Raw genomic sequence first — 57671 nt, 5'->3', positions numbered from 1 at the left:
GGTGGGGCGGCGGACGGAGGGCGAAGCGTAGCGACCGGCGCGGACGGCAGCGCCAGCGGACGGGAGCAAAGGGAGCGGAGCGAAGCCCGCAGGTAGCCGCCAGATTCCTGCGGGGCCTGTGCGGTCACGGCTGCGCTGAGCATCAGCTGTGGGTCTGCGCGGCGGCGATGAGACTCGTAGGCTGGTGGTGTGAGCGGGGTTCTGGCGCAGCGTGCGCGGCGGGAGGCCGAGGCCCGGTTGGTGGGGCAGCCTGGGCGGTTGGCGCATGTGCGGGGTGTGGTGGCGGCAGCGCAGCAGCTTGGTCGGCATTTCGACGCAGAGACTGCCGATTGTTTGGTGGCGGCGGCGTGGCTGCACGATATCGGCTACGCGCCGTCGGTGCGCCGGACGGGGTTTCATCCGCTCGATGGGGCGGAGTTTGTTCGATCGGCCGGATTTGGGAAGCTGGTTGCGTCTCTGGTCGCGTTTCATACCGGAGCGCATGTGGAGGCATCCGAGCGCGGTCTACAGGGGTTGTCAGAGTTCGGTGATCCGCCCAGCGACGTTCTGGATGCGTTGACGTTTTGTGATTTGACGACCGGGCCGGACGGGTCGCCGGTGTCAGCCGATGATCGATTAAGCGACGTATTGACTCGTTACGCGCCCGAGGATCCGGTGCATCGCGCGGTCGATGCGGGCCGCGAGGAGCTGTTAGCCGCGGTCCAGCGAGTGCGCGACTGGCTCTAACCGCGGTGGCTCAGCCGAGATAGGGTTTGTCGCGGTGTTGGAGGTAGTGGTCGATGCGCAGTCGCATCGACGGGTGCATATCCAGGGTGGGGATGTCGTCGGGATGGGCCCAGGCGATGTCGGTGCTTTCGTGGTCTATGGCTAGCTCACCGCCGATTAGGGTTGTGGTGAAGCACAGGGAGAATTGTTGGCGGACTTCACCGTCGGTGAACGCCACGACGTGGTGCGGGTTGGTGTAGACGCCGACCAGGGCGGTGACTTCGACGTCGAGACCGGTTTCTTCTTTGACTTCGCGCACGGCGGTGCCTGCGATCGTTTCGCCGATGTCGTGCCCGCCGCCGGGTAGCGCCCACAGGGTGTTGTCGCGGCGTTTGACCAACAGAATGCGGCCTTGTTCGTCGGTGACGATGGCCGAGGCGGACGGGACCACGCTGTTGGGCTGGGGGGCGTCGGGGTCGTTGTAGTAATCGGTCCGCATTCCAGAATCAGCCTTTCCTGATCAGTGGGTTGGCACTGTCCCAGATATGGGCAAATGCTTGTTCGAGGGTGGCCCACAGTCGGGGTTCGTGGTGGCGGGAGAGCACGAGCACAGGGTTGTTGCGTCCCGGTGAGCCGTAGATGTGGAAGTTGACGATCATGGTGTCGTCGACCCGGAAGGTTGACGTGTACAGCGTGGTGTCGTGGGTACGGATGTGCAGCCCCGGTGTGCCGGCGTGCGGAGCGAGCAGTTCGACGGAGGTGCGGCAGCGTGCGATGACGGCTTCGCCGATGCCTTCTTCCTCACCGCGCAGGATCGTGGCGGCGGTGTCGGGGTCACCAATGAGGAATCGCACCTGAACACCACGGGCGGCGGCGGCGAGCAGGGTGTCGAGAAATCCGTCGAGCGTGTCGAACAGGAACGTGGCCGCCAAGACGAGTATGTCGATACCTGTGGCGGCGTCGGCGAAATGCTGCTGCCACGCAGTGATCGGTAACTGGGTGCGGCTGGCGTACAGCGTCGCAGTGAACGGCCCACCCGGGTTTGTCGCCAGCGCGCGTGCGGTGGAGGGTTGGAATTGATTGGGCCACAGGTCGTGCGGGGTACAGCCGAGTACCTCGGCGGCACGGTGGGCGTTATCGTCGCGGACCTTGTAGGTGGCGTTGGCCAACCAGCGACGGACCGTTTTGACATCCACACCCGCCTCCGTGGCAAACCGCCGATGGGACAGCCCCTTGGTCCGTAGCCGTTGTGCTAGGCGATCGTTCGGGATTGCTGCGGTGCCAGCATCGCCGTCCTGATTGTCTGTCGTCTCAGCGCACATCTTCCCGTGTCGTCCCTGTCCGTCCCCAGCCCGTGGTTCCTAGTTTGCCACGCGCCGGTCTCAAACTGGGTCGGTGATGTCCCGCAGATGTCCGGCGTCATGTCCCTCTCGTGTCGGAAATGTCTGGGTCGTGTCGGCAATGCCTGCAAACGTCCTCGCAACGTCCGCGGTGTCCATGTGAACTGAGTCCAGCGCCTCACCTGGCGCAGACAGATCACGAAAGGAACAGCAGGACAATGCGTTTGAGAATCGACACGTCAGGAACCCGGTTCATCGTCACGCGGGCGGCCGAACCACGGCTGAACTTCGATACCGGCAGCCCCAAAGTCGACACCGCTACCGGCGTACCGCTCTACGCCGCGCAGCTGCTGGCGCTCGATGACAGCGGCGGTGAGGTGCTCAATGTCACCGTCGCTGGGGATCCGAAAGTAACAGTGACACAGCCAGTGTCGGTGTCGGGACTGGTGGCCATCCCGTGGGCTCAAGGCGATCGCAGCGGTGTGGCGTTCCGCGCCGATGCCATCGGCCCCACGAACCCCGCCGCTGTGCAGAGTGACCAGGCGTCCCGCGCGCAGAAGTAACGAGATTGCTGGGGCGCGGCGCTCGTGGGTGTCGCGCCCCCGCACCGGAGCTGCTATCGGCCATTCACTCACGGAGGGACGCCTGTCATGGCATCGAACAACAAGAACGGCAACAACTCTCAATCCAACGATGACGACTGGATCACCGACCTCATCCTCGCACTGTTCAAGGCGCTCGGATATCTGCTGTGGTGGGCGGTGCTCTTCCCGGCCGTCAGCATCCCGATCATCGCCAGCGTGGGGATAGCCATCACCCATGGCCCACGCTCGGGGCTGATCGTCGGTACTGCTCTCGTTGCTGCGTATGGGGTATGGGCGTGGCTGGAGCCGCGATCGTTTCGCGGATGGGTCACCGAGCCGGTGCGGCGGCGCTGGTTAGCCTGGTTGCGCTACACGCGCACCTGGGAATCGCTGTGCACCCTGCACGGGCTGACCGCCACACTTGGCGAACGCACTTTGGTGCCGACCTTGCAGTCGGTGCGCATCGGCAAGACGACCGACGTCCTGGCGCTGCGCGTGGTGACCGGCCAATCCCTGACCGATTGGCACAAGCAATCGGAGGCGCTGGCCGCCGCCTGGCGTGCCGACCGGATCACCATCCGCGCGACCGCGCCCGGAGAGCTACGCATCACCTTGATGCGAGGCGACGCGCTGGCCGACCCGATTGCTCTGCCCATGCCCACGACGACGACTGCGGTGGATGTGGGGTCGGTCCGGGTCGGCATCACCGAAACCCGCCGCTGGTGGCACCTACCTCTGCTCGGCAACCACCTGCTGGTGGCTGGCGCGACCGGCGCGGGCAAAGGCTCGGTGTTGTGGTCACTGATCGCCGGCATCGCCCCCGCAGTGAAAACCGGGCAGGTACGGCTCTGCGTCATCGACCCCAAGGGCGGCATGGAACTGGGCGCTGGAAGACCGATGTTCACGGTGTTCACCCACGACGCGACCGACTCGACCTTGCACCTGCTGCGGCAACTGGTGGAGGTGATGCACGCCCGCGCCAATCGGTTACGCGGCAAGACGCGCCTGCACACCCCCACCTCATCCGAACCGCTTTTTGTCGTGGTTATTGATGAGATCGCCGCTCTGACCGCCTATGTCACCGATCGCAGGGTGCGCAGCGAAATGGAACAACTGCTGGGTCTGCTGCTCTCCCAAGGCCGCGCCGTCGGCATTTCGCTGGTGGCTGCGGTACAAGACCCGGCCAAAGACACCCTGTCAGTGCGGCAGCTGTTCACCGTGCGGATCGGGCTGCGGTTGACCGAAGCCACTCAAACCGCCATGGTTCTCGGCCAGGGAGCAAGGGATGCCGGTGCGGAGTGCGACCGGATCGCTGATGCGACGCCGGGTGTCGGGTACATGATGATCGATGGCACCGCCCGCCCGGTGCGGGTACGGGCATTTCACGTCACCGACCACGACATCACCACCCTGGCAGCACGATTCCGGGCGCCCCGTGCCGCGACCCGCCCCGACCAGGCTAACGGCGAGCGCACTGACACCGATCGGGGTCAGCGGTGACTATTGCAACGACGGCCCCCACGCTGGTGTTGCCCGGCATAGCCGCCACAATCGACACCAACACGGCGGTGGATCAGATGGTGCGCCGCGCGTCCTCGATGGGGTTCGAATCGTGGTGGCGGCGAGCGGAATCCGTTGGCTTCTGCGCCAACCCCATTCAACTCACGGGTATCGACGAGTTCGGCCGCGATCGGGTGGTGTGGACACGGTGCAATAACCGCCGCGCCCAGATCTGCCCGTCGTGCTCGGACCTTTACGCTCGCGACACGTGGCAACTCGTGCACGCTGGCACCGCCGGCGGCCACCACGATATCCCCGAAGCCGTGGCGGACCGCCCGCAGGTGTTCGTCACGCTGACCGCACCCAGCTACGGGCCGGTCCACACCACCGCACGTGCGGGCGACAAGCGCCTCCGGGTGTGCCGCGACCACCACGGGCCTGGCGGCTACCGCCGTTGCCCGCATGGAAAACCACTGTGGTGCAGCACAACCCACGGAGAAGGTGACATCCATGTGGGACAGCCGATCTGCGCGGACTGCTATGACTACACCGGGCATGTGCTGTTCACCTGGCATATGCCAGAACTGTGGCGACGCTTCACCATCACCCTGCGACGCGCGCTGCGCCGCGAGCTACGCGCCTCGGGCGCCGACCCGGATGCGGTGCGGGTCAGCTTCATCAAAGTCGTCGAGCTGCAAGCCCGGCTCGTCCCACATATTCATGCCCTGATCCGTCTCGACCCGCGCGACAGCGACAACTGCGGTGGTCCGGAGTGGCAAGCGCCCCTCACAGCCACTGAACTGGCCACCATCATCCAACAGGCCGCTCGAACCGTAGCCGTGACGGTCACCGACCCATCCTCAGATACCGCGACACGGGTGATCAGGTTCGGCACACAAGTCGACACCCAACCCATCGAGAACCGGCACGCTGGCACGGACAGCCCTGCTGTGCAGGAGGATTCATCACACGGCCGGGTGCTGCCAGGCCACCGCGTAGCTCGCTACCTCGCGAAATACGTCACCAAATCCTTAGCTGACGTCGGGATCAGCGCACGACGCATCTCCACCGAGGCCATCGCCGACCTGGATGTGTCCGATCACGTCCGGGCGATCCTGACCACCATCAGCCAACTCGCCGATAGGGGATTGGCCGGTGTCGGCCGGTGGCTGCACACCCTGGGCTACCGGGGCCACATCACCAGCAAATCCCGCCGCTACTCCACCACGATGACCGCGCTACGCGAACGTCGCGCCACCTGGACACGTGAACAACGTCTGAAAAGCACTGGACACCAACATGGTTTCGGCTTCAACTCCACCGATGGCGATGATCTAGTGGTGTGGGAGTTTGACCGTGCCGGCCTCACCAGTCTCGGCGACCGCACCCTCGTGAACTCCGCGGCCCTCCGACGCATGGAAATCCGCCGGATCGGACTGATGGAAGTCCGTGGCCTAGCCCGCAACCAACGATGGGATTCGCAAGGGGGCAGCGATGGCTGACGGATCCCGAACAGCACATGCCCGGTATGAGCGTGACGCTCGAATCGATGCGCCGACGATGTCAGAGAGGCGTGTTGAAATTGTCGTGCCCGACCACTATCGACTTCCGCGCGAGGCGAACAGCGCGCTGGTAGACGTGATAATGGCTGTGCGGGACCGGATGCTGGGATCAGGGAGGGGAGTGGCGTGAGCCTGAGGTTCGCCTTCTATGGCCGAGTGAGCACGGAGGACGCTCAAGACCCGGAGGCGAGCCGCAGCTGGCAGAAGCGGCGTGCCATAGACCTGATCGCTCCGCACGGCGGAGTCCTCGCCGCTGACTACTTCGATGTGGGACAGAGCCGTTCGCTGCCGTGGAAGCGCAGGCCGGAGGCATCACGTCTCCTTGGTGATGTCGCTTGTCGGGACCGTAACTTTGATGCCGTAGTGATCGGGGAACCCGCCCGTGCGTTCTACGGGCCGCAGTTCGCGCTCACCTTCCCTATCCTCACGCACTACGGCGTCGGCCTGTGGGTACCCGAGGTCGGCGGAGCAGTCGATCCCGGTTCTGAGGCACACGACCTGGTGATGACTCTGTTCGGCGGCATGAGCAAGGGAGAGCGCGCACGAATCCAGATGCGGGTCCGTACGGCGATGTCAGCACTCGCGCAGGACACGTCGAGATACCTCGGTGGTCGACCACCCTACGGTTACCGGCTCGTCGACGCCGGCCCGCACCCAAACCCTGCCAAGGCAAATCTTGGGCAGCGGCTTCACCGCCTCGAACCTGACCCCGCGACGTCGCCGGTCATCGAGCGAATCTACCGCATGTACGCCGACGGAGCGGGCCTGCGCTACATTGCGCAACAGCTCACCGACGATGGCGTGCCGTCACCGAGCCAGTACGACCCGGCGCGGAATCGTCATCGTGACCCGCGAGGCTGGTCCCATTCTGCGATCCGCGCGATACTCGACAACCCGGCGTACCGCGGTATCCGTGTTTGGGGCAAGCAGGAGAAATACGAGGTCCTGGTCAGCCCCGACGATGTCGCGGCGGGGTACGAGACTCGTATGCGGTGGCGTGATCAGGCCGACTGGATCGCACCAGACCGCCGCACGCATGAAGCGCTGATTCCCGATGAACTGGTGCAGGCTGTTCGTCTTCGGACGCAGGCACGGCGTGGTCCCGGTCTCGTGTGCAGCAGAGAATCGACCGTGCCGTATGCGCTGCGCGGGCTCCTGTTCTGTGCCGCGTGTGGACGGCGGATGCAGGGCGCCGCTCGCGTCGGGAAACGAACGACCCGCATCCTCTACCGTTGTGAGCTGGGCAAGTCGCGTTCTGTACCTGTTGACCTGAGTGATCATCCGCGCACCGTCTATCTCCGTGAAGACGAGGTGACTGCGCGACTTGACGAATGGATCGCCACCCTGGCCGATCCGGAAGACCTTGCACGCGGGCAGGACGTGGACCCGGCAGGCGGTACTGGCTACGCCGCCCTACAGCGCCAGCTTCGCGAGGCGAATGCCAAGGTTGCTGCTTTGGTTACCGCCGTGGAGTCTGGCGTGGCCGTGGAGGACTTGACCGCCGCATTGCGTCGCCGCACCGCCGAGCGCGACGAGCTGAAGGCCCGTCTTGAGCAAGCGGAGCGGCCCCGTCTCATGTCTGCCGCACAGATCAGCGAATTGGTCGAGGAACTGGGCGGGCTGTCAGCTGTGCTCGGTGCGGCGACCGGGGCGGAACGCGCCGAGGTGTACGCGACCCTTGGGCTCCGCCTTGATTACGATCCGCATCTGCGACAAGTTAAGGCGACGGCCGATTTGAGTCGTGTCGCCGGCTGTGTCCGAGGGGGGACTTGAACCCCCACGCCCATTAGTAGGGCACTAGCACCTCAAGCTAGCGCGTCTGCCATTCCGCCACTCGGACAAGGCCAAACCAGCATGGGTTGGCAGCTAAGGCTATCGGATTGCCTGCCGCGAACCCAATCCGACTCCTCGTGACGCCGCGATGCTCGGCATCGGGCCGTCCGGCCGCGGCAATGGTAGGAAAGGGGGTTGTGACCATTCAGAGCGGGGCGACCGAGGAGCCGACCAACCCGAGTGACGACGTCGTCGAGGTGGTCAGCAAGCTGATCCGGTTCGACACCACCAACACCGGCGAACCCGAGACCACCAAGGGCGAGGCCGAGTGCGCCCAATGGGTCGCCGAGCAGCTCGCCGAGGTCGGCTACGCCCCCCAGTATGTCGAATCCGGCGCCCCCGGCCGCGGCAACGTCTTCGTCCGCCTGCCCGGCGCCGACCCCTCGCGTGGTGGCCTGCTCATCCACGGGCACCTCGACGTGGTGCCGGCCGAGCCCACCGAGTGGAGCGTGCACCCGTTCTCCGGCGCGGTCAAAGACGGCTTTGTCTGGGGCCGCGGGGCGATCGACATGAAGGACATGGTCGGGATGATGATCGTGGTGGCCCGGCAGTTGAAGCGGGCCGGCATCGTCCCCCCGCGTGACCTGGTCTTCGCGTTCATCGCCGACGAAGAGCACGGCGGCACCTTCGGGGCGCAGTGGCTGGTCGACAACCGGCCGGATCTGTTCGACGGGGTCACCGAGGCGATCGGCGAGGTGGGCGGGTTCTCGCTGACCGTGCCGCGCCGCGACGGGGGAGAACGTCGGCTCTACCTGATCGAGACGGCCGAAAAGGGGCTGTCGTGGATGCGGCTCACCGCCCGTGGCCCCGCCGGTCACGGGTCGATGGTGCACGACCAGAACGCCGTCACGGCCGTCGCCGAGGCCGTCGCCCGGCTGGGCCGGCACCAGTTTCCGCTGGTGCTGACCGACACCGTCGCGCAGTTCCTCGCGGCCGTCAGCGAGGAAACCGGGCTGACCTTCGACACCGAGTCGGGCGACCTGCGGGGAGCGGTCGAGAAGCTGGGTCCGACGGCCCGCATGCTCAAGGCCGTGCTGCACGACACCGCCAACCCCACGATGCTCAAGGCCGGGTACAAGGCCAACGTCGTCCCGGCGATCGCCGAGGCGGTGGTGGACTGCCGGATCCTGCCCGGTCGCAAGGAGGCGTTCGAGGCCGAGATCGACGAGCTGCTCGGGCCGGACGTGACCCGCGAATGGATCAAGGACTTCTCGTCCTATCAGACCAGCTTCGACGGTGACCTCGTCGACGCGATGAACGCCGCCGTGCTGGCGCTCGACCCGGACGCCCGCACCGTGCCGTATATGCTCTCCGGTGGTACCGACGCGAAATCCTTCGCGCGCTTGGGTATTCGCTGTTTCGGCTTCAGCCCGCTGCGGTTGCCGCCGGACCTGGATTTCACCGCGCTGTTCCACGGCGTCGATGAACGGGTACCCATCGACGCGTTGCGGTTCGGCACCGACGTGCTGACCCACTTCCTGACCCACTGCTAGTTGACGAACGCAAGCCGATCACCCGAGAGGACCGCCATGAGCACTGCGCCCGACCCATACGCATCGCTGCCCAAGCTGCCGACGTTCACGTTGACCTCGCAATCGGTCACCGACGGTCAGCCCCTGGCCAAGCCCCAGGTCAGCGGCATCATGGGCGCCGGTGGTGAGGACGTCAGCCCCCAGCTGAGCTGGTCGGGATTCCCGGACGGGACCCGCAGTTTCGCCGTCACCGTCTATGACCCCGACGCGCCGACGGCCTCCGGGTTCTGGCACTGGGCGGTCGCGAACCTGCCCGCCGACGTCACCGAGCTGGCCGAGGGCGCCGGCGACGGCAGCAACCTGCCCGGTGACGCGCTCACGCTGGTCAACGATGCCGGGCTGCGCCGCTACCTCGGCGCCGCGCCGCCGGCCGGGCACGGCCCGCATCGCTACTACATCGCCGTGCACGCCGTGGACACCGACAAGCTGGATCTGCCCGAGGACGCCAGCCCGGCCTTCCTCGGGTTCAACCTGTTCCAGCACGCCATCGCCCGCGCGGTCATCCACGCCACCTACGAACAGAAGTAGGCTCAGCCCCGAGCCGCCGCGCCGACCGCCTCACTGAGCGAGGCGAACCCCCCGTCGTGCAGCCGCCGGGCGACGCCGTCGTGAATCTGCTTGGCCCACAAGCCTCCTCCGTAGATGAAGCCGGTGTAGCCCTGCAGCAGCGAGGCGCCCGCGGTGATCCGCTCCCAGGCGTCGTCGGCGTTTTCGATGCCGCCGACGCTGATCAATACCAGGCGGTCGCCGACCCGGCCGTAGAGCCGGCGCAGGACCTCGACCGCGCGGCGCGCCACCGGCGGCCCGGAGATGCCGCCAGCGCCCAGCTCGTCGACGCCGGGCGTCCGCAAACCCTGCCGCGAGATCGTGGTGTTGGTGGCGACGATGCCGGCCAGGCCCAGCTCGACCGCCAGGTCCGCGATGGCGTCCACGTCGGCATCGGAGAGGTCCGGCGCGATCTTCACCAGCACCGGTGTGGTCGTCTCGGCGAGCACGGCCGACAGGATGGGCCGCAGCGACTCGACCGCCTGCAGGTCACGCAGCCCGGGGGTGTTCGGCGAGCTGACGTTGACCACCAGGTAGGAGGCCAGCGGGCCCACCAGCCGCGCGCTCGCCCGGTAGTCGTCGACTGCCTGATCGGCCGGCGTTGCCTTCGTCTTGCCGATGTTGACCCCGATCGGCACCTCCGGCCGCTGGCGCGCGAGCCGCATCGCGAGCGCGCCGGCGCCGAGGTTGTTGAAGCCCATCCGGTTGAGCAGGGCCCGGTCGGCGGGCAGCCGGAACATGCGGGGGGCCGGGTTGCCGGGCTGCGGGTGGGCGGTGACGGTTCCGACCTCGGCATGCCCGAAACCCAGCGCGCCCCAGGTGAGTACGCCCAGTCCGTCCTTGTCGAAGCCGGCCGCCAGGCCCAGCGGACCCGGGAAACGCACCCCGAACACCGTGCTGGCCAGCGCCGGATCGGTCGGGCCCAGCAACCGGCGCAAGGCCCGGCGCGCCCAGGCGACGGCCGTGACGCCGCGCAGGAAGCCGAAGACCAGCGTGTGAATGCGCTCGGGCGGGATCACGAAAAACAGCTGCCGCAGCAGGCCGTACAGCCGGTGGCCGCCCGCGCGTGGCCGGTCGGGTGTCACAGTTGCGGCTGGTCGGGCCGCCGCCCCTCGTAACCGGTACCGTCCAGGCGAGACTTCTTGCGGCGCAACAACACTCGTCTGCTGCCGTCGTTGTAGAGCCGCACCCTGGTCAACTCCCAGCCGCGGTATTCGGCCTCGATGGACAATCGGGTCGACGCGCTGACCCGGGTCACTTCCGGGGGTAGGCGCAGCGGCACCCATTCGTATTCGTCGGACATCTCGGTGTCCCAGCCCGCGGGCAGGCGGCTGTGCCGCGCCGCGGTCAACGCCTACCCGCCGCGTGATCGATGACCTGAACTCCCGCACCGGATCCCGACACCACGTACAAGGTGTCCGACGCTTCGTCGAAGGCCAGTGAGTTGGGTTGCTGCACGGTCGGGTAGCGCACCTTTTCGACGGGGATTCCGGTGGACAGGTCGTAACCAATGACGATATTGGAAACGGTCTGCGAAACCCAGGCTAACGCGCGGGAACCCGCCAGGCCGTAGGGCGCCTGCGACACCGGGTAGGCCTGCCGCAGGATCAGCGGGTCCACGCCGTAGACCAGCAGCTGACCGCCGCGGGTGTCGGCGACCAGAACGCGGCCCAGCGCGTCGGCGGCCATGGTGGTGGCGCCCCGGCCGGCACGCAGGGCCTGCTGGACGTGGCCGTCGGCGTCGATCGTCGTCACCGACGTCTGCCCGCGATCCAGCACCACCGTCGTATCGCCTTGTGTGACAAGACAATCGACGCGCGCGAAGACCTTGTTGCGACTGGCGACGCTCGCGGCGCTCACCGCGCCCGGCTTGGGGGAGGCGAGGGTGTAGACGGCGCCGTCGGCGCTGCCCAACACGAGCCGGCCGTCGGCGCGTCGCGCCACCGCGGTGAACTCGGTCTGGGCCGCGTCGCTCACGCTCACCTGCGCCGTGTGGCCGGTGGACAGGTCGACCGCGAAGTAGCCGCCGCGCGCGGCCAGATAGGCGGTGCCCTGGCCGTCGTCGGTCAACGCGCTGGCCGGCCCCGGCAGGTCGACGACGCGCGGCGGGGCCTGCGCCTCACCGAAAACGGTGATGCTGCCCGGCGCTGCCGGGTCGCTGCCCGGCGCCAGGACCGCCAGCCGGCGGGTGCCGGCATCGAACACCGCCGCGGCGGCATGGGCGGGCAGCGGCCGCACCGCGCCGGCCGGCGACTGCGACGGCGGCGGCGACACGGCCGCCGCCGCGGGTTCGATGGTGCGCGGCGCGCCGGCGAGCGGATTCGACGAGCAACCGACCGTCGCACCGAGCAAAACCGCGAGGCTCAACACACCGCCTTGAGCTGCCAGCTTGTGGCGCCATGGTTGTGACAGCAAGTGCTTTCCCTCGTGGTGCGGCGGTGGAACACAAATTCTAAGGAACGAGGTCGGTCCCACAGGGCCATGCTGCCCGCGTCTGGCCGGACCGGCGAGGTATCGTCGGCTCATGGCCGTCACCGCTGACCGTCATATGACGCAGGAAGAGTTTGCTGTCGAAGACATGTCGACAGGTATTTTCGCTAGCGGATACGGACAAGTCGGTGATGGGCGAAGTTTCTCGTTCCACATCGAGAACCGATCACTTGTCGTGGAAGTTTACCGGCCACGCCTGGCCGGGCCCGTTCCGCAGGCCGACGAGGTGGTCGCCACCGCAGTCCGCGGCCTGGTCGATATCGACCTCACCGACGAGCGCAGCCTGAGCGCGGCGGTGCGCGACTCCGTGGCGCACGCGGAGCCGGTTTCCCGCTAGGCCGCGCGCGTCGCCGGCGTCGGGCCACTCAGCTGCGGTCTCGGGGCCTCCTACCGGGTAGCGTCGTGGTCGACATGACCGTCATTCTGCTGCGACACGGCCGATCCAGTTCGAACACCGCCGGCATCCTCGCCGGACGTTCGGAGGGCGTCGACCTCGACGACAAGGGCCGCGAGCAAGCCGCCGCGCTGATCGACCGGATCGGTGATCTGCCGATCCGCGAGTTGATCACCTCGCCGCTGTTGCGCTGCCGTCGCACCCTCGAACCACTGGCCGACGCGCTGTGTCTCGCGCCGCTCGTCGAAGACCGGCTCGCCGAAGTGGACTACGGGGAATGGACGGGCCGCAAGATCGCCGAGCTGGTGAGCGAGCGGTTGTGGAAGGTCGTGCAGGCCCATCCCAGCGCGGCGGTCTTTCCCGGCGGCGAGGGCCTGGCGCAGATGCAGGCCCGGGCGGTCGCCGCCGTCCGCGAGCACGACCGCCGGCTGGCCTCGGAGCACGGTGGCGACGCGCTGTGGGTCGCTTGCACCCACGGTGATGTCATCAAGGCGGTGATCGCCGACGCGTACGGCATACACCTGGACGGGTTCCAGCGCGTCACCGCCGACCCGGCGTCGGTCAGTGTGATCCGGTACACCGAACTGCGCCCGTTTGTGTTGCACGTCAACCACACCGGCGCGCGGCTGTCCGCCGCACTGCGGGCCGGACCGCAGCCGAAGGAAGAGGCAAAGGCGGAAACCGACGGGCAGCCCAACGGCGAGGCGCAGGCACCACCGGCCGCCGGAGTCCCGTCCAGCGACGCCGTGGTCGGCGGTTCGACGGATTAATTCGACTGCCACCACTATCGGATCGCACGGCGACGGCAACAGCCGGTATTTTGGAGGTGCCATGTCCCGCGCAATTCACGTCTTCCGCACCCCCGACCGCTTCGTGGCCGGGACCGTTGGCCAGCCCGGAAATCGCACGTTCTACATCCAGGCGGTGCACGACGCGCGCGTGGTGTCGGTGATCCTGGAAAAGCAGCAGGTTGCCGTACTGGCCGAACGCATCGGCGCGCTGTTGCTCGAGGTGAATCGCCGGTTCGGCACGCCGGTTCCGCCCGAGCCCGCCGAGGTCGAGGACCTCAAGCCGTTGATCACGCCCGTGGACGCCGAGTTCCGGGTCGGGACCATGGGTCTGGGCTGGGATTCGGAGGCCCAGACCGTGGTGGTCGAGCTGCTGGCCGTCACCGACGCCGAGTTCGATGCGTCGGTGGTGCTCGACGACACCGAGGAGGGTCCCGACGCGGTGCGGGTGTTCCTGACGCCGGAGTCGGCGCGGCAGTTCGCCAGCCGCTCCAACCGGGTGATCTCGGCCGGGCGTCCGCCGTGCCCGCTGTGCGACGAACCGTTGGACCCGGAGGGACATATCTGCGCGCGCGCCAACGGCTATCGGCGCAATGCGCTTCTCGGGTCTGACGATGACCCCGAGGTGTGACGACCATGAGGTGTTGCGCAACGGCGAGCTGACGGTCATCGGACGGATCCGCTCGGCCAGCAACGCCACCTTCCTCTGCGAATCGACGCTCGACGAGCGCGCGGTGCACTGCGTCTACAAGCCGGTCGCCGGCGAGGCGCCGCTATGGGACTTTCCCGACGGAACGCTGGCCGGCCGCGAGCGGGCCGCATACCTGGTGTCGGCGCAGTTGGGCTGGAACATCGTGCCCTACACGATCATTCGCCACGGGCCGGCGGGCCCGGGCATGTTGCAGCAGTGGGTGCAGCAACCCGGCGACACGGTGGACACCGAGCCGCGGCCGGGCCCGGATCTGGTCGACCTGTTTCCCGCGGGCAAGGCCCAGCCCGGCTACCTGCCGGTGCTGCGCGCCTACGACTACGCCGGCGACGAGGTCGTGTTGATGCACGCCGACGACATTCGCCTATGGCGGATGGCGGTGTTCGACGTGCTGGTCAACAACGCCGACCGCAAGGGCGGCCACGTCCTGCGCGACCTCGACGGCCACATCTTCGGGGTCGACCACGGTGTGTGCCTGCACGTCGAGGACAAGCTGCGGACCGTGCTGTGGGGGTGGGCCGGCAAGCCGATCGACAGTCAGACGTGCAAGGCCGTCGCCGGCCTCGCCGAGGCCCTCACCGGCTCGTTCGGCGACGAACTGGCCGAGCACATCACGTCCGCGGAGATCGCCGCGCTGCGCATGCGCGCGCACGCGCTGCTGGACAATCCGGTGATGCCGGGACCCAACCGGCATCGCCCGATCCCGTGGCCGGCTTTCTAGCGGTGATCGCAAGCGCGGCACGGCGTCGGCGATACTGAACCGGTGAGCCATGCCCCCGACGACGAGTCGGACGAGATGACCGATGCCGCGCTGGCCGCCGATCTCGCCGCCGAAGCGGGGGAGTTATTGCTCAAGGTCCGCGACGAGGTCGGGTTCGGCTATCCCTGGGCGCTGGGCGACGCGGGTGACAGCCTGGCGAACGACCTGATCCTGCGGCGGCTGCGCGTCGAGCGGCCCGGCGACGCGGTGCTCAGCGAGGAGGCCTACGACGACCTGTCCCGGCTGCAGCACGACCGGGTGTGGATCATCGACCCGCTGGACGGCACCCGCGAGTTCTCCACGCCGGGCCGCGACGACTGGGCGGTCCACATCGCGCTGTGGCAGCGACCCAGCGATGGCCAACGCGAGATCACCGACGCGGCGGTGTCATTGCCCGCGCGTGGCAACATCGTCTACCGCAGCGACACCGTGACGGCCGGCGCCGCCCGCGCCGGCGTCACCGACACCATCCGCATCGCCGTCAGCGCCACCCGGCCCCCGGCGGTCCTGCACCGGATGCGGCAGACGCTGCCCATTCAGCCGGTCGCGATCGGCTCGGCGGGCGCCAAGGCGATGGCCATCATCGACGGCGACGTCGACGCCTACGTGCACGCCGGCGGCCAGTGGGAGTGGGACTCGGCCGCCCCGGCCGGGGTGGTGATGGCCGCCGGGATGCACGCCTCGCGGCTCGACGGATCGCCGATGCGCTACAACCAGCTCGACCCGTACCTGCCCGACTTCGTCATGTGCCGCGCCGAGCTGGCCCCGATCCTGCTGGGAGCCATCCGCGACGCCTGGCGCTAAGGGTGGGCGATTCCGGGCAGCTTCGTCGACGCGCTGTGCTGATTGCGCGCCTCCTCCGCGGCCCACTGCGCGGGCCGCATCGTCGACGCGCTGGGGCTGATTGCGCGGCTCCTCCGCGGCCCACTGCGCGGGCCGCATCGTCGACGCGCTTAGGCTGATTGCCATGCAGTCGTGGTCTTCCCCACAGGTCCCCGTATTGGCGGGGCGCGGCCCGGAGCTTCGGCTGTATGACACCTCTGACCGGCAGGTGCGCCCCGTGGCGTCCGGGTCGACCGCCACGATGTACGTCTGCGGCATCACCCCGTACGACGCGACCCACCTGGGCCACGCCGCAACCTATCTGGCGTTCGATCTCATCTACCGCCAATGGCTGGATCTCGGCCACGACGTCCACTACGTCCAGAACGTCACCGACGTCGACGACCCTCTGCTGGAGCGCGCCGAGCGCGACGGCATCGACTGGCGGGAGCTGGCGCAGCGCGAGGTGTCGCTGTTCCGTGAGGACATGACCGCGCTGCGCATGCTGGCACCCCGCGAGTACGTCGGGGCGACCGAGGCGATCGCCGAGGTCGTCGAGCTGGTCGAGAAGATGCTGGCGTCCGGGGCGGCCTACGTCGTCGAGGGCGAATACCCCGACATCTACTACCGCGCCGACGCCACGCCCCAGTTCGGCTACGAGTCGGGCTATGACCGAGAAACCATGCTGCGCTTGTTCTCCGAGCGCGGCGGCGACCCGCAGCGGCCCGGCAAGACCGATCAGCTCGACGCCCTGCTATGGCGGGCGGCGCGGCCCGGGGAGCCCAGCTGGCCCTCGCCGTTCGGCGACGGACGGCCCGGCTGGCACGTCGAGTGCGCGGCGATCGCCCTCAGCCGCATCGGCAGCGGCCTGGACATTCAGGGCGGGGGCAGCGACCTGATCTTTCCGCACCACGAATTCACCGCCGCGCACGCCGAATGTGTCCGCGGCGAAAGGCGATTCGCGCGCCACTACGTGCACGCCGGGATGATCGGCTGGGACGGGCACAAGATGTCCAAGAGCCGCGGCAACCTGGTGCTGGTGTCGACGCTGCGCGCCCAAGGCGTCGAGGCGGCGGCCATCCGGCTGGGCCTGCTGGCCGGCCACTACCGCGGCGACCGGTACTGGAGCCAGCAGGTGCTCGACGAGGCCGTCGCCCGGCTGCAGCGCTGGCGCACCGCGACCGCGCTCCCGACCGGCCCCGACGCCGCCGACGTGATCGCGCGGGTGCGCCAATATCTGGCCGACGACCTCGACACGCCCAAAGCGCTTGCGGCGCTTGATGGTTGGTCAACCGATGCGCTCGAGTACGGTGGCCACGACGCCGAGGCGCCCCGCTTGGTGGCGACCGCGGTCGATGCGCTCCTGGGCGTGGCCCTGTAGTCGCGGTAAACCTATCGCGAGGAAAACCGCTCGCACGTTCTGCAACCTCTAGCGGAGTCGACGCGAAAGTCATGCATCCGCGGACGGCGCTTGAGCCGATTCAAGCCGTTCCTATGAGTTTGCTGAGGGGGCCTCGGCCGGTGCCCCGGCAAACTTATGAAACAGCTGTACAATCAGCATATTTAATTTACATATGTGTGAATTGAGGGGTAGAAAATAATTTGCTGTCCGCGGCCTACCCGAGTATATTTCAAGTAATACTGGTTCTAGAGGGGTGAGGTCCCGCGCGTACGAGGAGCGGGTCAGCTCGGTGGATATCGGGCAGACGGCGAGGCTGACCGGCAAGTCGCGATCGTAGTCGGCGGCACAAACAACGTGTGGCGGCTACCGCTGGGCCGTGCCGGCCCCGATGGAGAGTTACGACCGAACCCACGGAAGCTGCCTGATATGTATGCACGAAATACGCGCACTGCGCCCTTGAATTAAGTAGGGCTTCAGATGCACGGGGGTAAGGGGTCAGCGTGGCCTGTAGTTGGGCGCGATGTCGAGTTGCGACGATCGCTGGGGGCGCTCAGTAACGGCGAGTTCCAAGGCGTCGCGTTGGTCGGCGACAGTGGCGTGGGCAAGTCGACGCTGGCGCGGATGCTGGCCAAGACGGTGGAGTCGGCGGGGCGCACGGTGCGATTTGCGCTGGGCACTCAAACGGGTCGTGCTGTGCCGTTGGGTGCGTTTTCTCGCGCGGTGAGCCTTGGGGTGGCACACGAGCCGGCGATCATGCTGGCCGCCGCGCATCACACCTTGAGCCAGGACAAGAACCTGGTGGTGGTGGTCGACGACGCGCAGCTGCTCGATCCGCTGTCGGCCACCTTCGTCAATCAGCTTGCGGCCGGCCGCAGCGCGAAGTTGATCGTGACCATCCGGTCCGGCGATTCGGTCTTGGACGCGGTGACCGCATTGTTGAAAGAGCGCCTGTTGCTGACCGTTCACATCGATCCGTTCACGCGCGAGCAAACCGAGCTATTGGCCTGTGCGGTTCTGGGTGGTCCGGTCGACCCACGCTTGGTCGACGAGTTGTCGGAGCGCAGTGCGGGAAACCTGTTGCTCCTACGCGGATTTCTGACCGCCGGCCGCGAAAATGGGGCCCTGGTTCAGGGCGAACACGGCTGGCAACTCCAAGGCCCGCTGCGCGCAGATCGCGAACTTTACGACGTTCTGGAGTTTCAGCTGCGCTCGCTGACCCCAGCGGAGCTGGAGGTCGTGGAGATCTTGGCCACCGGCGAGGTGCTGGGGTGGGAGGTCCTGCGGGAGATCTGCGATGCCGACGCGATGGCGAACCTGGAGCGTCGTGGTCTGATCCAGTTGGTCGCCGACGGATCCCACGCTCTGGCGCAGTTGAACAACCCGATGCTTGGTGAAGCGGCGACCCGCCACGCCGGGATGGTGCGCATCCGGGAACTCAACGGCGAATTGGCGCGAGCCCTTCAAAAGCAGCAGCGGGCAGGGAGCCGGCTGCCGGGGTTGCCCGGCCCACAGGGACGAATTCGGCTGGCCCAGTTCATGATGCGAAGCGACCTACAGCCCGACCTGGAGATGGTCATCAAGGCGGGGATGGACGCGCTGGCGATGTCGAATGTGGGGTTGGGCGAGGAGTTGGCGAGGTTCGCGGTCGATCGCGGCGGCGGTCTGCCGGCCGCTCTGGTGCTCGCCGAGGCGGTGAGCTGGCAGGGGCGCGGCGAGGAGGCCGACGCCGTGCTCGTCGACGCCGAGCCCGACGGCGGCGACGAGTGGCTGATCGCGCGGTGGGGCTGCCTGCGCGCTGCCAACTTGTACTGGGGTTGCGGGGACGTCGAATCCGCCACCCAGGTACTCGATGACGTGAAAAAGCTTGTCTCGTCCGAGTTGTGCCTCCGCCTCATCAACGGGCTGGAGGTCTCCATGGCGTACTTCCGTGGCGACGTAGAGACGACGATCGAACTCGGGCCGGGCCTATGCCAACCCGATGCACTGCCGATGGCGACCGTGTGGGCGGTTTTCCCGACATGTTGTGCGTTGGCGGGAGCCGGGCGGTTTTCCGAGGTTCCCCGCTTGGCGGCCATCGGGGCGCGCGCGGCCGAGCTGTGCGGATTGGGGCCGCATCGATTCAACATCGGCATGGCCGAGGTCATGGCGGCGACGGCCGCCGGCGACTATCGGGCGGCGGAGCAGATCTACGAGCGTTACGCCGCGATGGCCGCCGGCCTTCTTGCCGCGGAGGCCATGGTCGACGCGATGCTCGGGCTGGTGCAGGTAGCCCGCGGTGAGCTGGCGTCAGCGTGCGCTGTATTCACCAATGCCACTGCGGTATTCGCCCAGGGGTTTCCGTCGCCGTGGCTGATCGTGGTGGCCGCCCTCCATGCCCAGGCCGAGGGGGCGCGGGGCGACAGTGCGGCGGCCGCCGCGGCGCTGCGGCGAGCGGAGAAAAACTACGGACCGCATGTCGCGGTGTTCCTGCCCGAACTCGAGCTCGCCCGGGCCTGGGAACGGGCAGCTGCCGGTGACACGTCGGCCGCCCAAGCGCACGCGACGCAAGCGGCGCAGATCGCGCGAGCGGCCAAGATGCATGCGGTGGAGATGCGGGCACGCCACACGGCCGTGCGCTTCGGCGATCCTTCGCAGGCCACGCCGCTGGAGAAACTCGCTCGTATCCTGAACACCCCGTTGGCCGCGGCGGTCGCCGACCATGCCTGCGCTCTGGCGAAACACGACGGTGCCCTGCTCGATGCCGCTGCGGGTCGGTTCGCTGATCTCGGCGCATTGGCGCTTGCCGCGGACGCGTGGGCGCAGGCGGCGGGCGAGCATGGCCGCCGAGGCGATCGCGGCAAGAAATTTGAGTCGTCGACCCGGGCGCACGCTTTGGCGAGCCATTGCGAGTTGCACACACCGGCGGTCGAGAGCGCGGCACGCCCACTTCCCTTCAGCGGCCGTGAGCGCCAGATCGTCATGCTGGTCGCGGCCGGTTTGTCCAACCGGCAGATCGCCGACGAGTTGGTCATCTCGGTGCGCACGGTGGAGGGACACCTGTATCGGCTTTTCGCCAAACTCGGGATCAACACTCGCGAGCAGCTCATCTGCCTGATGCGCAGGGAGCCGTCCATGCGAAGCGAGTTGTCACGTCGCGGCGACGAGTCGCTGCGTTACGAGCGCCACGATCACCCGCGGACCGGCTGAGTCTTCGTCGGCAACCGATCGATTCGACGGGCCGCCACTCGATCTCCAGGCGCGCACCACTCGACTTGTGTCCGGATTCCGGCGATGCCTGCTCGAGGGACCATACCCTCCGGCACATGAGTGGCAGTCGCAAGCGCGCGGTCGCGATCGTTAATCACGATGTCGGCCCGTCCGTACCCGCAGAGACGGCCTCGCCGTGTGAGTCGCCGATAGTCGAGGACCGACGCGCATCGGAGCCGTTGGCGCCAGCCTCGACTTCGTTGGACGCCTTCAGGCTCTATCTGGCGGGCGCGCGGTCCGGGTTTGTGTAGCGGCGGCCCAGGGCGTCGTCCGGTGGACGACAACGGCACTGGCTCGCGCCCGTCACGGACCAGCAGCAGTCTGGCCGCGACGTCGCCGGCTTGGGGGAGCGGGGAGATACATCGTTTGACACAGAGGGCAAATGGGTCGACGTGGCCCATCGTCGGACGCGATGCGGAGTTGCGCCGGTCGCTGGCCGCGCTGAACAACGGGGACTTCCACGGTGTGGCGCTGATCGGCGACAGTGGCGTGGGCAAGTCGACCTTGGCGCGCATGCTCGCGAAGACGGTGGAGTCGGCCGGGCGCACGGTGCGATTTGCACTGGGCACCCAAACGGGCTGGGCCGTGCCGCTGGGCGCCTTTTCGCGCGCGGTGAGCCTCGGGGTGGGGCATGAACCGGCAATCATGCTGGCCGCCGCCCATAACACCCTGAGCCAGGACAAGAACCTGGTGGTGGTGGTCGACGACGCGCAGCTGCTCGATCCGCTGTCGGCCACCTTGGTCAATCAGCTTGCGGCCGCCGGCGGCGCGCGGTTGATCGTGACGATCCGGTCCGGTGAGCCGGTGCTGGACGCGTTGACGGTGTTGCTGAAAGAGCGCCTGTTGTTGACCGTTCACATCGACCCGTTTACGCGCGAGCAGACCGAGCTATTGGCCGGCACGGTTCTGGGTGGTCCGGTCGACCCGCGACTGGTCGACGAGTTGTTCGAGCGCAGCGCCGGAAACCCGTTGCTACTGCGGGGTTTTCTGACGGCCGGCCGCGAAAGCGGGACCTTGGTTCACGCCGAGCATGGCTGGCAACTACAAGGCCCGCTGCGGGCGGATCGCGAACTGCGCGACGCTTTGGAGTTCCGGTTGCAGTCGCTGACTCCAGAGGAGTTGGAGGTGGTCGAGGTCTTGGCCACCGCCGAGGTGTTGGAGTGGGAGATCCTGCGCGACATCTGCGATGCCGACGCGATGGCAAACCTCGAGCGTCGTGGTCTGATCCAGTTGGTCGCCGACGGAACCCACACCCTGGCGCAACTCAATCACCCCATGCTCGGTGAAGCGGCCACCCGCCACGCGGGGATAGTGCGCTCGCGGCAGCTCAACGGCATCCTGGCGAAAACCCTTCGGAGGCACCTGAGGGCGGGCGGGCGGCGCTCGCACTTCGCCGATCCGCGAGGCCGAATCCGGTTGGCTCAGTTCATGTTGCGCAGCGACCTGGAGCCCGACCTAGAGGTGGTCATCGATGCGGCGGCCAGCGCACTGGCGATGTCGAACGTGGCGCTTGGTGAGGAACTGGCCAAGTTCGCGGTCGAACGCGGTGGTGGCCTGCCGGCCGCTCTGGTGCTTGCCGAGGCGGTGAGTTGGCAGGGGCGCGGCGAGGAGGCCGAATCCATTCTGCTGGACGTCGACCTCAGTGACGCCGACGACTGGCTGATCGCGCGGTGGGGCTGCCTGCGCGCCGCCAACTTGGCGTGGGGATGCGGTGACGCCGAAACCGCGACGCGCGTAGTGGCCGAGGCGAGGCAGCGCCTCGTGGCCGAGGGCGCCCTCCAGCTGCTCGCCGCGCTGGAGATATCAATCGGGTTCTTCTGCGGCGACATTGAGACGACGATCGAGCTCGGGCCGCGTCTGTGCGAGGCCGACGTAGTGCCGATGGCGACCGTGTGGGCGGCCGTCGCGACATGCGGCGCCTTGATGGCGGCCGGGCGCTTTTCCGAAGTCAGCCGCATCGCCGCTGCCGGTGTGCGCGCGACGGCACTCTGCAGGGCGGGCGCGCAGCGATTCGCCATCGGAATGGCCGAGGTCATGGTCGCGACCGCGGCCGGCGACTACCCGGCGGCCGACCGAATCCATAGGCGCTACGCCGCGCTGGCCACCGGTCTCCCCGCGGCGAAGGCCATGGTTGACGCCATGCTCGGGCTCGTGCAGGTGAGCCGCGGCGAGCTGTCGTCGGCGTGCGCCACACTTGACCGATCCATTTCGCAGCTGTCCCAAGGCTTTCCGTCGCCGTGGCTGCTGGTGGTGGCTGCCCTGCTGGCCCAGGCCGAGGGGGCGCGGGGCGACGGCGCGGCGGCCGGCGCGGCGTTGCGGCGTGCGGAGGAAACGTATGGACCCCACGTCGGGGTGTTTTTGCCCGAACTCGAGCTGGCCCGGGCCTGGGAGCGGGCAGCTGCCGGTGACACGTCGGCCGCCCAATCGCATGCGATGCAGGCGGCGCAGATCGCGCGAGCGGCCGCGATGCACGTGGCGGAGATGCGGGCGCGCCATGCCGCCGTTCGCTTCGGGGACCGGTCACAGGCCACCCGGGTGGATGAGCTCGCCCGAATGCTGGGCTCTTCATCGGCGCAAGCGGTCGCTGACCAAGCCCGCGGTCTGGCGCAGCACGACGGTGATCTGCTCGATGTCGCCGCGCACAAATTCGCCGATCTCGGTGCGTTGGCTTTTGCCGCCGACGCGTCGGCCCAGGCGGCCGGCGAGCATGCCCGGCGCGGCGAGCGGCGCAAGGAGGTCGAGTCGTCGAGCTGGGCCCATGCTTTGGCGGGCCAGTGCGGCGTGCGTACACCGGCGCTCGAGGCCGCGGCGCGCCCCCTTCCGTTCAGTGGGCGTGAACGTCAGATCGTGCTGCTGGTCGCGGCCGGATTGTCCAATCGTCAGATCGCCGACCGGCTGGTTATTTCGGTGCGCACCGTCGAGGGACACCTGTACCGGCTTTTCACCAAACTCGGCGTCAACAATCGCGACCAGCTCGTTCAGCTACTGAACCTGGATTGGTCCGCGACGCACGACGACGATTCGAGCACGTCATGACGACGGTTCCGCGCCGGCGGATGGCCATCGAACAGGCCGCGCTGGCCGCTCAAGCCGACCTTTCCCGGCCCGGCTACCGCATTTGCGGGTCCATCGCCGCGGGGGAGCCGTAGCCCGTCGTCTGCGGCACGTCTCTCCTGCGGCCGTCAACACAGGCCGGCGCCCGCGTCTCCGCCGAACAACAAAGGCAGCAATATCGCGAAACACGCTGCAGCAGAATCAAATCCGCGCTACCACGCGAATTCTCGGCGAACTCTGCCTGCCGCTACCAAGGGTCACTCTCGTAAATCGCGCTCACCACTCTATGTGCGCGTCCGGACTACGCTACCCGGCTTGATAAGGCCGACAACAGGATTGAAACCCATACGCTCCCGGTCATGTCGAGACCGATGCTGGGTCAAGCCCCCTGGCGCCCGGTCCAAAACAGCACGTGCAGTGAAGTGCGCGACCCATGCGACAACGACGTTTGGAGGCCCGGTGAGTACCAATCCGTTCGACGACGACACTTGCAGCTTTTTCGTCTTGATCAACGACGAAGAGCAGCACAGCCTATGGCCGGCGTTCGCCGATATTCCGGCCGGCTGGCAGACGGTTTATGGCGAAGCGGATCGCGCCGCGTGCCTGGAGTACATCGAACAGAACTGGCCCGATATCCGGCCGAAGACGCTGCGGAACAGGCTGGCGGCAGCGCGCCAGGCTTCTGACAGGTAGACGGCAAAGGGAATCCGATGACGATCGATGACCGGGCGCTGTCGGTTGGGCGCGAACGACTGACGGAATCTGACGGTGGGCCATTCCCTCTGACGCGCGGGCAACTGGATATATGGCTTGCGCAGGAAACGGATCGCGGAGGCGCGAGGTGGCAACTGGGCTATCTTCTGCGAATCGAGGGCACGCTCGACCCTTGGTTGCTGGAGCACACGATCCGTCAAGTGGTGCGCGAGGCCGAACCATTTAGAGCCGCCTTTTTCCAGGTGGATGGCCAGGTGTTCCAAGCGGCGGTTGATTACCCGGATGTCGAGCTTGCTCGCTATGAGCGGATGGGCTCGCAGGATCCTGTCCAGGAAGCCTATCGGCTGGCATCCTCGATTCAGCGCACGGTGATGCCGCTCAGCGGGCCGCTGTTCAAATTCGCGTTGTTGCAGACGCGGGCAGATGAATTTTATTTGTTCGTCTGCTGCCACCATATAGTGGCGGACGGAATCGGCCTCGCTCTTATTTGTCATCGGATCGGCGATGTCTACAATGCCATGGCGTCGGGCGCGCCGATTCCCCCCGCTTTTTTCGGATCGCTGAGTGATCTGATTGCTTGCGAGGCGGAATACGAAGCGTCCACCGATTATCTCGACGATCAGGCCTATTGGACCAAGAACCTGCCGGCCGAAAGCGAACCGCCTTATGGGTTGGCGCCCGCCGCGGACGGCCGTGAACCCTACGAATCTTCTGCACCGGTGGAATTGGACCCTGTTGCTGTCTCTGGGATCCGAGAGTTGTCGCAGGCGTTGGGGGTGCGTCGCTCGTCGGTGATTGCCGCGGCATGCGCGCTCCTGGTGGGAGGGTGCGACGTCGAGGGCTCGGAGGTGGTTTTCGATTTTCCGGTAAGCAGGCGGGTCCGTCCGGAGACACAGACGGTGCCCGGAATGGTTACCGGGTTCGTCCCATTAGTCTTGAAGGCTTCGCCGGAATCCACGATTGCCAGTTTTTGTGAGCATGTCGACAGGCGACTGCGAGAAGCGTTGGACCATCAGCGGTTCCCGGTGCATCTCATCGAGTACAGGCGACCCCGCGGCTCCGCGCAGAGGTCGAATCGCGTAATCCTCAATTTCATCCCGACTACAAATCTGGCGAATATCGCCGGTGCCAAGATTTCTGGCACCCTGACCCATACGAATCTCGTCGATCAATGTGGGCTGGACTTCTTCAGCGACCACGATCGGCTCTTCCTCGGCCTGCAACCCGGCGCGAAGACGAGTGGGTTCGGCGGTGCTGGGCAGTGGCTTTCTCGTTGTGACATCCGCGATTTGATCGGTCGGTTGGAGCGGGTGTTGGTGGGGATGGCCGCCGATGCGGGTCGGCGGTTGTCGTCGGTGGATGTGCTGGGTGAGGGTGAGCGCGCGCGCCTGGAAGAGCTTGGTAATAAAGCTGTTTTAACGAGCCCGCACGGTGTTGCGGTGTCGGTGCCGGCATTGTTCGCCACCCAGGTGGCCCGGATTCCGGATGCCGTGGCGGTGGTGTGCGAGGACCAGTCGCTGACGTATCGCGAGCTGGATGAGTCCTCGAATCGGTTGGCGCACCTGCTTGTTGGGCGGGGGGCGGGGCCGGGGCGGACTGTGGCGGTGGTGTTGTCGCGGTCGGCCGAGGCGGTAGTGGCGATCGTGGCGGTGCTCAAGACGGGGGCGGCGTATTTGCCGATCGACCCGGGTCTGCCCGCGGAGCGGATCGGTTTCGTGCTCGCCGATGCCGCGCCGATCGCGGCGATCACCACCGCGGCGCTGACCGAGCGGCTCGACGGCCATGACGTGGCGGTCATCGACGTCAACGATCCCGCCATCGACGCGCAACCGTGTACGGGGTTGCGGGGCCCGGAGCCTGAGGATATCGCGTATGTGATTTACACCTCGGGCACCACCGGGGTGCCCAAAGGTGTTGGGATCAGCCATCGCAACGTGACCCAGTTGTTGGGGTCGTTGCGGGCGGGCCTGCCGGCCGCGGGGGTGTGGGCGCTGTGTCATTCGTTGGCGTTCGATGTGTCGGTGTGGGAGATCTTCGGGGCCCTGCTGCGCGGTGGCCGGCTGGTGGTGGTGCCCGAGGCGGTGAGCGCCTCACCGCAGGATCTGCATCGGGTGCTGGTCGCCGAAGGCGTCAGCGTGTTGACCCAGACGCCGTCGGCGGTGGCCGCGTTGCCCACCGAGGGTTTGGAGTCGCTGGCTTTGGCGGTGGTCGGTGAGGCGTGTCCGGCCGAGGTGGTGGATCGGTGGGCGCCGGGGCGGGTGATGGTCAACGCCTATGGCCCGACCGAGACCACGATGTGCGTGGCGATCAGCGCGCCCTTAAAGGCCGGCTCGAGTGTGGTGCCCATCGGTGCGCCGGTGGCGGGGGCGGCGTTGTTCGTGCTGGATGGGTGGTTGCGCCCGGCGCCGGCCGGTGTGGTCGGCGAGCTGTATGTGGCCGGTCGCGGCGTGGGATGCGGCTATGTGGGCCGACCAGGGTTGACCGGGTCGCGGTTTGTGGCCTGCCCATTCGGGGCGCGGGGCCAACGGATGTATCGCACCGGGGATCTGGTGCGTTGGCGCGCCGATGGGCAGCTGGATTACCTGGGGCGCGCCGATGAGCAGGTCAAGATCCGCGGCTATCGCATCGAGCTCGGCGAAATTCAGACCGCCCTGACCGCGCTGAGTGGGGTGGATCAGGCGGTGGTCATCGCCCGCGAGGACCGCCCCGGCGACAAACGCCTGGTCGCCTACGTCACCGAATCCGGCACCGGCACCGTCGATCCCGGCGAGCTGCGTACCGCGCTGGGCGAGCGGCTACCGGAATATATGGTGCCGGCCGCGGTGGTCGTGCTCGACGCGCTGCCGTTGACGGTCAACGGCAAACTCGATACCCGCGCCCTGCCCGCACCCGAATACCAGAGCGCCGGTTATCGCGCGCCGGCCAACCCGGTCGAAGAGATCCTGGCCGGCGCGTTCGCCGAGGTCCTCGGGATTGAGCGCGTCGGGGTCGACCAGTCGTTCTTCGATCTGGGTGGCGACTCGCTGCTGGCGACGCGCCTGGTCGCCGTAATCAACACCAGCCTCGATGCCGAGCTTTCGGTACCCGCCCTGTTTGACGCGCCCACGGTTGGCCAGTTGGCGCTCCGCGTCGCCGGGGATGGCGGTCGACGCGAGCCCGTGGTGGCGGTTGAGCGGCCTGAGGTGGTGCCGTTGTCGTTTGCCCAGCAACGCTTGTGGTTCATCGACCAACTGCAAGGGCCTTCACCGATCTACAACATACCGGCGGCGTTGCGGCTCAGCGGACCGCTGGATGCCGAGGCGTTAGGGGCGGCGCTGTCCGACGTCGTGGCCCGCCATGAGAGCCTCCGCACGCTCTTTGCGGCGCCCAACGGAACACCGCAGCAGATGGTTATCCCAAGGGAAGAAGTCGATTTCGGCTGGCAGATCATTGATGCCACCGGCTGGTCGGAAAGCCGGCTGAGTGAGGCCGTCAAAGCCACAGCGTGCCACACGTTCGATTTGGCCACCGAGATTCCTTTGCGGGCACGGCTTTTCCGCGTTGCCGACGACGAACACGTGCTGGTGGCCGTGGTGCACCACATCGCCGCCGACGGCTGGTCGATCACCGCGCTGGTGCGCGATCTGGGACTGGCTTATGCCAGCCGGTGTGCGGGGCAGGCACCCGGTTGGGCGCCGTTGCCGGTGCAGTACGCCGATTACACGCTGTGGCAGCGTGCGCAGCTCGGTGAGGTCACCGACAGCGACAGCCCGATCGCCGCGCAGCTGGCGTACTGGGAGCAGCAGCTGGCCGGGCTGCCCGAGCGCCTGGCATTGCCCACCGACCGGCCCTATCCGCCCGTGGCCGACTACCGCGGCGCCAGCGTGGTCGTGGACTGGCCGGTTGAGCTGCAGCTGCGGATTGCTCAAGTGGCCCGCGAGCACAACGCGACCAGGTTCATGGTGATCCAGGCCGCCCTGGCCGCACTGCTGTCCAAGCTGACCGCCTGCAGCGATGTGGCGGTCGGGTTCGCGATCGCCGGGCGGCGCGACCAGGCGCTCGACGAGCTGGTGGGGTTTTTCATCAACACCCTCGTGCTGCGAGTCGATGCGGCAGGGGATCCCACCGTGGCCGAGTTGCTCGCTCAAGTGCGGGCGCGCAGCGTGGCCGCCTACGAGCACCAGGACGTGCCCTTCGAGGTGCTCGTGGAGCGCCTCAACCCGACCCGAAGCCTGGCGCACCACCCGCTGATACAGGTGGTGTTGGCCTGGCAGAACTTCCCCGGCCACACCAGCGATCCCGCCGCCGGGCTGGACTTGGGTGACCTACAGGTCACGCGTTTGCCGGTGGACACCCAGTCGGCGCGCATGGATCTGACATTCACGCTGGCCGAACGGTTCACCGAGGCCGGTGAGCCCGCCGGGATCGCCGGGGATGTGGAGTTCCGCACCGACGTGTTCGACGCGGCCAGCATCGAGGTATTGATCGAGCGGTTGGAGCGGGTGCTGGCGGCGATGACCGCCGAGCCCAGCCGGCGATTGTCGTCGGTGGATGTCCTGGATGCTGCTGAGCGCGCACACCTGGACAAGGTCGGTAACCGGGCGGTGTTGGCCCGGCCGGTGCCAACCGCGGCGTCGATTCCGGCGGTGTTCGCCGCTCAGGTGGCGCGCACGCCGGAGGCGGCGGCGATCACTTTTGAAGGCCGGTCGACGACCTACCGGGAGCTCGACGAGGCGTCGAACCGGTTGGCGCACCTGTTGGCCGCCCTGGGCGCCGGCCCGGGACAGTGTGTGGCGCTGCTCTTGCCACGGTCGGCCGGGGCGGTCGTGGCGGTAATGGCGGTGCTCAAGACCGGGGCGGCGTATCTGGCGATCGATCCGGCGCACCCGACGGCGCGAATGGAGTTCATGGTTGCCGATGCCGGACCGATCGCGGCGATCACCACCACAGGGCTGGTTGACCGGTTCGACGGCCGTGACCTGCCGGTCATCGATGTCGACGATCCGCGCATCCTGGGCTGCCCGTGCACGGGCCTGCCGACGCCGGCTGCCGAGGAGATCGCCTACCTGATCTACACGTCGGGCACCACCGGGGTTCCCAAAGGCGTTGCCATTCCCCACCACAACGTGACCCGCCTGCTGACGGCACTGAGCGCCGACCTGGAGCTGTCGCCGGAGCAGGTGTGGACGCAGTGCCATTCGCTGGCCTTCGACTACTCGGTGTGGGAGATCTTCGGTGCGCTGTTGCACGGCGGGCGGCTGGTGGTGGTACCGGAGTCCGTGACGCGCTCACCCGAAGACCTGCACGCGTTGCACATCGCCGAACAGGTCAGCGTATTGAGCCAGACGCCGTCGGCGTTTTATGCGCTGCAAACCGCCGATGCGCGGGCACCCGAGCGGGGATCTCAGCTGAAGCTCGAGACGGTGGTGTTCGGCGGCGAGGCGCTAGAACCCCAGCGCCTGGGAACCTGGTTGGACCGCCACCGCCGGTCACCGCGGCTTATCAACATGTACGGCATCACCGAGACGACCGTGCATGCCTCGTTCCGCGAGATCAGCGTCGCCGACGTCGACCGCAGTGTCAGCCCCATCGGGGTGCCGTTGGTGCACCTTGGCTTTTTTGTGCTGGACGCGTCGTTGCGTCCGGTGCCGGTCGGGGTGGTCGGGGAGTTGTATGTGGCCGGCGGCGGGCTGGCGTACGGATACCTGGGCCGGGCCGCTTTGACCGGTTCGCGGTTTGTGGCGTGCCCGTTCGGCGCGCCGGGACAACGGATGTATCGCACCGGGGATCTGGTGAGTTGGGGGCCTGACGGGCAGCTGGATTATCTGGGTCGGGCCGATGAGCAGGTCAAGATCCGCGGGTATCGCATTGAACTCGGTGAGATCCGCGCGGCGCTGGCCGCCCTGGATGGGGTGGAGCAGGCGGCGGTGATCGCCCGCGAGGACCGCCCCGGTGACAAGCGCCTCGTCGGCTATGTCACCGGCACCGCTGACCCGGCCGATGTTCGGGCCCGGCTGGGTCAGCGGCTGCCGGCCTACATGGTCCCGGCGGCGGTGGTGGTGATCGACGCGCTGCCGTTGACGGTCAACGGCAAACTGGACACCCGGGCCCTTCCGGCGCCCGAGTACTGCGAGGGCGATCGCTACCGGGCCCCGGCCACGCCCACCGAGGAGATCGTGGCCGGCATCTACGCCCAGGTGCTCGGGCTCGAGCGCGTCGGGGTCGACGACTCCTTCTTCGACCTGGGCGGGGATTCGCTATCGGCGATGCGAGTCATCGCCGCCATCAACAAATCCCTGGACGCCGGCCTCGCGGTGCGCACCGTGTTCGAGTCACCCACCGTTGCCCAGTTGGCGCCCCGTATCGGCGGGGACGGCGGTACGCGTCAGCCGTTGGTGGCCGGCACGCGGCCGCCGATGGTGCCGTTGTCGTATGCGCAGAGCCGGTTGTGGTTCCTCGACCGGTTCGAGGGCGGGGTGGCGACCTACAACATGCCGACCGCGTTTCGGATCAGCGGGGCGCTGGACGTCGAGGCGTTGACGGCGGCCGTCGATGACGTCATCGCCCGCCACGAGGCGCTGCGCACCATATTTCCCGACATGGACGGTGTGCCGTTCCAGCAGGTGCTGCCGGCCGAGGCCGGGATGTGGCGTCGCGGCGACGCGGCAGTGGTGTCGTTGACCGAACAGGATCTGCTCGGCGAGTTGGTGGAACTGGCGGGATATCGGTTCGATCTGGCAACCGAGATCCCGATTCGCGCGCAGATCTATGAGGTGGGCCCCGAGCAGCATGTCGTGGGAATTGTGGTGCACCACATCGCATTTGACGGGTGGTCACTGGCTCCGATGGCCCGGGATATCGGCGAGGCCTATCTGGCGCGGCGGGGGGGCCGGGCCCCGCAATGGGCGCCGTTGCCGGTGCAGTACGCCGATTACACGCTCTGGCAACGGGATTGGTTGGGCGTCGAGTCCGATCCCGACAGTGTGATCGCCGGGCAGCTGGCCTATTGGCGACAGGAGTTGGCCGATTTGCCCGAGGTGGTGTCGCTGCCGGCGGATCGGGCGCGCCCGCCGGTGCCCAGCTACCGCGGCGATGCGGTGGACATGCACCTCGACCCGCGGCTGTGGGCGGGGATCAAGGCGTTGGCGGCGGCGCATAACGCGACCGCCTCGATGGTGTTGCAGGCGGCCATGGTGGTGGTCCTGCACCGGGCCGGGGTCGGCGAGGACGTGACCATGGGCACCCCGATCGCCGGGCGGATGGATGCGGCGCTGGATGAGCTGGTCGGGTTCTTCGTCAACACCTGGGTGCTGCGGGTGGGTGTGAGGCCTGCGCACCGGTTCAGCGATGTGCTCGAGCAGGTGCGCCAGAAGGCGCTGGACGCCTACACCAATCAGGATGTGCCGTTCGAGCGACTGGTCGAGCAGCTCAACCCGGTGCGCTCCACGGCGCACCATCCGCTGTTTCAGGTGGCCCTGGCCTTCCAGAACAATGTGCGCCCCGAGGTGGCGCTCGACGGGCTCAGCGTCGAGCCGCTGGCGGTGGACAGCCGCACCGCCAAATTCGATCTGGATGTCGACCTGCGGGAGGTGCCCTCCGACGACCCGGCCGCACCGATGGCCGCCGGGGTCGTGACCTATGCCACGGACCTGTATGAACGGGCCACCATCGAGCGCTTCGTCACCTGGTTCACGCGGGTGATCGAAGCGGTCGTCGCGGATGCGTCGGTGGTGGTGGGCGACCTGGCGCTGCTGGATCGCGACGAGCGTGATCTGGTGCTGTCGCGGTGGTCTGGCGCCGGAGTTGGGGCGCCGGCGGGGGTGGCGCCGGAGTTGTTGGACGCCGCGGTGGCCGCCGACCCGGACGCGGTGGCGATCGTCGATCGGGCCCGGAGCTTGTCCTACCGCGAGCTCGACACGTGGTCGACGCGGCTGGCGCGGGTGCTGATCGAGGCGGGGGTGGGCCCCGAACGCGCGGTGGGCGTGGCGATGGGCCGGTCCACGGAACTCGTGGTGGCGTGGTGGGCGGTGCAGAAAGCCGGCGGCGTGTATGTGCCGGTGGATCCCGCTCACCCGGTCGAGCGGATCGCGACGGTGCTGGACGCCGTCGGCGCGGTGTGCGTGTTGACCCGCGACGCAGACACGGTGGCCGGCGCCGGGTCGCGCCCGGTGCTGCGCATCGACGGCCTGGACCTGTCCGGGCGGTGCGCCGAACCGATCACGGACGCCGACCGACTGGCGGAGTTGGGACCGGACAACACCGCGTATGTGATCTTCACGTCGGGGTCCACCGGCACCCCGAAGGGCGTGGCGGTCACCCACGGCGGTCTGCCCGGGGTCGCCGCGGCGCACCGCGAGGCGTTTGGGCTCGGCGCGGACACCCGAATGCTGGCGGTGCTCTCCCCGACATTCGACGCCGCGCTCGGTGAGTTGTTGGTCGCGGTGGGATCGCGCGGCGCGTTGGTGGTCGCGCCGCCGGAGGTGTATGCCGGCGAGGCGCTGACCGCATTGCTGCAGGAGCAACGGGTCAACGCGGCCGTGATGACCCCGACGTTGCTGTCGTCGCTGGATCGAAGCCGGCTGGATGTGTTGTCCACCTTGATCGTCGGCGGTGAGGCCTGCCCCGACGAGTTGGTGGCCGCGTGGGCGCCGGGGCGGCGCATGTTCAACGGCTACGGCCCGACCGAGGCCACAATCTGGGCCACCACGGTGCCGCTCGTGGCGGGGCAGCCGGTCCGCATCGGCAGCCCGCTACCGGGGATGCGCTCGCTGGTGCTCGACGCGCGGCTGAACCCCGCCCCCATCGGGGTGATCGGCGAGTTGTATCTGGGCGGACCGGCGCTGGCGCGCGGCTACCTGGGCCGCGCGGATCTGACCGCGGAACGGTTCGTGGCCGATCCCTACGGGCCCGCGGGCGCGCGGCTGTATCGCACCGGCGACCTGGCGCGCTGGACGCTCGACGGAACCCTGGACTACCTCGGCCGTGCCGACGCTCAGATCAAGCTGCGCGGGCACCGCATCGAACTGGGCGAAATCGAAAACACCTTGCTGGGCTGCCCGCAGGTCGCCCGGGCGGCCGCCACCGTGCACGAGAGCAGAACCGGCTCGCACCTCGTCGCCTATGTCACCCTCGAGCAGGCCACCACCGCCGAGCACGACGCCGAAACCGTCCAAGCGTGGCAACACCTGTATGACGAGGCGTATGGCGCCGACGTGGACGCGCCGGAATTCGGCATGGATTTCCGCGGCTGGAACAGCAGCTACACCGACGATCCGATCCCGCTCGAGGAGATGATCGAGTGGCGTTCGGCCACGGTGGATCGGATCCTCGAGTTGCATCCCGCGCGGGTGCTGGAGATCGGCGTGGGTTCGGGGCTATTGCTTTCCCAGTTGGCGCCGGTCTGTGCCGAGTACTGGGCCACGGACTTCTCCGCGCCGACGATCCAGAGGCTGCAGGCCGCCGTGGCCGGGCAGCCGTGGGGGGATCGGGTGCGGTTGCGGGTGCAGCCCGCCGATGTGGCAGATGCGTTGCCGGAGGGCCATTTCGATGTGGTGGTGCTCAACTCGGTGGTCCAGTACTTCCCGAGCGCGCGCTATCTCACCGACGTGCTGGCGGTCGCGATGCGATTGCTGGCACCAGGCGGGGCACTGTTCGTCGGCGACGTGCGTAATCACAGTCTGCAGGGCGCGTTTCAAACCGGCGTCGCGCTTGTCCGGGCCGCCAACGACACCGCCGACGTTGACGAGATTCGCCAACGAGTTCAGCGCGCCATGCTCGGCGAAGCCGAATTACTATTGGCCCCAGAGTTTTTCACCGCCTGGGCCGCTGGCCATGCATCGGTGGCCGGGCTGGATATTGAAGTCAAGCGCGGCACGGCCGACAACGAACTCAACCGGTATCGCTACGACCTCGTCGTCTTCAAAACCCCGGCACCGGTGCGCTCACTGGCCGGCGCAGACAGCTGGGCGTGGGCCCAGTGCGCGGGCCTGGGCGGGCTGCACGACCGGTTGGTGGCCGAGCGTCCCGCCATTGTTCGCGTCACCGAGATCCCCCGCGCGGGAGTGATCAGCGACGTGCACGTCGAACACGCCCTCGCCGACGGGCTCGCTCTGTCCGACGCGCTGGCCCTGGCCGAGAGCGCGGACGCCGTTGTCCCCGAACAGCTCCACCGCCTTGGCGAGAGTGCCGGATACCGCGTCGCGGTCACCTGGGGAGCCCAACCGGGCACCGTGGACGCGGTGTTCGTCACTGCCGCCGACGCTGAGCGGACCTGGGCGCTGACCGATCTGTATCTGCCGCCCGACGCGGCCCACCGAGTCACCAGTCACGCCAACGACCCGCAGACCAACACCAAAATCACCGCCGTGCGTCAGCAGTTGAGCGCGTGGTTGCCCGAGTACATGGTGCCGACGCACATCGTGGTGCTCGACGAGTTCCCGATGACGTCCTCGGGCAAGATCGACCGTAAGGCCTTGCCGGCGCCCGTTTTTGCCACCACAGTCTTCCGAGCGCCGCAGACCCAGACCGAAAAGATCGTCGCCGGCCTGTTCGCCGAGGTGCTGGCGATCGACAAGGTCGGGGCCGACGACTCGTTCTTCGACCTGGGTGGGGATTCGCTGTCGGCGATGCGGCTGATCGCCGCGGTCAACAACGTTCTGGATGCCGACCTGTCGGTGCGTGCCGTGTTCGAGGCCCCCACGGTTGCCGAATTGGCGCCCCGTATCGGTCAGGGCGGGGGCCTGGAGCCGCTGGTGCCGGCGGAGAGGCCGGCGGTGATTCCGTTGTCGTTTGCCCAGAGTCGGTTGTGGTTCATCGACCAATTGCAAGGGCCTTCACCGCTTTACAACGTGGTGGTGCCGTTGCGGCTGAGTGGGCGCCTCGATGCGGACGCGCTGGGTGCGGCGCTGGTCGATGTGGTCGGCCGCCATGAGAGCCTGCGCACCCTGTTCCGGGCGGTCGACGGGATACCGCAGCAACTGGTGGTGCCCGCCGACCAGGCCGATTTCGGCTGGGACGTCGTTGATGCCACCGGATGGCCGGCTGGCCAGGTGGAGGACGCCGTCGGCGCCGTGGTGCGCTACGGGTTTGACCTGGCCACCGAGATCCCGTTGCGGGCAAGGCTTTTCCGCGTCGCCGACGATGAACACGTGATGGTGGCCGTGCTGCACGAAATCGCCGCCGACGGTTGGTCGACGACCCGCCTGGTGCGAGACATGAGTGTGGCCTATGCAAGCCGGTGCGCGCGCCGGGCCCCCGACTGGGCCCCATTGCCGGTGCAGTATGTCGACTACACGCTGTGGCAGCGCGCGCAGTTTGGCGATCTCGACGACAGTGAAAGCCGCATCGCCGCGCAGCTGGCCTACTGGGAGCAGACGCTGGCCGGGATGCCCGAGCGGCTGCAGCTGCCCACCGACCGGCCCTATCCGCCGGTGGCCGATCAGCGCGGCGCCAGGGTGACCGTCGAGTGGCCGGCGTTGTTGCAGCAGCAGATTGCGCGGATGGCCCGCGAACACAACGCGACCGGATTCATGGTGACGCAGGCCGCCCTGGCGGTGCTGCTGTCGAAGCTCAGCGCCAGCAGCGATGTGGCGGTGGGATTCGCGATCGCCGGGCGCCGCGATCCCGCGCTCGACGAGCTGGTGGGATTCTTCGTCAACACCTTGGTGCTGCGTGTCGATCTTGCCGGCGATCCCACCGTCGCCGAGCTGCTGGCGCAGGTGCGATCACGCGGCCTGGCCGCCTACGAGCACCAGGACGTGCCGTTCGAGGTACTCGTCGAGCGGCTCAACCCCACCCGATCGTTGGCCCACCACCCGCTGGTCCAGGTGATGTTGGGCTGGAACAACTTTCCGGGACAGGTCAGCGTCCCCGAGACCGGGCTGAGCTTGGGAGACCTTCAGGTCACGCCGCTGCTCGGGGACACCCAGACCGCGAAAATGGATCTCGTCTTCTTCCTCAAAGAATGCTGGACCGACGCCGGTGAGCCCGCCGGGATTTCGGGGCAAGTCGAATTTCGCACCGACGTGTTCGACGCGGACAGCGTCTTGGCGTTGATCGGTCGGTTGGAGCGGGTATTGGTGGGGATGGCGGCCGATCCGGCCCGGCGGTTGTCGTCGGTGGATGTGCTGGGTGAGGGTGAGCGCGCTCGCCTGGAAGAGCTTGGTAATAAAGCGGTTTTAACGAGCCCGCACGGTGTTGCAGTGTCGGTGCCGGAGTTGTTCGCCGCCCAGGTGGCCCGGATTCCGGATGCGGTGGCGGTGGTCGGTGATGGCTTGTCGCTGACGTATCGCGAGTTGGATGAGGTGTCGAATCGGTTGGCGCACTTGCTTGTTGGGCGGGGTGCGGGGCCGGGGCGGACTGTGGCGGTGGTGTTGTCGCGGTCGGCCGAGGCGGTGGTAGCGATCCTGGCGGTGCTCAAGTCGGGGGCGGCGTATTTGCCGATCGACCCGGGTCTGCCCGCGGAGCGGATCGGTTTCGTGCTCGCCGATGCCGCGCCGATCGCGGCGATCACCACCGCGGCGCTGACCGAGCGGCTCGACGGGCACGACGTGGCGGTCATCGACGTCAACGATCCCGCCATCGACGCGCAACCGTGTACGGGGTTGCGGGGCCCGGAGCCTGAGGATATCGCGTATGTGATTTACACCTCGGGCACCACCGGGGTGCCCAAAGGTGTTGGGATCAGCCATCGCAACGTGACTCAGTTGTTGGGGTCGTTGCGGGCCGGCCTGCCGGCCGCGGGGGTGTGGGCGCTGTGTCATTCGTTGGCGTTCGATGTGTCGGTGTGGGAGATCTTCGGTGCCCTGCTGCGCGGTGGCCGGCTGGTGGTGGTGCCCGAGGCGGTGAGCGCCTCACCGCAGGATCTGCATCGGGTGCTGGTGGCCGAGCAGGTCAGTGTGTTGACCCAGACGCCGTCGGCGGTGGCGGCGCTGCCGGTCGAGGGGCTGGAGTCGGTGGCCTTGGCGGTAGTGGGTGAGGCGTGTCCGGCCGAGGTGGTGGATCGGTGGGCGCCGGGGCGGGTGATGGTCAACGCCTATGGTCCGACCGAGACCACGATGTGTGTGGCGATCAGCGCCCCGCTGACGCAAGGATCCGGGACGCCGCCAATCGGTGCGCCGGTCGGCGGGGCGGCACTGTTCGTCCTCGACGGCTGGTTGCATCCCGTGCCCGCGGGGGTGGTCGGTGAGTTGTATGTGGCCGGTGCCGGGGTGGCGGCCGGGTATGCGGGTCGTGCGTCATTGACCGCCTCGCGGTTCGTGGCCTGCCCATTCGCCGGTGAGGGAGCGCCGGGCCAACGGATGTATCGCACCGGGGACCTGGTGCGCTGGCGCGCCGACGGGCAGCTGGATTACCTGGGGCGCGCCGATGAGCAGGTCAAGATCCGCGGCTATCGCATCGAGCTCGGGGAGATCCAGACCGCCCTGACCGCGCTGAGTCAGCTGGATCAGGCGGTGGTCATCGCCCGCGAGGACCGCCCCGGCGACAAGCGCCTGGTCGCCTACGTCACTGGGACCGCGGACCCAGCCGAGCTGCGTACCGCGCTGGCCGAGCGGCTACCGGAATACATGGTGCCGGCCGCGGTGGTCGTGCTCGACGCGCTGCCGTTGACGGTCAACGGCAAACTCGATACGCGCGCCCTGCCGGCACCCGAATACCAAAATGCCGGTTATCGCGCGCCGGCCAACCCGGTCGAAGAGATCCTGGCCGGCGCGTTCGCCGAGGTCCTCGGGATTGAGCGCGTCGGGGTCGACCAGTCGTTCTTCGATCTGGGTGGGGATTCGCTGCTGGCGATGCGCTTGGTCGCCGCGATCGAGATGGGTCTGAAGGCAGAGCTTTCGGTGCGCACCGTGTTCGAGGCGCCCACGGTGACCCAGTTGGCGCTCCGTGTCGGCGGAGGTGGCGGTCGACGCCAGCCGGTGGTGGCGGTTGAGCGGCCTGAGGTGGTGCCGTTGTCGTTTGCCCAGCAACGCTTGTGGTTCATCGACCAGTTGCTGGGGCCTTCGCCGATCTACAACATGGCGGTGGCGTTGCGGCTCAGCGGACGGCTGGATGCCGAGGCGTTAGGGGCGGCGCTCGCCGATGTGGTAGCCCGCCAGGAGACCCTGCGCACCCTCTTCCCGGCGATCGACGGGATACCCGAACAGGTGGTTATCCCGATCGAGCAGGCCGACTTCGGTTGGCGGGTCGTCGATGCCACCGGCTGGCCGGAAACCCGGCTGCAGGAGGCCATCGACCCGACGGTGCGTCACTCGTTCGATCTGGCCACCGAGATTCCTTTGCGGGCACGGCTTTTCCGCATCGCCGACGACGAACACGTGCTGGTGGCCGTGGTGCACCACATCGCCGCCGACGGCTTGTCGATGTCGCCGCTGGTGGCTGATCTGGCGGTGGCGTACGCCAGCCGGTGTGCGGGGCAGGCACCCGGTTGGGCGCCGTTGCCGGTGCAGTACGCCGATTACACGCTGTGGCAGCGCGCCCAGCTCGGTGATGTCACCGACAGCGACAGCCCGATCGCCGCCCAGCTGGCGTACTGGGAGCAGGAGCTGGCCGGGCTGCCCGAGCGCCTGGCGCTGCCCACCGATCGGCCCTATCCGCCCGTGGCCGACTACCGCGGTGCCAGCGTGATGGTGGAGTGGCCGCCCGAGCTGCAGCAGCGGGTGCGCGCGGTGGCCCGCGAGCACAACGCGACCAGCTTCATGGTGATCCAGGCCGCCCTGGCCGCACTGCTGTCCAAGCTGACCGCCAGCAGCGACGTGGCGGTCGGATTTGCGATCGCCGGGCGCGATGATCCCGCACTCGATGGATTGGTGGGCTTTTTCGTCAACACCCTGGTGTTGCGGGTCGACCTGGCCGGCGACCCGAGCTTCACCGAATCGCTGGATCAGGTGCGGGCGCGCAGTCTGGCCGCCTACGAGCATCAGGACGTGCCTTTCGAGGTGCTCGTGGAGCGCCTCAACCCGACCCGAAGCCTGGCCCACCACCCGCTGATACAGGTGGTATTGGCCTGGCAGAACTTTGCGCGGGAGGACGGTGTCCCCGCCGGGCTGACCCTGGGTGATCTGCAGGTCACACCGCTGGCGGCGGACACCCGGGTTGCCCGGATGGACCTGACCTTCACGTTGGGCGAACGCTGGACTTCCGCCGGTGATCCCGCCGGCATCGGCGGGTCGGTGGAGTTCCGCACCGACGTGTTCGACGCGGCCAACATCGAGGCGCTGATCGAGCGGCTGGAGCGAGTGCTGATCGCGGTCACCGCCGAGCCGTCTCGAGTGTTGTCGTCCGTGGACGTGCTGGACGCGGGCGAGCACGCTCGGCTGGATGAGATCGGCAACCGGGCGGCGTTGACCCCGACGGCGTCACCCTCGCCGTCGATTCCGGCGGTGTTCGCCGCGCAGCTCACCCGCGCCCCGGAGGCCGTGGCGATCAGCTCCGACGGCCGGTCGATGACCTACCGGGAGCTCGACGAGGCGTCGAACCTGCTGGCGCACCTGCTGACCGCCCAAGGCGCGGGTCCGGGACAGTGCGTGGCGCTGCTGTTCAACCGTTGCGCCGAGGCAGTCGTAGCGATGTTGGCGGTGCTCAAGACCGGAGCGGCGTATCTGCCGATCGACCCCGCGCATCCGGCGGAGCGGATCGCGTTCGTCGTGGCCGATGCCGCGCCGATCGCCGCGATCACCACCGCGGCGCTGGCCGGGCGGCTGGATGGGCGCGACCTAACGGTCATCGATGTGGCCGATCCCCGCATTGACGGCTTCCCCGACACGGGATTGCCGACGCCGGATCCCGATGACATCGCTTACGTGATCTACACGTCGGGCACCACCGGTGTGCCCAAAGGCGTCGCCATCACCCACCGCAACGTCACCGAGCTGCTCGGGTCTCTTGATCCGAGTTTGGCCGGGCCCGAGCAGGTGTGGTCGCAGTGGCACTCCTACAGCTTCGACATCTCGGGGTGGGAGATCTACGGCGCCCTCCTGCACGGTGGGCGGTTGGTGGTGGTGCCCGAGTCGGTGGCGGCCGCACCGGAAGACTTCCGCGCGCTGCTGATCACCGAACAGGTCAGCGTCCTATGCCAAACGCCCTCGGCGGTGGGGACGTTGTCGCCGGAGGGTCTGGAGTCGGTGGCCCTGCTGGTGGGCGGCGAGGCCTGCCCGGCCGAGCTGACCGAACGGTGGGCACCCGGGCGCGTGATGATCAACGAATACGGCCCGACCGAGACGACGATGTGGGTGGCCTTGAGCGCGCCGCTGACCGCCGGGTCGGATGTCGTGCCGATCGGTTCGCCGGTGCCCGGCGCGGCGTTCTTCGTGCTGGACCGGTGGCTGCGTCCGGTGCCGGTCGGGGTGGTCGGGGAGTTGTATGTGGCCGGTACCGGGGTCGGTGTCGGATATGTGCGCCGCCCGGGGTTGACGGCGTCGCGGTTTGTGGCGTGCCCGTTCGGCGCGCCGGGACAACGGATGTATCGCACCGGGGATCTGGTGAGCTGGGGGCCTGACGGGCAGCTGGATTATCTGGGTCGGGCCGATGAGCAGGTCAAGGTCCGCGGGTATCGCATTGAACTCGGTGAGATCCGGTCGGCGCTGGCCGCGATGGATGGGGTGGAGCGGGCGGCGGTGATCGCCCGCGAGGACCGCCCCGGTGACAAGCGCCTCGTCGGCTATGTCACCGGCGCCGCTGACCCGGCCGATGTTCGGGCCCGGTTGGGTCAGCGGCTGCCGGCCTACATGGTCCCGGCGGCGGTGGTGGTGATCGACGCGCTGCCGTTGACGGTCAACGGCAAACTGGACACCCGGGCCCTTCCGGCGCCCGAGTACTGCGAGGGCGATCGCTACCGGGCCCCGGCCACGCCCACCGAGGAGATCGTGGCCGGCATCTACGCCCGGGTGCTCGGGCTCGAGCGCGTCGGGGTCGACGACTCCTTCTTCGACCTGGGCGGGGATTCCCTGTCAGCGATGCGGGTCATCGCCGCCATCAACAAATCCCTGGACGCCGGCCTCGCGGTGCGCACGCTGTTCCACGCGCCGTCCGTCAGGAGCTTGAGCCGGGAATTGGGCCAAGATGCCGGCGAGGTGGAAGTCGTGCCCGTCGAGTTCCTCAAGGAGGGCACCGGTATTCCGCTGTTCTGCATCCATCCCGCGAGCGGGCTGAGCTGGCCGTATCACGCCCTCGGAAATTACCTGGACTGCCCGGTCATCGGAATTCAGCAAGCCCCGCAAAACGGCGAGGCCGAACCCGCGTCAATCCGCGACATGGCGAAAAACTATGCCGACCGGATTCAGGGGGTCGATCCGACCGGGCCCTACAACCTTCTCGGCTGGTCTTTCGGAGGCGTCGTCGCCCATGAGATCGCCATCGAGCTCCAGCGACGCGGATGCTCGATCGCACGCCTGATCCTTCTCGACGCCCTCCTGACCGTCCCGAACAGCGACGTCCTGAACAGCGATGTGTTGGTCGAGAAGGCGCTGGAAGAAGTTTTGCGGTTCTGCCGCATCGACATTCCCGATGAGCCGCTCACCTACGAGCTTGCAGAAGAACTACTCCGCGAACGAGGAATCGTCGAATTGGCTCGATACAAGCCGCTCCTCGATTCGATCGTCCGCAACGACGACACGAATCTGGCGTTGGCCCGAGACCATGAACCAGGGGTTTTCAACGGTGACGTGGACGTTTTCGCTGCCGTGGGGGATGACGACGACCAGAGTTCGTCTCCGCTGCAAAGTTGGCGACCTCACATTACTGGCGAAATCCATTGCTACGCGGTCGATTCCAGGCATCAAGAAATGCTGAATACAGAATCGCTCATCCAGTATGGCCAACAACTCAAAGTTCTATTAGAACTCGAAGGTGCGCGCACAGAATGATGGCCGTCAAACCGAGCGCGCCGCGCCCCGCGAAGAGGCGCCTTCCGCCTTTGCTGCGGTCTCGCCCGTTCGTCGCCGTCGTTGTCGCGATCGGCGGCATGCAACTGATGATGGCGATGGACGGCCCCGTCGCGATCTTCGCGCTGCCCAGGATCCAGAACGAGCTGGGCTTGTCGGATGCCGGGCGGAGCTGGGTGATCACCGCCTACATGCTGACCTTCGGTGGCCTGATGCTGCTGGGAGGCCGCCTGGGTGACACCATCGGCCGCAAGCGCGCTTTCATCGTCGGGGTCGCGCTGTTCACTTTCGCCTCGACCTTGTGCGGCATCGCCTGGGACGGGGGGACCCTGATAACGGCGCGGCTGCTGCACGGCGCGGCTTCCGCGATCATGGCGCCGACCAATTTGGCGCTGATAGCGACCACGTTCCCGAGGGGATCGGCACGCAACGTCGCAACAGGGGTGTTCGGCGCGATGTCCGGTCTCGGCGGGGTGCTGGGCCTGGTGGTGGGCGGCGCGCTGACCGACGTGTCGTGGCGGCTGGCGTTTTTGGTGAACGTGCCGATCGGGCTGGCGGTGATCTGCCTGGCCGTCATCATGCTGCAGGAAACCCAGAAGGAGCGGATGAAGCTCGACGCCACCGGGGCCGCGCTGGCCACGTTGAGCTGTACCGCCGCGGTGTTCGGCCTGTCGATGGGCCCGGAGCACGGGTGGCAGTCGGCCATCACGATCGGTTCGGGCCTGGTGGCCCTGGCCGCCCTCGTGGCGTTCGTCGTGGCGGAGCGCACCGCCGAGAACCCCATCGTGCCGTTCGGCCTGTTCTTCGACCGCAACCGGCTGGCCGCGTTCGCGGCCATGTTCCTCGGCGGTGGCGTGCTGTTCAGCCTGACCGTGCTGGTCGGCATGTATGTGCAGAGCATCATGGGCTACAGCCCGCTGCGCGCTGGTGTCGCCTTCATCCCGTTCGGCATCGGGGTGGCCATCGGGGTCGGCGCGGCATCGAAGCTGGTGATGTGGTTCCCGCCGCGGGTGGTGGTGCTCGCCAGCAGCGGCCTGATTCTGCTCGCAACGCTGTACGGCGCGACACTCAACGCCGGGATCCCGTACTTCCCGAACCTGCTTGTGCCGCTCAGCATCGGCGCCCTTGGTATCGGCGCGATCTTCGTCCCGCTCACGCTGTCGGTGATCGCCAGCGTCGGCTCCGACCGGATCGGGCCCACCTCGGCGATTGCCGTGATGCTACAGACCTTGGGCGGACCGCTGGTACTGGTCATCATCCAGGCCGCCATCACATCGCACACGCTGCGGCTGGGCGGCACCCTGGGTCCGGTGAAGTCCATGAACGCCGCGCAACTGCATGCGCTGGACCGCGGCTACACCTACGGCCTGTTGTGGCTGGCCGGGGTCGTCGTGCTGCTCGGCGCGGTGGCGCTGCTGATCGGGTACACGGCAGCGCAGGTGGCCCGCGCGCAGGAAGTCAGGAAAGCCGTCGACGCGGGGGAGATCTAGCTCGTCGCGGCCTACGGCCGAAGTGTGCGGCGTCGACGAAACATGCTGTTGCAGAGCGTGATCCGCGCAGCCATCCGGTTTCTGGTGGAGTACTGCCCGCCGCCGGCGCAGCCACCACTCTGTTGGCTCGCGTCGACCACTCTATGTGCGGGTCCTGACTACGCTACCGACTTGATAAGCCTGACAACGGGATTGCAAAACCACAACGCTCTGAATCATGCACCTTGTCGAGCCGTTCCGGGCGATGCCCCAGAGCGCTTGCAACAGCTGTGCACCGATGTGTTCGGCCCTTGCCCACGCGAGATTTGGAGGACCGGTGAGTATCAATCCGTTCGACGACGACCCTGGCAGCCAACTCAGTCGTTGCTGTGAGGGCGCGAAATGACTACCTACCCGATCGACGACGTCATGCAGCGCTCGCCGTCGACCGACTCGCCCCCGATCGGCGCCACACCTGTCACTCCCATTGCTGTGATCGGCATGGCGTGCCGGCTACCGGGAGGCATCGACTCCCCGGAGCAGTTGTGGGAGGCGTTGCTGCGCGGCGACGACCTGGTTACCGAGATCCCGCCCGACCGCTGGGACGCCGACGAATACTACGATCCCGAGCCGGGTGTGCCGGGCCGGTCGGTCTCGCGGTGGGGCGCATTCATCGACGACGTCGCCGGCTTCGATCCCGAGTTCTTCGGGATCAACGAGCGGGAAGCGACCGCGATGGATCCGCAACACCGGATACTTCTGGAAACCTCGTGGGAGGCCATGGAACACGCCGGTCTTACGCGGGAGCGAATCGCCGACTCGCGCACCGGCGTGTTCATGGGATTGACGCATGGTGACTACCAACTGCTGGCCGCCGACGCGCACTCCGTCGAGGGGGCATACGGCTTTTCCGGCAGCAACTTCAGCCTGGCCTCCGGGCGCATCGCCTACGCCCTGGGGGTTCACGGTCCCGCACTGACCGTGGACACCGCCTGTTCTTCCGGCCTGACCGCGATCCACCTGGCTTGCCGCAGCCTGCACGAGCGCGAAAGCGACCTCGCCCTTGCCGGCGGCGCCACGCTGGCGTTGGACCCGCGGAAATTCGCCGCGGGGTCGGCCGAGGGCATGCTGTCGCCGACCGGGCGCTGCCACGCCTTCGACGTCGCGGCCGACGGGTTCGTGGGCGGCGAGGGCAGCGTCATGCTGTTACTCAAGCGGCTGTCCGACGCGCTGCGCGATGGCGACCGGATTCTGGCCGTCGTGCGGGGGACCGCCGCCAATCAGGACGGTCACACCGTGAATATCGCCACCCCGTCGAAGACCGCGCAGACCGCGGTGTATCAGGCGGCGTTGGCCGCCGCGGGTGTCGACGCCCGAACGGTTGCCATGGTCGAGGCCCACGGGCCCGGCACCCCGGTGGGCGACCCGATCGAATATGCCAGCCTGGCCGACGTTTACGGCGTCGAGGGGCCCTGCGCGCTGGCGTCGGTGAAGACCAACTTCGGCCATGCGCAGGCGGCCTCGGGAGCCCTCGGGATGATGAAGGCGATCCTCGCGCTGCAACACGGTGTGGTTCCCCGGAATCTGCATTTCACCCGGCTACCCGATGACCTGGCTAAGATCGATACGAAACTCTTTGTGCCCCTTGAGACTACGCCGTGGACTACCAACGGGGACCACCCACGACGGGCGGCGGTCTCGTCGTACGGCCTGTCGGGAACCAACGTGCACGCCATCGTGGAACAAGCACCCGAACAAGCCCTGAAAACCGTTGTATCCCAGGACGAATCGTCGACGACGGAACCGCTGATATTCCCGCTGTCGTCCACCTCGGCCGATGAACTGCGCCGCACGGCCGGCCGGCTGGCCGGCTGGGTGCGAGCACATGACGATCTGGCGTTGCCCGACCTGGCCTACACCCTGGCGCGCCGGCGCGCCCACCGCCCGGTACGTACCGCGGTCATCGCGGATAGCCGGGCCGGGCTCGTCGTGGCGCTGCGCGAGGTCGCCGACGGCGATGCTCCCTATCAGCCCGCGGTCGGACAGGACGACCGCGGGCCGGTTTGGGTGTTCTCCGGGCAGGGTTCGCAATGGGCGGCGATGGGCGCAGACCTGCTGGCGACCGAACCGGTGTTTGCCGCCACCGTCGCGGAAGTCGAACCGCTGATCGCGCGGGAGTCCGGATTCTCGGTGATCGCAGCCATGTCGGCGCCGCAGACCGTGGCCGGCCAAGACCGTGTCCAGCCGACCCTGTTCGCCTTGCAGGTCGCGCTGGCGGCCACGATGAAGGCATATGGAGTGCGCCCGGGCGCGGTGATCGGGCACTCGCTAGGCGAGGCCGCGGCAGCTGTCGTCGCGGGTGCGATGTCGCTGGAAGACGGGGCGCGGGTGATCTGCCGCCGTTCGCGGCTGATGTCCCGCATCGCCGGTGCGGGTGCCACCGCATCGGTGGAATTGCCCGCCCAGCAAGTGCTTTCGGAGCTGACGGCGCGTGGCGTCAACGACGTCGTGGTGGCGGTGGTGGCCTCGCCGCAGTCCACCGTGATTGCCGGTGCCGCCCAAACGGTTCGTGACCTGGTCGCGGCCTGGGAGCAGCGCGATGTGATGGCCCGCGAGGTCCCCACGGACGTCGCCTTTCATTCGCCTCAAGTCGATCCGATCATGGACGAGCTGACCGCGATGCTCGCAGAGATCAGGCCGATGACACCGGAGGTTCCGTACTACTCGGCGACCCTGTTCGACCCGCGCGAGCAGCCCGTGTGCGACGCCCGCTATTGGGCGAACAACATGCGCCGTATGGTGCGGTTCGCCACGGCGGTGCAGGCCGCTTTGGAGGACGGCTTCCGGGTTTTTGCCGAGCTGGCGCCGCACCCGCTGCTTACCCGCGCTCTCGAGCAGACCGCGCGCGGTCGGGAGATGCCGATGGCCGCTCTGGCCGGGATGCGCCGTCAACAATCGCTTTCCTACGGGCTGCGTGGTTTTGTGGCGGATCTACACAGCGCGGGCGCTGCGGTCGATTTCTCCGTGCTCTACCCGAGTGGGCGGCTGGTGGACGCGCCGCTGCCGACCTGGACGCACCGCCGGCTGTGGTTGAGCGGCGGCGGCCAGGAATCCCCGACACACGGCGGCTGCACCGTTTCCGTGCATCCACTGCTGGGTTCGCACGTGCACCTGCAGGAGGAGCCCGAGCGCCACGTGTGGCAGGCCGAGGTCGGCACCGCCGCGCAGCCGTGGCTCGCCGACCACCAGATCCGCAATGTGGTTGTGCTCCCGGGAGCCGCGTACTGCGAGATGGCGTTGGCCGCCGCGCGCACCGTGTTGGGCGAGACGGCCGAGGTTCGCGACATCCGGTTCGAGCAGGCGCTCCTGCTGGATGAGCAGACCACGATCGGCGCCTTGGCGTCGTTGTCCTCACCGGGCGTCGTCGAGTTCACCGTCGAGTCGAATCGGGGCGGTGAACAGGCGCGGCATGCCGCCGCAATCCTCCGTGCCGCAGAGGATGACCGGCCCCCCGCGTATGACATGTGCGCGCTCCTCGCCGCGCATACGGGTAGCGATGATGGCGACGAGGTGCGCGCGCGCATGGACCGACGTGGCGTTCAGTACGGTCCCGCATTCGCCGGTTTGGGTGTCGTCCACACCGGCAAGGAGGCGCCCGGCACCGTCCTGGCCGAGGTGGCGCTGCCCCGCCAAATCCGCTCGCAACAGGCGCTTTACGGCGTACACCCCGCATTGCTGGATGCCTGTTTCCAGTCCGTTGAAGCTCATCCGGACGTCCGGGCCCTGGGCGACGGCGCGCTGGGGTTGGTGTTGGGTATTCGTCGACTCCGCGCCTACGGCGCCGCCCGCAACGCCCACTACTGCTACACACGGGTGACCAAGGCCGACACTTCCGGGGTCGAGGCCGACATCGACGTGCTCGACGAGCACGGGGCAGTCCTGCTCACCGTGCAGGGCCTGCGGGTGGGCACCAGCGCATCCGAGAGCGGCAACAAAGATCGGGTGCTGGCCGAGCGGCTGCTGACCGTCGAATGGCGGCAACGCGAATTGCCGGAGCCGGACCACACCGACGCCGGAAGCTGGCTTTTGCTCGGCACTTCCGACACCGCGGACGTGGCCGCCAGCTCGCTCGCCGACGCGTTGAAAAACCACGGGATGCAGTGCACGACCATGTCCTGGCCGCGGCACGCCGACCACAGCTCCACCGTGGGTCAGCTCGGAAATCATCTGCGTACCGGTGGATTCGCCGCAGTGGTGATCCTCACCGGGCCGGACAACGGTGAATCCGACGAGCAGTGTGCGCTTTTGGGCCGGGACTACGTGCAACATCTGGCGCGCATTGCCCGCGAGCTGGTGGACGTTCCCGGCGAACCGCCGCGCTTGTACGTCGTCACCCGCAACGCCCAAACGGTGGTGTCCAACGACGTGCCCGACCTCGCGCAGGCCGGACTGCGGGGACTGGTCCGGGTAATCGGCATGGAACACCCGCATCTGGGCGCCAGTCTGATCGATGTGGACGAAACCACCGACGCCGAGCAGCTGGCACGGCAACTGCTCGCCGGTTCGGACGAGGACGAGACCGCCTGGCGAAATGGCGCGTGGTACACCGCGCGGTTGTGCCCCGCTCCGCTGCTTGCCGAGGAGCGGAAAACCGCCGTCGCCAACCACGAGTCCGACGGGATGCGGCTGCAGATCCGTACGCCCGGTGACCTGGAGTCACTCGAACTCGTTGCCTGCGACCGCGTTCCGCCGGGACCCGGAGAGATCGAGGTCGCCGTCAGCGCGTCCAGCATCAACTTCGCCGACGTCCTCGTCGCGTTCGGCCGTTACCCCGCCTTCGAGGGCCGGCTGCCTGCGCTGGGCACCGACTTCGCCGGCGTGGTGACCGCGGTCGGACCGGGCGTGACCGGCCACCGGGTGGGGGATCATGTCGGCGGCCTGAGCGCCAACGGTTGTTGGGCTACGTTCCTCACCTGCGACGCGCGCCTGGCCGTCACGCTGCCGGCCGGCCTGGCCGACGACCAGGCGGCGGCGGTCACCACCGCGCACGCCACCGCCTATTACGGCCTGCATGAGCTGGCCCGAATCCAAGCCGGTGAGCGGGTGCTGATCCACTCCGCGACCGGTGGGGTTGGACAGGCGGCAATCGCCATCGCCCGGGCCGCGAAGGCCGAGATCTTCGCCACCGCGGGCAGCGAGGAACGTCGACAATTATTGCGCGACATGGGTATTGAGCATGTCTACGACTCGCGAAGCGTGGAGTTCGCCGACCTGATACGGCGCGACACCGACGGCTATGGCGTGGACATCGTGCTCAACTCGGTCGTCGGCGCCGCCCAGCGCGCGGGCGTCGAATTGCTGGCGTTCGGTGGCCGATTCGTCGAAATCGGCAAACGCGACATCTACGGTGACACCCGGTTGGGGCTCTTTCCGTTCCGGCGAAACCTCACGTTCTACGCCCTCGACCTGGCGTTGATGTCATTCAGCCACCCGGACAGGTTGCGAGACCTGCTGAACACGGTGTACCGGCTCACCGCGGACGGCTCGTTGCCGATGCCGCAGAGCACGCACTACCCACTTGCCGACGCCGCCACCGCAATTCGGGTGATGAGCGGCGCGCAGCACACCGGCAAACTCGTGCTCGATGTCCCGCGCACGGGCCGCAGCCGCGTGATGTTGCCGCCCGCGCAGGTCGGGGTCTTCCGCAGCGACGGGGCTTACATCGTCACCGGTGGGCTGGGAGGCTTGGGGCTGTTCCTGGCCGAGAAGATGGCTACTCCCGGTTCGGGAGCCGGTTGCGGGCGTATCGTGCTGTCCTCGCGCTCGCAACCAACTCCCGAGGCGCTGGAGATGATCGAGCGTATCCGCGGGATCGGTGCCGACGTCGTGGTCGACTGCGGCGATATCACCGAGGCCGAGACGGCCCGGCGATTGGTGGCCACGGCAACCGCCACCGGGCTTCCGGTGCGCGGTGTGCTGCACCTGGCGGCGCTGATCGAGGACGCCACGCTGACCAATATCACCGACGAGCTCATCGAGCGTGACTGGGCACCAAAGGTTTACGGTGCATGGAATTTGCACACCGCGACCGCTTCGCAGCCATTGGACTGGTTCTGTTCGTTCTCCTCGGCCGCCGCGCTGGTGGGCTCGCCCGGTCAGGGCGCCTACGCCGCCGCCAACAGCTGGCTGGACGCCTTCACCCGTTGGCGCCGGGCTCGAGGTCTGCCGGCCACCGCGATCGCGTGGGGCGCCTGGGCGCAGATAGGACGCGCCACCGCCTTCGCCGGCCGCGCCGACGCTGCTATAGCTCCCGACGAAGGCGCTTATGCATTGGAAGCGCTGCTGCGCCATGACCGCGCCTGCACCGGCTACGCCCCGATAACGGCTACACCGTGGTTGGCCGCTTTCGCCCAACGCAGCCCCTTCGCCGAAGCGTTCGGCTCCAACGGGCAAAGTGCCACGGGCACAAGCAGACTGCGTGCCGAGCTCGAAGAGCTGACCCTGGACGAGTGGCCCACCCGGCTGCGGCGATTGATCTCCGACCAGGTCAGCCTGATCCTGCGTCGCAACATCGACCCCGACCGTCCGCTGTCCGAGTACGGACTCGACTCGCTGGGCGGCCTCGAACTACTTACCCGCATCCAGACCGAAACGGGCATACGCGTGACGCCCGCCGACATCGCCAGCATTGGCACCATTCGCGGTCTGGCGGAACTGCTGTGCTCAAAGCTGGCGCCCGCGGACGCGGCGTGAGGCGGAAAGGATTTCATCATGGCTTCCGATCACATGGTCACAGGAAAGTCCGCTCCGAGCGGACCCGAGCACCTCGACTTCTTCACCGACAAGGCGCTCGTCGACGACCCATACGACTACTACGACGCGATCCGGCGTTGCCCGGTATGGCGTGAGCCGGCGCACGGTGTGGTGATGGTGTCGGGGTACGACGAGGCCCTCGCGGTGCAACGCGACACCGAGCAGGCCCTGTCGGTATGCAACATCGTCAGCGGGCCATGGTCGGGGATTCCGACCAAAACCGACAGCGATGACATCTCGGACGTGATCGAGCGGCACCGCAAGAAGGTTACGTTCGGCGACTACTTCATCACGTTCGATCCACCGAAGCACACCGCGCACCGCTCGCTGTTGAGCCGGTTGTTCACGCCGAAACAGCTCAAGAACAACGAGGACTTCCTGTGGCGCCTTGCCGATGAACAACTCAACCGCTTCGTCGCAAAGGGTAAGTGCGAGATCGTCTTCGACTACAACTTCCCGTTCACGCTCGACGCGATCACCGACCTGCTGGACGTACCCGAGGCCGATCGTGAGCGATTCCGCCACGCGGCGAGAGCCAGCAGGCTCGAAGGCGACCGCAGCGGTTTCGTCGGCGTGAAAGAGGAGTGGTTCGTGGAGTACATCGAGGAACGGCGGCGCAATCCGCGCGACGACGTCCTCACCGAGCTTGCGTTGGCAAAGTTTCCCGACGGCACGACCCCCGACGCGTTAGACGTCGCCCGCGTTGCCACCTTCATGTACGCCGCGGGCCACGGCACGACGATCGACCTGCTGAGTCTGTCGATGCTCACGTTGGCGGAGCGACCGGACCTGCAAGAGCAGCTGCGCGAGGACAATTCAAAGATTCCCGCCTTCATCGAGGAGATGCTGCGCATCGAGAGCCCGATCAAATCGAACTTCCGCCTGGCGCGGCGTAGCACCAGGATCGGAGACGTCGATGTGCGAGCCGGTACCAGCATTCTGGTGATGAACGGTGCGGCAAACCGCGATCCCCGGCGGTTCGACGATCCCGACGAATTCCGCCTCGGCCGCCCGAACATACTGCATCACATGGCGTTCGGCCGTGGTGTTCACACGTGCCCGGGCGCGCCCATCGCCCGCGCCGAAGTGCGGGTGAGCCTGGAACGAATCCTGGCTCGGATGCGCGACATTCGGCTTTCCGAGGCCAAGCACGGTCCCCCGGGCGCTCGCCGGCTCGATTGGGACCGCACCCTGTTGTTCAGGCGCCTCAAGGAATTGCACCTCGAGTTCACACCCGTTCAGGAGGTGTCCAATTGACCACGCAATCGTTGACCCGAGTGGCTGTCGGCGTTTGCGCCCTCGCATTGTCGTTGACCGCCGGCGCCGGCCTTGCGGACGCCGATCGGGACCTGAGTCCGTTCGTCAACACCACCTGCAATTACGGACAGGTGATATCGGCGCTGCAGGCGGCGGATCCGCAAGCCGCCGCACAATTCAACTCTTCGCCGGAGAGCGGGGCCTTCTTGCGTCAGTTCCTCGCTTCGCCGCCGGGTCAACGCCAGCAGATGGCCCAGATGCTGGCCGGCCAGCCGGGGGCCGACCAGCAGTTTGAACTCGTCCAGCGCGTCTTCGGCACCTGCAACAACTACTGAGCAGACCGGCACCCACCCTCGACCACCGAAAGCGTTTTGGAGTTCTTTGTGGCCACACTCATCGAACGTTTCCCACTGATCAGCACGCTGCGAGACGCTGTTTTCCTCTCCGCGACGGTCAGCGAGATCGAAAGTCTGACACCAAGAATGCGCCGCATCCGGTTCAGCGGCCCGCGGCTGCAGGGACTGACCTGGACGCCGGGTCAGCATGTCCGGCTGCAGGTCGCGAACCTGCGTGATTCCGTTGTGCGGCTGCGCCCGTACCCGGTGCTCCGCACGTATTCCATCTACGACGTCGCCCCCGACCTCGGTGCGCTCGACATCGTGATGGTCGACCACGACGGCGACCCGAAGAACGCGACGCCCGCCAGACGCTGGGCGACGGCCACCTCCGTCGGAGACCAGGCCCAGTTCACCCGCCCCCAGGGCAAATTCGTCATCCGCCGCGACGCGCCCTACCACGTGTTCGCCGGCGAAGAAACCGCATCGGTCGCGTTCGCCGCGATGCTGCGCTCCCTGCACCCGTCCGCCGAGGTTTACGGCGTGGTCGAGGCCGCGACCGACACCGACCACCTTCCCCTCGCCACCCCCCTGACCCGGGTCGAGCGCGGTGACGCCCCGGCGGCAGACTCTGCCGTGCTCGCCGATGCCCTACGTAGCCTCCCGCTACCCGCCCATCCCGGCGTCGCCTACCTCGCCGGCGAGGCCCGCACCATACAAACCTTGCGCAAGATCCTGACCACCGAACGTGGCTGGGATCGACGCCAGATATGCACCAAACCCTTTTGGACCCCCGGCCGAGCCGGCATGGAGTGATCATGGTTGAGACGTCCATTTCGAACCTGCTGTGTGAACGAGCCAGCTTGCAGCCCAACGACACGGCGTTCACCTTCATTGACTACGAGCAGGACTGGAACGGAATTGCCGAAAGCCTGACGTGGTCTCAGCTGCAGCGGCGAACGGTGAACCTTGCCCGGCAGCTTCACGATTGCGGGTCGACGGGTGACCGCGCCGTCATCATGGCCCCGCAGGGCCTCGACTACGTCGTGGCGTTTCTCGGCACACTGCAGGCGGGGCGGGTCGCGGTTCCGCTTTCGGTTCCGCTGGGTGGCGTCAGCGATGAGCGCGTCAGTTCGGTGCTGCGCGATGCGTCGCCGACGGTCGTCCTCACCACGTCCGCCGCTGCGGAAACCGTTGCGAACTATGTCAAGTCGGAGTCCGGCGGGCCCGTGCCGTCGGTGGTTGAGGTCGACCTGCTGGGCCTGGACGCCCGCACAGGATCCGGCGCCGGGAGCGAGAATCACGCAGATCTGGCGTATCTGCAGTACACGTCCGGGTCGACCCGTCAGCCCGCCGGGGTCATGGTCTCGCATCGGAACCTGCTGGCCAATTTCGGGCAGGTGATGTCCGACTTTTGTGTGGAGTACGGCGGCGTTGCTCCACCCGATACGACCATCGTGTCGTGGCTGCCGTTTTACCACGACATGGGTTTGGTACTGGGGGTGTGCGCACCAGTCCTGGGCGGTATTCGCACGGTGCTGATGAGTCCGGTGTCGTTCCTGCAGCGACCGGCCCGATGGATGCAATTGCTGGCCAAGGAAAGTCACGCATTTTCCGCGTCGCCGAACTTCGCTTTCGAATTGGCGGCCCGCAAAACCTCAGACGAGGACATGGCCGGACTGGATCTCGGAAATGTACTGGTCATCCTCAGTGGTAGCGAACGGGTGCATCCGGCGACCTTGCAGCGTTTCACCGGGCGGTTCACGCGCTTCAATCTGCCCGACAAAGCGGTGCGGCCCGCCTATGGGCTCGCGGAGGCAACGGTGTACGCGTTGACCCGCACACCGGCGCAACCACCCAAAATCGCCCACTTCGACTCCGAGAAACTGGCCACCGGGATTGCGCAGCAGTGCGAAAGTTCAACCGGCACACGACTGGTCAGCTACGGGGCGCCGCGGTCTCCGGTGATTCGTGTCGTTGATCCCGACACCAGGATTGAGTGCCCTCAGGGAACGGTCGGTGAGATCTGGGTGCATGGTGACAACGTCGCCATGGGCTATTGGCTAAAGCCCAAGGAGACCGAAAGCGCCTTCGGCGGTCGGCTTGTCGCTCCGTCGGCCGGCGCACCGGAAGCGCCGTGGTTGCGAACGGGGGACTCGGGGTTCTTCTTCGACGGCGAGCTGTTCATCATCGGCCGCATCAAGGATCTGCTGATCGTCTACGGGCGTAACCACTCGCCCGACGACATCGAAGCGACGGTCCAGGAGATCACCCGGGGCCGGTGCGCGGCGATTGCGGTTCCGCATCAGGGCATGGAAAAGCTCGTCGTGATCGCCGAAGTCAAGAACAAGGCCGCGTCCCGCGCCGAGGCGGTGGACACGCTCGCCGTCGTGGAGCGTGACGTCACCTCCGCGGTCTCCCACTCGCACGGCGTCGGCGTCGCGGATCTGGTTGTGGTGGCACCCGGGTCGATACCGATCACCACCAGTGGCAAGGTGCGGCGCTCGGCGTGCGTCGAGCAGTATCGGCAAGGTCAGTTCGCCCGCTTGAACGCGTAGGGGACCACCCACGCCGCCGAAACAGTGTTGATCGGCTTTTTTCTCCGTCTTTTAGCCGTCGAATTTGGTTACGCCCGTCATTACGCGACGTTCTTCTTTGTCGCTTCATTCCACGTCTTTCCCACCGGGCGCCAGCAGAATAGGTTGCTGCCCTGACGATGCCAGAGATAGGTGTCCACGTCACCGAAGCTGGCATGGGACACAAATTTCCACACGGGTAGATTCGATGGAGTCGATTTTCTGTGCATCATCCCTCCCGTCAATTACTGAAGCCGACTAGGCCGAGGGTGGATGCGTTGTTAAATCCGGCGCGCGGTGGCTGGGTTGGCGGGGCCACCGCGCGCCGGTGGCTTATCGGATATGGCCGAATTCGACTTCTACAAGGGTCACTGGCGGTGGGGCAGAGCTGTCGACTGTCATCCCGTGGCCCCCGCCGACATGCGCAACTGCGTGTCATGCCCGGAGCCTACGGTCGGCATTGGTGTCGGCGGGCAAGGTGCGAACGAATAGAGTAGTGGGGGCGGCAAGTTAGCGTAGTGTTTACACAGACTCGTCGATCCGCAAAGAGTGGGCGGAGATAACCATCGCCCCGCGACACTTTATGAGACGCGCGCTAAATACCGCCCGCTTTCTGTAATCAATTTCCTGGACGCTAATTCCATTCGTGCATAATTCGTCCGCCTGGTGATCCGCGGATAGCCTCGACCGACCGATCAGCGTCCTCGGCCCGTGCCGCCGAGGCCGATGGCGACCGTCCCGCGCGGGCGGCCGCAGTCACTCCGGTCCACAGCGCGGTACGTTGTCGGCCATGACATCGCTGCGGGACCAAGTCGTTTTCATCACCGGCGGCGCGCGGGGGATCGGCGCCGAGGTCGCGCGCCGGCTGGCCGCCAAGGGCGCCAAGCTCGTCCTCACCGATCTCAACGAGGCCGACCTGACGGCGCTCGCCGACGAGCTGGGCGAGGACCGGGTGCTGACCGCGGTGGCCGACGTGCGCGACCTGTCGGCGATGCAGGCGGCCGCCGCCCGCGCCGTCGAGCGGTTCGGCGGCATCGACGTCGTCGTGGCCAACGCCGGCATCATGAGTTACGGGTCGGTGACCCAAGTCGACCCCGAGGCGTTCAAGCGGGTCCTCGACATCAACGTGCTCGGCGTCTTTCACACGGTCCGCGCCGCCTTGCCCGCCCTGACCGAGCGCCGCGGCTACGTGTTGATCGTCTCCTCGCTGGCCGCCTACACGGCCTGCCCCGGGCTGGCGCCGTACAACGCCTCCAAGGCCGCCGTCGAGATGTTCGCCAATGCGCTGCGGCTGGAAGTGGCCCGCCACGGCGTGCGGGTCGGCTCGGCGCACATGTCCTGGATCGACACCGCGCTGGTCCGCGACACCCAAACCGACCTGTCCGCGTTCAACCAACTGCTGGCCAGCTTCCCGTGGCCGCTGAACAAGACGACGACCGTCGACAAATGCGCCGCCGCGTTCGTCAAGGGCATCCGGCGCCGGCGCACCCGCGTCTACTGCCCGCGCTGGGTGGCCCTGTTCCGGTGGGTCAAGCCGGTGTTGTCCAGCGCGGTCGGCGAAGCGCCCCTGCACAAATCGACCGCCGAGCTGTTACCCCAACTGGACGCCCAGGTCGCGGCGCTCGGCCGTTCCACCAGCGCCTATAACCAGGGACTTGGCAAGTCCTAGCCGGTCTGGGCCGCGCGCTGCGACGCGATGGCCGCCACCCGGTTGCGCACCAGGAGCCACCCCGCGCTCAGCGCCGGGATGACCACCACGACCGTGGCGATGGTCCAGGTGCCGGTCTGTTTGTCGAAGGCCATCATGACCAGGACGCCGGCCAAGAACGCCAGGGTGAGATAGCCCGAATAGGGCGCCCACGGCATGCGAAACCGGGGCCGTTGCAACAGCCCGGCCTTGGCCATCCGGTAGGCGCGCAGCTGACACAGCACGATGGTCGCCCAGCACGCGATGATGCCCGGCGCCACGATGTTGAGCACGATCTCGAAGGCTTCGCCGGGATTGACCGCGTTCAGGGCAATGCCGAACAGGCAGATGGCGGCCGCCATCGTGATGCCGACGTAGGGCACCCCGTTCTTGGACATCCGGGTCGCGAAGCCGGGGGCGCTGCCACTGGAGGCCATCGAGTGCATGATGCGGCCGGTGGAATACAGCCCCGCATTCAGGCTCGACAGCGCGGCGGTGAGCACCACCACGTTCATCACGTCCCCGGCGCCGTGGAAGCCGATCGTGGAAAAGAAAGTGACAAAAGGGCTTTCGGTAGCCTTGTACGAGGTGTACGGCAGCAGCAACGCCAGCAGCGCGACCGACCCGACGTAGAAGATCGCGATGCGAGCGATCACCGAATTGATCGCGCGCGGCATGACTTTTTCCGGCTCCGCGGTCTCCCCGGCGGCCGTGCCCACCAATTCGACGGCGGCATAGGCGAATACCACGCCCGAGGTGGTCAGCAGCATCGCCAGCACGCCGGAGGGGAACATGCCGCCGTGGTCGGCCCACACGCTCAGTCCGGTGCTGTGGCCGTCGATCCGATAGCGCCCCGCCAGGAAGATGATGCCCACGACCAAGAAGGCGATGAGGGCGAAAACCTTGATCAGGGCCGCCCAGAACTCCAGCTCACCGAACCATTCCACCGAGATCAGGTTCATCGACAGCACGACGATGAGGGCCAGTAGCGCCAACACCCACTGGGGGATCGATTCGAAGCTCGTCCACCGCCGCAGATAGGTGGCGATCGCGGTGGTGTCGACGATGGCCGTCATCGACCACCCCAGGAAATACATCCAGCCGATCGCGTAAGCGGCCTTCTCGCCGAAGAATTCGCGCGCGTACGACACGAACGAGCCCGACGACGGGCGATGCAGGACCAGCTCGCCCAGCGCCCGCAGGATGAGAAAGACGAAGAACCCGCACACGGCGTACACCAGGAACATCCCGGGGCCGCCCTTGGCCAGCCGACCGCCCGCGCCCAGGAACAGCCCGGAGCCGATCGCGCCGCCGATGCCGATCATCTGCACTTGCCGGGGCTTGAGGCCCTTGCGGTAGCCGGCGTCTTCGCCGAAGTCGCCGGCTCCTGGGTTGGGGTTGCCGTCATCGGGCAACGAGGGCATGAAACGTCCAATCGGTGGGTGCGAAGCGATGTTTCCGTAGTTGATCGGTCGCCGGCAAGTTCGGCGACCGCGTCATTAACGCCCGAAGCCGGGACGGCGACGGCGCAGGTAGCGCTCGAACTCGGCGGCCAGGGCGTCGCCGTCGATCTTGCCCAGCGCGTCGTTCATGTCGACCTCGGCGTCGCCGCGCTGTTCCAGCGACTGCACGTATTCGGCGAGATCCTCGTCCTCGGCGGTCATCTCGGTGACCGCCTGCTCCCATTCCTCGGCG

General features: G+C 67.4%; 31 protein-coding genes and 1 tRNA gene (1 of these 32 running past the window's edge). 24 read left to right on the top strand and 8 right to left on the bottom strand.

The genetic code is table 11. The features are described 5' to 3' along the window. Positions 1-189 precede the first annotated feature (189 nt). Positions 190-726, top strand: coding sequence for an HD domain-containing protein (locus QGN30_RS16310; RefSeq protein WP_033712782.1), 537 nt, complete (start codon positions 190-192; stop codon positions 724-726). Between the two features lie 10 nt (positions 727-736). Here QGN30_RS16310 and QGN30_RS16305 read toward each other — a convergent pair whose 3' ends face one another. After that, positions 737-1204, bottom strand: coding sequence for an NUDIX hydrolase (locus tag QGN30_RS16305; protein ID WP_014379999.1), 468 nt, complete (start codon positions 1202-1204; stop codon positions 737-739). A 7-nt stretch (positions 1205-1211) separates the two neighbouring features. Then, positions 1212-2027: a helix-turn-helix domain-containing protein gene (locus QGN30_RS16300; protein ID WP_019733121.1), complete on the bottom strand. Its 816-nt coding sequence runs from the start codon at positions 2025-2027 to the stop codon at positions 1212-1214. Positions 2028-2263: 236 nt separating this feature from the next. On the opposite strand from QGN30_RS16300, the gene QGN30_RS16295 reads away from it, so the two are divergent. From QGN30_RS16295 to QGN30_RS16280, 4 genes are all read left to right on the top strand, one after another. Continuing rightward, positions 2264-2608, top strand: a complete 345-nt coding sequence (locus tag QGN30_RS16295) for a hypothetical protein (RefSeq protein WP_014380001.1) — start codon at positions 2264-2266, stop codon at positions 2606-2608. Between the two features lie 87 nt (positions 2609-2695). After that, complete coding sequence (locus QGN30_RS16290) at positions 2696-4129, top strand: FtsK/SpoIIIE domain-containing protein (RefSeq protein ID WP_014380002.1); 1434 nt, start codon at positions 2696-2698, stop codon at positions 4127-4129. Continuing rightward, positions 4126-5631: a replication initiator gene (locus QGN30_RS16285; protein WP_014380003.1), complete on the top strand. Its 1506-nt coding sequence runs from the start codon at positions 4126-4128 to the stop codon at positions 5629-5631. Before QGN30_RS16290 ends, QGN30_RS16285 begins: the two co-directional genes overlap by 4 nt. Before the next feature lie 186 nt (positions 5632-5817). Continuing rightward, the gene (locus tag QGN30_RS16280) at positions 5818-7464 is read left to right on the top strand and encodes a recombinase family protein (protein ID WP_023899425.1); all 1647 of its coding nucleotides are present in this window, start codon (positions 5818-5820) and stop codon (positions 7462-7464) included. Here QGN30_RS16280 and QGN30_RS16275 read toward each other — a convergent pair. Continuing rightward, positions 7446-7531 (bottom strand) — tRNA-Leu (locus tag QGN30_RS16275). The genes QGN30_RS16280 and QGN30_RS16275 overlap by 19 nt on opposite strands. A 112-nt stretch (positions 7532-7643) precedes the next feature. Here QGN30_RS16275 and QGN30_RS16270 point away from each other — a divergent pair. Together QGN30_RS16270 and QGN30_RS16265 are read left to right on the top strand one after the other, a co-directional pair. Then, positions 7644-9017 carry a M20/M25/M40 family metallo-hydrolase gene (locus tag QGN30_RS16270; RefSeq protein WP_263646188.1) on the top strand — a complete coding sequence of 458 codons (1374 nt, stop codon included), beginning with the start codon at positions 7644-7646 and terminating at the stop codon, positions 9015-9017. Between the two features lie 36 nt (positions 9018-9053). Next, the gene (locus QGN30_RS16265; RefSeq protein WP_008256205.1) at positions 9054-9584 is read left to right on the top strand and encodes a YbhB/YbcL family Raf kinase inhibitor-like protein; all 531 of its coding nucleotides are present in this window, start codon (positions 9054-9056) and stop codon (positions 9582-9584) included. A gap of 2 nt (positions 9585-9586) precedes the next feature. Here the strand turns inward: QGN30_RS16265 and QGN30_RS16260 are convergent, their stop codons facing one another. Genes QGN30_RS16260 through QGN30_RS16250 form a run of 3 tightly spaced genes read right to left on the bottom strand, consistent with a single transcriptional unit; the run spans position 9587 to position 11990 of the window. Beyond that, a complete protein-coding gene (locus QGN30_RS16260; protein ID WP_162130210.1) occupies positions 9587-10651 on the bottom strand; it encodes a quinone-dependent dihydroorotate dehydrogenase in 1065 nt (354 codons plus the stop codon). Positions 10652-10683: 32 nt separating this feature from the next. Beyond that, positions 10684-10953 carry a DUF5703 family protein gene (locus QGN30_RS16255; protein WP_008256210.1) on the bottom strand — a complete coding sequence of 90 codons (270 nt, stop codon included), beginning with the start codon at positions 10951-10953 and terminating at the stop codon, positions 10684-10686. Continuing rightward, positions 10950-11990: a YncE family protein gene (locus tag QGN30_RS16250; protein ID WP_225336872.1), complete on the bottom strand. Its 1041-nt coding sequence runs from the start codon at positions 11988-11990 to the stop codon at positions 10950-10952. The genes QGN30_RS16255 and QGN30_RS16250 overlap by 4 nt, the downstream gene beginning before the upstream one ends. A 136-nt stretch (positions 11991-12126) precedes the next feature. On the opposite strand from QGN30_RS16250, the gene QGN30_RS16245 reads away from it, so the two are divergent. The 17 genes from QGN30_RS16245 to QGN30_RS16165 all read left to right on the top strand — a co-directional run bounded on the left by QGN30_RS16245 (position 12127) and on the right by QGN30_RS16165 (position 55958). Then, entirely contained in the window at positions 12127-12429 is a 303-nt protein-coding gene (locus tag QGN30_RS16245; RefSeq protein WP_009957751.1) for a hypothetical protein, read from the top strand. 74 nt (positions 12430-12503) lie between these two features. Continuing rightward, positions 12504-13256, top strand: a complete 753-nt coding sequence (locus tag QGN30_RS16240) for a histidine phosphatase family protein (protein ID WP_036458823.1) — start codon at positions 12504-12506, stop codon at positions 13254-13256. A 61-nt stretch (positions 13257-13317) separates the two neighbouring features. Then, positions 13318-13905 carry a DUF3090 domain-containing protein gene (locus tag QGN30_RS16235; RefSeq protein ID WP_008256222.1) on the top strand — a complete coding sequence of 196 codons (588 nt, stop codon included), beginning with the start codon at positions 13318-13320 and terminating at the stop codon, positions 13903-13905. Beyond that, positions 13889-14704 (top strand): SCO1664 family protein, encoded by an 816-nt coding sequence (locus tag QGN30_RS16230; RefSeq protein ID WP_263646723.1) that lies wholly within the window; start codon positions 13889-13891, stop codon positions 14702-14704. Before QGN30_RS16235 ends, QGN30_RS16230 begins: the two co-directional genes overlap by 17 nt. A 75-nt stretch (positions 14705-14779) precedes the next feature. Continuing rightward, positions 14780-15547 (top strand): 3'(2'),5'-bisphosphate nucleotidase CysQ, encoded by a 768-nt coding sequence (locus QGN30_RS16225; RefSeq protein WP_085976493.1) that lies wholly within the window; start codon positions 14780-14782, stop codon positions 15545-15547. Positions 15548-15710: 163 nt separating this feature from the next. Then, positions 15711-16946, top strand: a complete 1236-nt coding sequence (gene mshC, locus QGN30_RS16220; protein WP_008256229.1) for a cysteine--1-D-myo-inosityl 2-amino-2-deoxy-alpha-D-glucopyranoside ligase — start codon at positions 15711-15713, stop codon at positions 16944-16946. A 549-nt stretch (positions 16947-17495) separates the two neighbouring features. Beyond that, positions 17496-20153: a helix-turn-helix transcriptional regulator gene (locus tag QGN30_RS16215; protein WP_038536073.1), complete on the top strand. Its 2658-nt coding sequence runs from the start codon at positions 17496-17498 to the stop codon at positions 20151-20153. A 480-nt stretch (positions 20154-20633) separates the two neighbouring features. Further along, positions 20634-23249, top strand: coding sequence for a helix-turn-helix transcriptional regulator (locus QGN30_RS16210; RefSeq protein WP_038536076.1), 2616 nt, complete (start codon positions 20634-20636; stop codon positions 23247-23249). Positions 23250-23726: 477 nt separating this feature from the next. Further along, positions 23727-23960 (top strand): MbtH family protein, encoded by a 234-nt coding sequence (locus QGN30_RS16205; RefSeq protein ID WP_008256233.1) that lies wholly within the window; start codon positions 23727-23729, stop codon positions 23958-23960. A gap of 17 nt (positions 23961-23977) precedes the next feature. Next, the gene (locus QGN30_RS16200) at positions 23978-41821 is read left to right on the top strand and encodes a non-ribosomal peptide synthetase (RefSeq protein WP_248923624.1); all 17844 of its coding nucleotides are present in this window, start codon (positions 23978-23980) and stop codon (positions 41819-41821) included. Beyond that, positions 41821-43329 carry an MFS transporter gene (locus QGN30_RS16195; protein WP_095562671.1) on the top strand — a complete coding sequence of 503 codons (1509 nt, stop codon included), beginning with the start codon at positions 41821-41823 and terminating at the stop codon, positions 43327-43329. Before QGN30_RS16200 ends, QGN30_RS16195 begins: the two co-directional genes overlap by 1 nt. 381 nt (positions 43330-43710) lie before the next feature. After that, positions 43711-50061, top strand: a complete 6351-nt coding sequence (gene pks2, locus QGN30_RS16190) for a sulfolipid-1 biosynthesis phthioceranic/hydroxyphthioceranic acid synthase (RefSeq protein WP_038536078.1) — start codon at positions 43711-43713, stop codon at positions 50059-50061. Between the two features lie 18 nt (positions 50062-50079). Beyond that, the gene (locus tag QGN30_RS16185; RefSeq protein WP_014380018.1) at positions 50080-51378 is read left to right on the top strand and encodes a cytochrome P450; all 1299 of its coding nucleotides are present in this window, start codon (positions 50080-50082) and stop codon (positions 51376-51378) included. Further along, positions 51375-51713, top strand: coding sequence for a hemophore-related protein (locus tag QGN30_RS16180; protein ID WP_198347176.1), 339 nt, complete (start codon positions 51375-51377; stop codon positions 51711-51713). The genes QGN30_RS16185 and QGN30_RS16180 overlap by 4 nt, the downstream gene beginning before the upstream one ends. 48 nt (positions 51714-51761) lie before the next feature. Beyond that, positions 51762-52529: a siderophore-interacting protein gene (locus QGN30_RS16175; RefSeq protein WP_026071587.1), complete on the top strand. Its 768-nt coding sequence runs from the start codon at positions 51762-51764 to the stop codon at positions 52527-52529. Positions 52530-52531: 2 nt separating this feature from the next. Continuing rightward, complete coding sequence (locus QGN30_RS16170; RefSeq protein WP_042792305.1) at positions 52532-54271, top strand: AMP-binding protein; 1740 nt, start codon at positions 52532-52534, stop codon at positions 54269-54271. Between the two features lie 808 nt (positions 54272-55079). Beyond that, a complete protein-coding gene (locus QGN30_RS16165; protein WP_008256256.1) occupies positions 55080-55958 on the top strand; it encodes an SDR family oxidoreductase in 879 nt (292 codons plus the stop codon). Here the strand turns inward: QGN30_RS16165 and QGN30_RS16160 are convergent. Together QGN30_RS16160 and QGN30_RS16155 are read right to left on the bottom strand one after the other, a co-directional pair. Then, a complete protein-coding gene (locus tag QGN30_RS16160; RefSeq protein ID WP_009953407.1) occupies positions 55955-57400 on the bottom strand; it encodes an amino acid permease in 1446 nt (481 codons plus the stop codon). The two genes, QGN30_RS16165 and QGN30_RS16160, sit on opposite strands and share 4 nt — an antisense overlap. Positions 57401-57475: 75 nt before the next feature. Continuing rightward, positions 57476-57671, bottom strand: partial view of a PAC2 family protein gene (locus QGN30_RS16155; protein WP_014380025.1) — the 3' portion only. It continues 707 nt past the right edge of the window; the window shows 196 of its 903 coding nt (coding positions 708-903); its start codon lies off the right edge, out of view; the stop codon is at positions 57476-57478.

The sequence above is a fragment of the Mycobacterium sp. 3-98 genome, from assembly GCF_035918355.1.
Lineage (GTDB): Bacteria > Actinomycetota > Actinomycetes > Mycobacteriales > Mycobacteriaceae > Mycobacterium > Mycobacterium intracellulare.
Note: the sequence above shows the minus strand (reverse complement) of the source record. Positions and strands in the feature narration are given on the sequence as shown.

Bases quoted from the DNA above. Each gene is read 5' to 3' on its own strand.
- QGN30_RS16305 (WP_014379999.1), bottom strand. From the start codon at position 1,204: ATGCGGACCGATTACTACAACGACCCCGACGCCCCCCAGCCCAACAGC.
- QGN30_RS16300 (WP_019733121.1), bottom strand. From the start codon at position 2,027: ATGTGCGCTGAGACGACAGACAATCAGGACGGCGATGCTGGCACCGCA.
- QGN30_RS16295 (WP_014380001.1), top strand. From the start codon at position 2,264: ATGCGTTTGAGAATCGACACGTCAGGAACCCGGTTCATCGTCACGCGG.
- QGN30_RS16290 (WP_014380002.1), top strand. From the start codon at position 2,696: ATGGCATCGAACAACAAGAACGGCAACAACTCTCAATCCAACGATGAC.
- QGN30_RS16270 (WP_263646188.1), top strand. From the start codon at position 7,644: ATGGTAGGAAAGGGGGTTGTGACCATTCAGAGCGGGGCGACCGAGGAG.
- QGN30_RS16265 (WP_008256205.1), top strand. From the start codon at position 9,054: ATGAGCACTGCGCCCGACCCATACGCATCGCTGCCCAAGCTGCCGACG.
- QGN30_RS16245 (WP_009957751.1), top strand. From the start codon at position 12,127: ATGGCCGTCACCGCTGACCGTCATATGACGCAGGAAGAGTTTGCTGTC.
- QGN30_RS16240 (WP_036458823.1), top strand. From the start codon at position 12,504: ATGACCGTCATTCTGCTGCGACACGGCCGATCCAGTTCGAACACCGCC.
- QGN30_RS16235 (WP_008256222.1), top strand. From the start codon at position 13,318: ATGTCCCGCGCAATTCACGTCTTCCGCACCCCCGACCGCTTCGTGGCC.
- QGN30_RS16230 (WP_263646723.1), top strand. From the start codon at position 13,889: ATGACCCCGAGGTGTGACGACCATGAGGTGTTGCGCAACGGCGAGCTG.
- QGN30_RS16225 (WP_085976493.1), top strand. From the start codon at position 14,780: ATGACCGATGCCGCGCTGGCCGCCGATCTCGCCGCCGAAGCGGGGGAG.
- mshC (WP_008256229.1), top strand. From the start codon at position 15,711: ATGCAGTCGTGGTCTTCCCCACAGGTCCCCGTATTGGCGGGGCGCGGC.
- QGN30_RS16200 (WP_248923624.1), top strand. From the start codon at position 23,978: ATGACGATCGATGACCGGGCGCTGTCGGTTGGGCGCGAACGACTGACG.
- QGN30_RS16195 (WP_095562671.1), top strand. From the start codon at position 41,821: ATGGCCGTCAAACCGAGCGCGCCGCGCCCCGCGAAGAGGCGCCTTCCG.
- pks2 (WP_038536078.1), top strand. From the start codon at position 43,711: ATGACTACCTACCCGATCGACGACGTCATGCAGCGCTCGCCGTCGACC.
- QGN30_RS16185 (WP_014380018.1), top strand. From the start codon at position 50,080: ATGGCTTCCGATCACATGGTCACAGGAAAGTCCGCTCCGAGCGGACCC.
- QGN30_RS16170 (WP_042792305.1), top strand. From the start codon at position 52,532: ATGGTTGAGACGTCCATTTCGAACCTGCTGTGTGAACGAGCCAGCTTG.
- QGN30_RS16165 (WP_008256256.1), top strand. From the start codon at position 55,080: ATGACATCGCTGCGGGACCAAGTCGTTTTCATCACCGGCGGCGCGCGG.
- QGN30_RS16160 (WP_009953407.1), bottom strand. From the start codon at position 57,400: ATGCCCTCGTTGCCCGATGACGGCAACCCCAACCCAGGAGCCGGCGAC.